The organism is Lactobacillus sp. WILCCON 0058, from assembly GCF_057198005.1.
In genome coordinates this window covers 1-57,065 of record NZ_JBUBHM010000001.1, presented here as the reverse complement: position 1 = coordinate 57,065, position 57,065 = coordinate 1, and the positions used below count along the sequence as shown (strand labels likewise).

At 50.4% G+C, this 57,065-nt stretch carries 51 protein-coding genes, 2 tRNA genes, 3 rRNA genes and 1 pseudogene (1 of these 57 running past the window's edge); 8 read left to right on the top strand and 49 right to left on the bottom strand.

Annotation, left to right across the window (positions count from 1 at the left end):
- The 13 genes and pseudogenes from ACYVUU_RS00285 to ACYVUU_RS00225 form a co-directional block, all read right to left on the bottom strand.
- Positions 1-800: the 5' portion of an ROK family protein gene (locus ACYVUU_RS00285; protein ID WP_484499610.1), read on the bottom strand. The gene continues 76 nt to the left of window position 1, outside the view; the window shows 800 of its 876 coding nt (coding positions 1-800); it begins with the start codon at positions 798-800; its stop codon lies off the left edge, out of view.
- A 104-nt stretch (positions 801-904) separates the two neighbouring features.
- Positions 905-1,231, bottom strand: coding sequence for a PTS lactose/cellobiose transporter subunit IIA (locus ACYVUU_RS00280; protein WP_439776289.1), 327 nt, complete (start codon positions 1,229-1,231; stop codon positions 905-907).
- 36 nt (positions 1,232-1,267) lie between these two features.
- The gene (locus ACYVUU_RS00275; RefSeq protein ID WP_484499609.1) at positions 1,268-2,713 is read right to left on the bottom strand and encodes a PTS sugar transporter subunit IIC; all 1,446 of its coding nucleotides are present in this window, start codon (positions 2,711-2,713) and stop codon (positions 1,268-1,270) included.
- Between the two features lie 34 nt (positions 2,714-2,747).
- On the bottom strand, positions 2,748-3,068 hold the full coding sequence (locus ACYVUU_RS00270; RefSeq protein WP_484499220.1) for a PTS sugar transporter subunit IIB: 321 nt from the start codon (positions 3,066-3,068) through the stop codon (positions 2,748-2,750).
- A gap of 285 nt (positions 3,069-3,353) precedes the next feature.
- Positions 3,354-3,470, bottom strand: a 5S ribosomal RNA gene (gene rrf, locus ACYVUU_RS00265).
- Positions 3,471-3,539: 69 nt separating this feature from the next.
- Positions 3,540-6,446: ribosomal RNA gene (locus ACYVUU_RS00260) — 23S ribosomal RNA — on the bottom strand.
- Positions 6,447-6,663: 217 nt separating this feature from the next.
- Positions 6,664-8,227, bottom strand: a 16S ribosomal RNA gene (locus tag ACYVUU_RS00255).
- Together the 16S, 23S and 5S rRNA genes form the textbook arrangement of a ribosomal RNA operon.
- A 458-nt stretch (positions 8,228-8,685) precedes the next feature.
- Positions 8,686-9,258, bottom strand: a complete 573-nt coding sequence (locus ACYVUU_RS00250; protein ID WP_439775734.1) for a hypothetical protein — start codon at positions 9,256-9,258, stop codon at positions 8,686-8,688.
- A gap of 462 nt (positions 9,259-9,720) precedes the next feature.
- Positions 9,721-9,912: pseudogene (locus ACYVUU_RS00245) on the bottom strand (2-hydroxymuconate tautomerase); the annotation flags it as partial.
- Positions 9,913-9,987: 75 nt separating this feature from the next.
- Positions 9,988-10,830 (bottom strand): NAD(P)H-binding protein, encoded by an 843-nt coding sequence (locus ACYVUU_RS00240; protein ID WP_484499339.1) that lies wholly within the window; start codon positions 10,828-10,830, stop codon positions 9,988-9,990.
- Between the two features lie 133 nt (positions 10,831-10,963).
- On the bottom strand, positions 10,964-11,392 hold the full coding sequence (locus ACYVUU_RS00235; RefSeq protein WP_439775736.1) for an Rrf2 family transcriptional regulator: 429 nt from the start codon (positions 11,390-11,392) through the stop codon (positions 10,964-10,966).
- 89 nt (positions 11,393-11,481) lie between these two features.
- Entirely contained in the window at positions 11,482-11,961 is a 480-nt protein-coding gene (locus ACYVUU_RS00230; RefSeq protein WP_439775737.1) for a YcxB family protein, read from the bottom strand.
- A gap of 96 nt (positions 11,962-12,057) precedes the next feature.
- Positions 12,058-12,768, bottom strand: a complete 711-nt coding sequence (locus ACYVUU_RS00225) for a DUF975 family protein (RefSeq protein WP_439775738.1) — start codon at positions 12,766-12,768, stop codon at positions 12,058-12,060.
- Positions 12,769-12,916: 148 nt separating this feature from the next.
- Between ACYVUU_RS00225 and ACYVUU_RS00220 the strand changes: the two genes are divergently transcribed.
- Positions 12,917-15,682 carry a DEAD/DEAH box helicase gene (locus ACYVUU_RS00220; protein ID WP_484499608.1) on the top strand — a complete coding sequence of 922 codons (2,766 nt, stop codon included), beginning with the start codon at positions 12,917-12,919 and terminating at the stop codon, positions 15,680-15,682.
- 25 nt (positions 15,683-15,707) lie between these two features.
- Here the strand turns inward: ACYVUU_RS00220 and ACYVUU_RS00215 are convergent, their stop codons facing one another.
- The 3 genes from ACYVUU_RS00215 to ACYVUU_RS00205 form a co-directional block, all read right to left on the bottom strand.
- Positions 15,708-16,265, bottom strand: coding sequence for an ECF transporter S component (locus ACYVUU_RS00215; RefSeq protein ID WP_439775045.1), 558 nt, complete (start codon positions 16,263-16,265; stop codon positions 15,708-15,710).
- 35 nt (positions 16,266-16,300) lie between these two features.
- Positions 16,301-17,134 carry a pyridoxamine kinase gene (locus tag ACYVUU_RS00210; protein ID WP_484499342.1) on the bottom strand — a complete coding sequence of 278 codons (834 nt, stop codon included), beginning with the start codon at positions 17,132-17,134 and terminating at the stop codon, positions 16,301-16,303.
- A gap of 398 nt (positions 17,135-17,532) precedes the next feature.
- On the bottom strand, positions 17,533-18,054 hold the full coding sequence (locus tag ACYVUU_RS00205) for a GNAT family N-acetyltransferase (protein ID WP_484499607.1): 522 nt from the start codon (positions 18,052-18,054) through the stop codon (positions 17,533-17,535).
- A 258-nt stretch (positions 18,055-18,312) separates the two neighbouring features.
- Here ACYVUU_RS00205 and ACYVUU_RS00200 point away from each other — a divergent pair, with 258 nt between their 5' ends.
- Positions 18,313-19,473 (top strand): SLAP domain-containing protein, encoded by a 1,161-nt coding sequence (locus tag ACYVUU_RS00200; protein ID WP_484499344.1) that lies wholly within the window; start codon positions 18,313-18,315, stop codon positions 19,471-19,473.
- 80 nt (positions 19,474-19,553) lie between these two features.
- Here the strand turns inward: ACYVUU_RS00200 and ACYVUU_RS00195 are convergent, their stop codons facing one another.
- The 6 genes from ACYVUU_RS00195 to ACYVUU_RS00170 all read right to left on the bottom strand — a co-directional run bounded on the left by ACYVUU_RS00195 (position 19,554) and on the right by ACYVUU_RS00170 (position 23,077).
- Positions 19,554-20,801: an ATP-binding protein gene (locus tag ACYVUU_RS00195; protein WP_439775041.1), complete on the bottom strand. Its 1,248-nt coding sequence runs from the start codon at positions 20,799-20,801 to the stop codon at positions 19,554-19,556.
- Between the two features lie 241 nt (positions 20,802-21,042).
- Positions 21,043-21,462, bottom strand: coding sequence for a hypothetical protein (locus ACYVUU_RS00190; protein WP_439775040.1), 420 nt, complete (start codon positions 21,460-21,462; stop codon positions 21,043-21,045).
- Positions 21,463-21,471: 9 nt separating this feature from the next.
- A complete protein-coding gene (locus ACYVUU_RS00185; protein ID WP_412136719.1) occupies positions 21,472-21,819 on the bottom strand; it encodes a hypothetical protein in 348 nt (115 codons plus the stop codon).
- Between the two features lies 1 nt (position 21,820).
- Complete coding sequence (locus ACYVUU_RS00180) at positions 21,821-22,207, bottom strand: hypothetical protein (RefSeq protein WP_439775039.1); 387 nt, start codon at positions 22,205-22,207, stop codon at positions 21,821-21,823.
- Positions 22,208-22,350: 143 nt separating this feature from the next.
- A complete protein-coding gene (locus ACYVUU_RS00175) occupies positions 22,351-22,689 on the bottom strand; it encodes a hypothetical protein (protein WP_439775038.1) in 339 nt (112 codons plus the stop codon).
- Position 22,690: 1 nt separating this feature from the next.
- Positions 22,691-23,077 (bottom strand): hypothetical protein, encoded by a 387-nt coding sequence (locus ACYVUU_RS00170; RefSeq protein ID WP_439775037.1) that lies wholly within the window; start codon positions 23,075-23,077, stop codon positions 22,691-22,693.
- 173 nt (positions 23,078-23,250) lie between these two features.
- On the opposite strand from ACYVUU_RS00170, the gene ACYVUU_RS00165 reads away from it, so the two are divergent.
- A complete protein-coding gene (locus tag ACYVUU_RS00165; RefSeq protein ID WP_439775036.1) occupies positions 23,251-24,249 on the top strand; it encodes an AAA family ATPase in 999 nt (332 codons plus the stop codon).
- A 113-nt stretch (positions 24,250-24,362) separates the two neighbouring features.
- Here ACYVUU_RS00165 and ACYVUU_RS00160 read toward each other — a convergent pair whose 3' ends face one another.
- From ACYVUU_RS00160 to ACYVUU_RS00110, 11 genes are all read right to left on the bottom strand, one after another.
- On the bottom strand, positions 24,363-25,130 hold the full coding sequence (locus ACYVUU_RS00160) for an ABC transporter permease (RefSeq protein WP_404540362.1): 768 nt from the start codon (positions 25,128-25,130) through the stop codon (positions 24,363-24,365).
- Positions 25,127-25,765: an ABC transporter ATP-binding protein gene (locus ACYVUU_RS00155; protein ID WP_484499345.1), complete on the bottom strand. Its 639-nt coding sequence runs from the start codon at positions 25,763-25,765 to the stop codon at positions 25,127-25,129. Before ACYVUU_RS00155 ends, ACYVUU_RS00160 begins: the two co-directional genes overlap by 4 nt.
- A gap of 134 nt (positions 25,766-25,899) precedes the next feature.
- Positions 25,900-25,972 (bottom strand) — tRNA-Thr (locus ACYVUU_RS00150).
- 83 nt (positions 25,973-26,055) lie between these two features.
- A complete protein-coding gene (locus ACYVUU_RS00145; RefSeq protein WP_439775034.1) occupies positions 26,056-27,630 on the bottom strand; it encodes an ATP-binding cassette domain-containing protein in 1,575 nt (524 codons plus the stop codon).
- Entirely contained in the window at positions 27,620-29,200 is a 1,581-nt protein-coding gene (locus ACYVUU_RS00140) for an ATP-binding cassette domain-containing protein (RefSeq protein ID WP_439775033.1), read from the bottom strand. The genes ACYVUU_RS00145 and ACYVUU_RS00140 overlap by 11 nt, the downstream gene beginning before the upstream one ends.
- A gap of 11 nt (positions 29,201-29,211) precedes the next feature.
- Positions 29,212-30,192: a ThiF family adenylyltransferase gene (locus tag ACYVUU_RS00135; protein WP_439775032.1), complete on the bottom strand. Its 981-nt coding sequence runs from the start codon at positions 30,190-30,192 to the stop codon at positions 29,212-29,214.
- 238 nt (positions 30,193-30,430) lie between these two features.
- Entirely contained in the window at positions 30,431-30,592 is a 162-nt protein-coding gene (locus ACYVUU_RS00130; protein WP_439775031.1) for a hypothetical protein, read from the bottom strand.
- Positions 30,593-30,611: 19 nt separating this feature from the next.
- Positions 30,612-33,113: a class III lanthionine synthetase LanKC gene (gene lanKC, locus ACYVUU_RS00125; protein ID WP_484499606.1), complete on the bottom strand. Its 2,502-nt coding sequence runs from the start codon at positions 33,111-33,113 to the stop codon at positions 30,612-30,614.
- 6 nt (positions 33,114-33,119) lie between these two features.
- Positions 33,120-34,829, bottom strand: a complete 1,710-nt coding sequence (locus tag ACYVUU_RS00120; protein ID WP_439775029.1) for an ABC transporter ATP-binding protein — start codon at positions 34,827-34,829, stop codon at positions 33,120-33,122.
- 3 nt (positions 34,830-34,832) lie between these two features.
- Positions 34,833-34,991, bottom strand: a complete 159-nt coding sequence (locus ACYVUU_RS00115) for a hypothetical protein (protein ID WP_439775028.1) — start codon at positions 34,989-34,991, stop codon at positions 34,833-34,835.
- 47 nt (positions 34,992-35,038) lie between these two features.
- Positions 35,039-35,203: a hypothetical protein gene (locus ACYVUU_RS00110; protein WP_439775027.1), complete on the bottom strand. Its 165-nt coding sequence runs from the start codon at positions 35,201-35,203 to the stop codon at positions 35,039-35,041.
- A 183-nt stretch (positions 35,204-35,386) separates the two neighbouring features.
- On the opposite strand from ACYVUU_RS00110, the gene ACYVUU_RS00105 reads away from it, so the two are divergent.
- Together ACYVUU_RS00105 and ACYVUU_RS00100 are read left to right on the top strand one after the other, a co-directional pair.
- Entirely contained in the window at positions 35,387-36,691 is a 1,305-nt protein-coding gene (locus ACYVUU_RS00105; RefSeq protein ID WP_439775026.1) for an autolysis-associated sensor histidine kinase, read from the top strand.
- A gap of 4 nt (positions 36,692-36,695) precedes the next feature.
- Positions 36,696-37,478 carry an autolysis-associated response regulator transcription factor gene (locus ACYVUU_RS00100; RefSeq protein ID WP_439775025.1) on the top strand — a complete coding sequence of 261 codons (783 nt, stop codon included), beginning with the start codon at positions 36,696-36,698 and terminating at the stop codon, positions 37,476-37,478.
- Positions 37,479-37,500: 22 nt separating this feature from the next.
- Here the strand turns inward: ACYVUU_RS00100 and ACYVUU_RS00095 are convergent.
- Positions 37,501-37,573, bottom strand: a tRNA-Thr gene (locus tag ACYVUU_RS00095).
- Between the two features lie 90 nt (positions 37,574-37,663).
- Complete coding sequence (locus ACYVUU_RS00090; RefSeq protein WP_003616378.1) at positions 37,664-37,888, bottom strand: hypothetical protein; 225 nt, start codon at positions 37,886-37,888, stop codon at positions 37,664-37,666.
- A gap of 145 nt (positions 37,889-38,033) precedes the next feature.
- Between ACYVUU_RS00090 and ACYVUU_RS00085 the strand changes: the two genes are divergently transcribed.
- Positions 38,034-39,191 (top strand): DUF2974 domain-containing protein, encoded by a 1,158-nt coding sequence (locus ACYVUU_RS00085; protein WP_439775024.1) that lies wholly within the window; start codon positions 38,034-38,036, stop codon positions 39,189-39,191.
- A 41-nt stretch (positions 39,192-39,232) separates the two neighbouring features.
- Here the strand turns inward: ACYVUU_RS00085 and ACYVUU_RS00080 are convergent, their stop codons facing one another.
- A complete protein-coding gene (locus ACYVUU_RS00080) occupies positions 39,233-39,592 on the bottom strand; it encodes a hypothetical protein (protein WP_439775023.1) in 360 nt (119 codons plus the stop codon).
- Positions 39,593-39,948: 356 nt separating this feature from the next.
- Between ACYVUU_RS00080 and ACYVUU_RS00075 the strand changes: the two genes are divergently transcribed.
- Together ACYVUU_RS00075 and ACYVUU_RS00070 are read left to right on the top strand one after the other, a co-directional pair.
- Complete coding sequence (locus tag ACYVUU_RS00075; RefSeq protein ID WP_484499605.1) at positions 39,949-41,700, top strand: IS1634 family transposase; 1,752 nt, start codon at positions 39,949-39,951, stop codon at positions 41,698-41,700.
- Positions 41,666-41,896 (top strand): hypothetical protein, encoded by a 231-nt coding sequence (locus ACYVUU_RS00070; RefSeq protein WP_484499575.1) that lies wholly within the window; start codon positions 41,666-41,668, stop codon positions 41,894-41,896. Before ACYVUU_RS00075 ends, ACYVUU_RS00070 begins: the two co-directional genes overlap by 35 nt.
- 63 nt (positions 41,897-41,959) lie before the next feature.
- On the opposite strand, the gene ACYVUU_RS00065 is transcribed toward ACYVUU_RS00070, so the two are convergent.
- From ACYVUU_RS00065 to dnaA, 13 genes are all read right to left on the bottom strand, one after another.
- Positions 41,960-42,655, bottom strand: coding sequence for a PBECR4 domain-containing protein (locus ACYVUU_RS00065; protein ID WP_484499604.1), 696 nt, complete (start codon positions 42,653-42,655; stop codon positions 41,960-41,962).
- A 265-nt stretch (positions 42,656-42,920) separates the two neighbouring features.
- On the bottom strand, positions 42,921-44,291 hold the full coding sequence (dnaB, locus tag ACYVUU_RS00060; RefSeq protein ID WP_439775021.1) for a replicative DNA helicase: 1,371 nt from the start codon (positions 44,289-44,291) through the stop codon (positions 42,921-42,923).
- A 23-nt stretch (positions 44,292-44,314) separates the two neighbouring features.
- Entirely contained in the window at positions 44,315-44,770 is a 456-nt protein-coding gene (gene rplI / locus ACYVUU_RS00055; protein ID WP_439775020.1) for a 50S ribosomal protein L9, read from the bottom strand.
- Positions 44,771-44,792: 22 nt separating this feature from the next.
- Positions 44,793-46,814, bottom strand: a complete 2,022-nt coding sequence (locus tag ACYVUU_RS00050) for a DHH family phosphoesterase (RefSeq protein ID WP_484499352.1) — start codon at positions 46,812-46,814, stop codon at positions 44,793-44,795.
- A gap of 140 nt (positions 46,815-46,954) precedes the next feature.
- Complete coding sequence (gene rpsR / locus ACYVUU_RS00045) at positions 46,955-47,191, bottom strand: 30S ribosomal protein S18 (protein WP_003612635.1); 237 nt, start codon at positions 47,189-47,191, stop codon at positions 46,955-46,957.
- A gap of 26 nt (positions 47,192-47,217) precedes the next feature.
- Positions 47,218-47,808: a single-stranded DNA-binding protein gene (ssb, locus tag ACYVUU_RS00040; protein ID WP_439775018.1), complete on the bottom strand. Its 591-nt coding sequence runs from the start codon at positions 47,806-47,808 to the stop codon at positions 47,218-47,220.
- A gap of 40 nt (positions 47,809-47,848) precedes the next feature.
- Entirely contained in the window at positions 47,849-48,142 is a 294-nt protein-coding gene (rpsF, locus tag ACYVUU_RS00035; protein ID WP_412136694.1) for a 30S ribosomal protein S6, read from the bottom strand.
- Between the two features lie 212 nt (positions 48,143-48,354).
- A complete protein-coding gene (gene gyrA / locus ACYVUU_RS00030; RefSeq protein WP_439775017.1) occupies positions 48,355-50,832 on the bottom strand; it encodes a DNA gyrase subunit A in 2,478 nt (825 codons plus the stop codon).
- 12 nt (positions 50,833-50,844) lie between these two features.
- Positions 50,845-52,806, bottom strand: coding sequence for a DNA topoisomerase (ATP-hydrolyzing) subunit B (gene gyrB, locus ACYVUU_RS00025; protein ID WP_270448922.1), 1,962 nt, complete (start codon positions 52,804-52,806; stop codon positions 50,845-50,847).
- Positions 52,790-53,935: a DNA replication/repair protein RecF gene (recF, locus tag ACYVUU_RS00020; RefSeq protein WP_439775016.1), complete on the bottom strand. Its 1,146-nt coding sequence runs from the start codon at positions 53,933-53,935 to the stop codon at positions 52,790-52,792. Before recF ends, gyrB begins: the two co-directional genes overlap by 17 nt.
- A complete protein-coding gene (gene yaaA, locus ACYVUU_RS00015; protein WP_439775015.1) occupies positions 53,935-54,165 on the bottom strand; it encodes a S4 domain-containing protein YaaA in 231 nt (76 codons plus the stop codon). The genes recF and yaaA overlap by 1 nt, the downstream gene beginning before the upstream one ends.
- 230 nt (positions 54,166-54,395) lie before the next feature.
- Positions 54,396-55,523 (bottom strand): DNA polymerase III subunit beta, encoded by a 1,128-nt coding sequence (gene dnaN / locus ACYVUU_RS00010; protein WP_439775014.1) that lies wholly within the window; start codon positions 55,521-55,523, stop codon positions 54,396-54,398.
- A 177-nt stretch (positions 55,524-55,700) separates the two neighbouring features.
- Positions 55,701-57,065 (bottom strand): chromosomal replication initiator protein DnaA (dnaA, locus tag ACYVUU_RS00005; protein ID WP_484499603.1); only part of this gene is annotated, 1,365 nt, incomplete at its 5' end.

The following is a 57,065-nucleotide window of genomic DNA, read 5'->3' as shown; positions in this document are numbered from 1 at the left end:
GCCAGGTCTGGCTTGACGGTGGCAATGCCCACCTCTTGGCGGATTCGTTCAATTTCTTCATTCAAAAGGCCCAGCAGGTCAGGGTTGTTGGAAATCGCCCCGCCGATGATGATCTTTTCCGGGTCAAAGCCGTGCTGCAGGTTGAAAATAGCAGCTGCCAAAGCCTTGATCGACCGGTTTCTTTCCTTAAGAGCCAGAGGATCGCCGGCCTTGGCCAGGTCGTAGACTTCTTTGCCGGAAGCTTCATGGCCGCTGGCCTCACTGTAGCGTTCAGCCATTTGGACCGGGGAAGCAGCCTGGCTCAAGGTCATGCCGGCTTCAGCCGTGGTTTGGTAGCCGAACTCGCCCCCGTAAAGGTGGGCACCGTGCCAGATCTGCCGGTTGAAGATGATGGCCCCGCCGACGCCGGTACCGATGACCATAAAGGCCAGGGAGGAATTGTTTTTGCCGGCACCGTCAGCCAGTTCGGCCAGAGCCGCGCAGTTGGCATCATTTTCGATGCTTACTGGCAGGCCGAAGATTTCTTCCAATTTCGGCACGATCGGGAAATTATGGATGTAAGGCAGAGCGCTGGCCCCTTCAATGACCCCGCTTTGCTTGTTCACGGCACCTGGTGAAGAGATGGCTACCCCGGTCACGGCGCTTTCCGCCTTGATCTTGGCCACTTCCCCGCCCAAAAGGCTGTAGAAGTCTTCCAGATTGTCCGGGGTTGGCAGAGCGTGCACTTTTTGCAAGCGGCCGTCTTCCCAGGTCGCGAACTTGATTGTGCTGCCGCCAATGTCGATTGCTGCTAAATTCATTCTTTGATCACCTTGTTTGTTAAATGACTGGCCTAGCCAGGTCAGCTTGGACGACATTTTTCAACTATGAGCCGCTTGTTTTCAGTTCTTGTCGCCAGCTGGCTTTACTTCTTTTCTGCCATCTTTTCGTAGACAGAAACCAGTTCATTTGCCAGGTCGATGTAAGTAATCGCGGTCATCAAGTGGTCTTGCGAGTGCACAACCAGCAAGGTCAGCTGGATATGTTCACCACTGGCTTCCTTGGTCAGCATGGCAGTTTGCGAGTTGTGAGCATCTACCAAGGCGTTGTTGGCTTCCTTAAGCTTGCCGTGCGCCTTTTCAAAATCACCTTCGTGAGCCGCGTCAATAGCTTCCTTGGCAAAAGCCCGGGCATTGCCGGCGTTGACGATCAAGCCCATGACGGACTGCATAGTTTGTTCTTCTTCACTCATTATTTTTAACCTTTTTCAATCTAAATTATCGTCGATTTACGCCTTTGCTTCAGCTTCAGCGTTTTCTTGTTCCCGCTTCAGCAAAACTTGGTCGTAACGCTTGGCAAATGGGAAGTAAACCAAAGTTGAAATTACCAAAACGCAGAACTGCCAGATGGCAATCTTCCAGCCACCAATGAAGAAACCGGACAGAACAGCTGGCGTGGTCCATGGAGCCGCAACACCGTTAAGCGGTGGCAGGATGCCGTAACGGATCAAGCCATAAGTTGACAGGCTGACGATCAGCGGCACGCAGAAGAATGGCACGGCCAGGAATGGGTTCATAACCAGTGGCAAACCGAACAGGAATGGTTCGTTGATGTTGAAAATTGACGGTACGAGTTCGATCTTACCAATTGCCTTCATCTGCTGGGACTTGGCGAACCAAACCGTGAAGACAACCAAACCGATCGTAATACCTGAACCAGTCAGGTTGATGAAGTTGTTGTAGAATTCGTTGGTAATAACGTGAGCCCCTTGGGCAACAGACAATTTGCCCGCGTGGTACAAAGCAGCGTTAGCCGCGGTGTTTGGCAGAAGGAAGGCGCCGGCAACTGAACCGACGATCAAACCGCCGTGAACGCCGAAGAACCAGAAGAATGGTACGGCCAGGCCGATAACGATGGCCCCGCCCCATGAGTCAGACAGACCCTGCATCGGCATTTCCAGAACTTGGTAGATCCATTGCAACATGTCAGTGTTGCCAAAAGTCTTGAAGGCAGCAAACAGCAGCATGCAGGCAGTCAAGTCAACACCGGCTGGGATCATGGCTGAGAACTGCTTGGAAACGCTGGATGGAACTTGTTCTGGCAGCTTGATCTTCCAGCCCTTCTTCATCATGGCGCTGTAGCTCCAACCGACCAAAAGGCCGATGATGATAGCAGCAACCATCCCTTGGCCGCCAAACCAGGTAATGTTCAAAACGTTAGTGACTGGTGAAGCCAGGAAGGTCTGCAAAGCGTGCGGCAATTTGTCGATGTTTTGCGTAACGGCTGAGCCTGACAGTACGACCTTGCCGGCCGCGTTGCTGATGCCGCTGGCTTCAGCGGCCTTCAGCGGGCTGTCAACCTGCATGAATTGCAAAAGCAGGAAGGCTGACAGAGCAGTCAAAGCAGCCGGAAGAGGCTCAACTTTTTCATTCTTGACATAGACATAGGCAATCCCGACGACTGACCAAACTGAGATCATCCCGAAACTGGCCGTGTAAGCCTGGCTAAAGAAGGCTGACCAGCCACTGTTGGCCAGGGCTTGGGACACTGCCGGAATTGGGAAGTTGGACATGATCAAGAAGATCGACCCAATAATGATAAATGGCAGCGAGTAGACCATCCCGTCTTGGATAGCCTTAACAGCCTTCGTGTTAACAAACTTCATAATTGGTGGCAGAATCTTTTGATTGACAAAAGCACTGAATCCACCCTGCTTTGTAGTTTCTGTACTCATCACTTTTTCCTCAATTTACAAACGCAAAAGCTCTTTACTTGCTCATTACCTTAGTAGCTTGTTGAACAACCTTTTCTCCGTCCATCATGCCGTAAGCAGCCATGTCGATGACATCGACTGGAACATCGGTGCCTTCAACCTTCTTTTGGAAGTCAGCCAGCATGTAGCGGACTTGCGGCCCAAGCAAGATGCAGCTGATGTTCTTGTTTTCCAAGTTTGAATCAGCTTCAGCTGCTGGACAGGCAAAAATTTCGTAGTCCAAGCCGTCCTTCTTAGCAGCTTCTTGCATCTTCTTAACCAGCATACTGGTACTCATCCCTGCTGAGCAGCACAGCATAATCGTTTTTTCAGCCATTCTAATTACCTCCTAGAACTTCTCTCCAATGTGTTATCGCTTACAAAACACATTATACGCTTGCAAAAAGAGTATGTCTAGTAGGTTTAAAAAATATGTCTTTTGTTTTTGACTTTTTAAGTAGTTCCAAAGGAGTAGCTAGTTTATTACAGACCACTAGCGTGGCCATAGCGCAGGCCGTTGGAACGTAAAAAAACGACCGACATTTCGCCGGCCGTTGTTAGTATTCACTTCATTTTTTCAATATATCAAAAAAGAGCCAGACTTCCGTCTGACTCTTGTCTCGCGCGGCAGCTTCCTATCCTCGCAGGCAGTTTCCCACCAACTACTTTCGGCGTTAAGAAGCTTAACTGCTGTGTTCGGCATGGGAACAGGTGTATCCTTCTTGCCATTGCCACCGCACTCTCTTTGAGCTTGCACGCTCAAAACTGAATATCTCTTCCTAGTCAAAACCTTCATTGCTTCGCTCTTTTGGTCAAGTCCTCGACTGATTAGTACCGGTCCGCTCCAAAGCTCACGCTTCTTCCACTCCCGGCCTATCTACCTCATCGTCTCTGAGGTGTCTTACTTTCTTGAAGAAATGGGAAATCTCATCTTGAGGGGGGCTTCGCACTTAGATGCTTTCAGCGCTTATCCCGTCCGCACATAGCTACCCAGCGATGCCTTTGGCAAGACAACTGGTACACCAGCGGTGCGTCCATCCCGGTCCTCTCGTACTAAGGACAGCTCCTCTCAAATTTCCTGCGCCCACGACGGATAGGGACCGAACTGTCTCACGACGTTCTGAACCCAGCTCGCGTGCCGCTTTAATGGGCGAACAGCCCAACCCTTGGGACCGACTTCAGCCCCAGGATGCGACGAGCCGACATCGAGGTGCCAAACCTCCCCGTCGATGTGAACTCTTGGGGGAGATAAGCCTGTTATCCCCAGGGTAGCTTTTATCCGTTGAGTGATGGCCCTTCCATGCGGTACCACCAGATCACTAAGCCCTACTTTCGTACCTGCTCGAGCTGTATCTCTCGCAGTCAAGCTCCCTTTTACCTTTACACTCTGCGAATGATTTCCAACCATTCTGAGGGAACCTTTGGGCGCCTCCGTTACACTTTAGGAGGCGACCGCCCCAGTCAAACTGCCCGTCAAACACTGTCCTCGGCCTGGATCACAGGCCTGAGTTAGAGCATCCGTCAAGCAAGGGTAGTATCCCAACAGCGCCTCAGATAAGACTGGCGTCCTATCTTCTCAGGCTCCTACCTATCCTGTACATGCTTGACAGATACCCAATATTAAACTGCAGTAAAGCTCCATGGGGTCTTTCCGTCCTGTCGCGGGTAACCCGCATCTTCACGGGTATTATAATTTCACCGAGTCTCTCGTTGAGACAGTGCCCAAATCATTACACCTTTCGTGCAGGTCGGAACTTACCCGACAAGGAATTTCGCTACCTTAGGACCGTTATAGTTACGGCCGCCGTTTACTGGGGCTTCAATTCAAACCTTCGCTTGCGCTAAGCTCTCCTCTTAACCTTCCAGCACCGGGCAGGTGTCAGCACCTATACTTCATCTTACGATTTTGCAGATGCCTGTGTTTTTGATAAACAGTTGCTTGGGCCTTTTCACTGCGGCTGATCTTGCGACCAGCGCCCCTTCTCCCGAAGTTACGGGGCCATTTTGCCGAGTTCCTTAACGAGAGTTCTCTCGCTCACCTGAGGATACTCTCCTCGACTACCTGTGTCGGTTTGCGGTACGGGTGCACCGTTTCTGGCTAGAAGCTTTTCTCGGCAGTGTGACGTCGCAGCCTTCGCTACTTTAATTTCGCTCCTCATCACGCCTTGTCCTTATGAAAGCAAGCATTTGACTCGCTCTCAGACTTGACGCTTGAACGTGGTATCCAGCACCACGCGCTGCTAGCCTCCTGCGTCCCTCCATCGCTCATAACGATTCGGTGCAGTACAGGAATCTCAACCTGTTGTCCATCGACTACGCCTCTCGGCCTCGCCTTAGGTCCCGACTTACCCTGGGCGGACGAGCCTGCCCCAGGAAACCTTAGTCTTGCGGCGGACAGGATTCTCACCTGTCTTTCGTTACTCATACCGGCATTCTCACTTCTAGAAGCTCCACATGTCCTCTCGGTCATGCTTCTCCGCCGCTAGAACGCTCTCCTACCACGTGCATAATGCACATCCACAGTTTCGGTATCATGCTTAGCCCCGGTAAATTTTCGGCGCGGCGTCACTCGACTAGTGAGCTATTACGCACTCTTTGAATGATGGCTGCTTCTGAGCCAACGTCCTAGTTGTCTGCGCAACTCCACATCCTTTTCCACTTAGCATGAATTTTGGGACCTTAACTGGTGATCTGGGCTGTTTCCCTTTCGACTACGGATCTTATCACTCGCAGTCTGACTCCCGCACATAAATGTCTGGAATTCGCAGTTTATCTGAATTCAGTAACCCTTGACGGGCCCCTAGTCCAAACAGAGCTCTACCTCCAGCATCCTCTTTGCGAGGCTAGCCCTAAAGCTATTTCGGAGAGAACCAGCTATCTCCAAGTTCGTTTGGAATTTCACCGCTACCCACAACTCATCCCCGCAATTTTCAACTTACGTGGGTTCGGTCCTCCAGCGCGTTTTACCGCGCCTTCAACCTGGTCATGGGTAGGTCACTTGGTTTCGGGTCTGCGTCAGCCAACTGCTCGCCCTCTTCAGACTCGCTTTCGCTGCGGCTCCGTCTTTTCTGACTTAACCTTGCTGACTAACGCAACTCGCCGGTTCATTCTACAAAAGGCACGCCATTACCCCTTAACGGGCTTTGACTACTTGTAGGCACACGGTTTCAGGTTCTCTTTCACTCCCCTCCCGGGGTTCTTTTCACCTTTCCCTCACGGTACTGGTTCACTATCGGTCACTGGTTAGTATTTAGCCTTGCGAGATGGTCCTCGCGGATTCAAACGGGATTTCACGTGTCCCGCCCTACTCAGGATACTGATAGGCCTTCTTTGGATTTCGCTTACGGGGCTCTCACCCTCTCTGGCGCGTCTTCCCAAACGCTTCTGCTATCCTCTGAAGTGCCATGTCTCAGTCCTACAACCCCGGCAGATAAATCTGCCGGTTTGGGCTCTTTCCTGTTCGCTCGCCGCTACTTGGGAAATCGATATTTCTTTCTCTTCCTGCAGCTACTTAGATGTTTCAGTTCACTGCGTGTTCCTTTCTTGTGCTATGTATTCACACAAGAATAGCATGTCTGCACATGCTGGGTTCCCCCATTCGGAGACCTCCGGATCAAAGCCTACTTACGGCTCCCCGAAGACTTTCGCGGTTAGTCGCGTCCTTCATCGGCTTCCAGTGCCAAGGCATTCACCGTGCGCCCTTCTTCACTTGACCTTGCAAGTTTTGTTCTTTCGAACTCTCTAGGTCGCTTTGCAATGTTTTCATTGATCTCAATGATTCTCGGTTTTTTCTTGGAATTAAGATATTCAGTTTTCAACGTACAAGTGAGAGTTGATACTCTCAAAACTGAACAAAGTTTCTTGCAGTGTGCTTCCGTAACTCACAATCGTCTATTAGTGTTCCCACTCTCTGATTGTGTGTCTTTCCTTAGAAAGGAGGTGATCCAGCCGCAGGTTCTCCTACGGCTACCTTGTTACGACTTCACCCCAGTCATCTGCCCTGCCTTAGGCGGCTGACTCCTAAAAGGTTATCCCACCGACTTTGGGCATTGCAGACTTCCATGGTGTGACGGGCGGTGTGTACAAGGCCCGGGAACGTATTCACCGCGGCGTGCTGATCCGCGATTACTAGCGATTCCAGCTTCGTGCAGGCGAGTTGCAGCCTGCAGTCCGAACTGAGAACAGCTTTAAGAGATCCGCTTGCCTTCACAGGTTCGCTTCTCGTTGTACTGCCCATTGTAGCACGTGTGTAGCCCAGGTCATAAGGGGCATGATGACTTGACGTCATCCCCACCTTCCTCCGGTTTGTCACCGGCAGTCTCTCTAGAGTGCCCAACTTAATGATGGCAACTAAAGACAAGGGTTGCGCTCGTTGCGGGACTTAACCCAACATCTCACGACACGAGCTGACGACAGCCATGCACCACCTGTCTCTGCGTCCCCGAAGGGAAAGACTTATCTCTAAGTTTTGCACAGGATGTCAAGACCTGGTAAGGTTCTTCGCGTTGCTTCGAATTAAACCACATGCTCCACCGCTTGTGCGGGCCCCCGTCAATTCCTTTGAGTTTCAACCTTGCGGTCGTACTCCCCAGGCGGAGCGCTTAATGCGTTTGCTGCGGCACTGAGAACCGGAAAGTCCCCAACACCTAGCGCTCATCGTTTACGGCATGGACTACCAGGGTATCTAATCCTGTTCGCTACCCATGCTTTCGAGCCTCAGCGTCAGTTGCAGACCAGAGAGCCGCCTTCGCCACTGGTGTTCTTCCATATATCTACGCATTCCACCGCTACACATGGAGTTCCACTCTCCTCTTCTGCACTCAAGAATGACAGTTTCCGATGCAGTTCCACGGTTGAGCCGTGGGCTTTCACATCAGACTTATCATTCCGCCTGCGCTCGCTTTACGCCCAATAAATCCGGACAACGCTTGCCACCTACGTATTACCGCGGCTGCTGGCACGTAGTTAGCCGTGACTTTCTGGTTGATTACCGTCAAATAAAGACCAGTTACTGCCTCTATCCTTCTTCACCAACAACAGAGCTTTACGATCCGAAAACCTTCTTCACTCACGCGGCGTTGCTCCATCAGACTTGCGTCCATTGTGGAAGATTCCCTACTGCTGCCTCCCGTAGGAGTTTGGGCCGTGTCTCAGTCCCAATGTGGCCGATCAGTCTCTCAACTCGGCTACGCATCATTGCCTTGGTAGGCCTTTACCCCACCAACTAGCTAATGCGCCGCGGGCTCATCCTAAAGTGACAGCTAAAAGCCGCCTTTCAAACTTGAATCATGCGATTCATGTTGTTATCCGGTATTAGCACCTGTTTCCAAGTGGTATCCCAGTCTTTAGGGCAGATTGCCCACGTGTTACTCACCCATCCGCCGCTAGCGTCCAACAAATCATCCCGAAGGAATCTTTGAATTCAGCTCGCTCGACTTGCATGTATTAGGCACGCCGCCAGCGTTCGTCCTGAGCCAGGATCAAACTCTCAATTTGAAAATTGAGCCTTTTTAATCTGCTCCAGATTATTTGCTTGCGAATTGACTTCGCTTATTTGTTTGGATCAAACAATGTTTGACCCGCACACTGCGAAACTTTGTTCAGTTTTCAAAGTACCAACTTGCGTCAAGTGACGCAACGTTTTATATCTTACTCGCTTGTTTGATTCTTGTCAACAAGTTTTCGATATTTTCTTTTTTGCCTCCGCGAGAACTTCCTGTCTCACGCGGCAACAAATATTAGTATACTCGTTATTTTTGAAAGGTCAAATCAAGCTTTTCATCCGGTTTACATTATGAACACCCGGCAGAGTTGTGATAAGGTGGAGCCTGATCTCGTTCGGCAATATCAAGTGTAGTTGGCATTTTTGCTTTCTTTCTGTTTTCTTTGTTCGGAAAAAGGTGATTTTTTGGCTGATATTTTTTCTAAAAGTTTTTTGCTTTTTCTTTTCCAAATTACAAAAGCGCTTTCTTATTTGTCTGTTCTTCGACAATCTCAATTGCCAATTGGCAGCGGTCATAAACATCCCGCGCGCTTAGATGCAGTCCTTCAGCCAGCCACTCGTACAGGATCGCATAGATAATGTGAGCTGCATTATTCAGAGTCTTAATCGAATAGTCCCCGCTTAAGGAATGGGCATCAACGTAGCAAACTGTCTTCTTTCGCAGCAGCCATTCTACTTTCCGTGGAAAACGGGCCGCAAACTCTTTACCCTTGGCTTTCCCCTTCTCCGCATCAATCAAGGCCACCAAGTTCAAAATGAAACAGCGGTCTTTTTCCATATAGGTCAATAGTCTCTTTAAGCCGCTGGCGTAATCACCGCTTGCAAAGTACAAATGCTGGTCCAGCTTCTTTAATAGCAATTCTGCGCTGAGCTGCCGCATGCTGCCATAGTGGGCATAAAAGGTTGGCCGGGAGCAGGCAGCCAGCTTGCAGAACTTCTTGACGTTGATCTCACTGCCCCTCTCGCTGTCCAAGACCTGGGCCAGGATCTGGTTGGCTTCCAAAAGTTTGATACTGGTAATCATTTTTACTACCTCCGTTCGAGACACATTATCTGTGTCTCGAACTTTTTTTGCAGCCGGCAGCGCTAAAAGGCCGGTCTGGCGCGATTTCTTGTTTATTACGATTTAGTCGTAATGGAAAATCGGCAGCGCAGCAGCCGCCAGCCCTCTTTTCTTTCCGAAAACAAAAGCCAGCCCTGACCCTTCCTTGTCAGTGCTGGCTTCGCTGTGCTGTGTTGCGTTTTATCTTCCGCTTTCGCCTCAGTCGCTGTTTTCTACTCACTTTTCATCTATTATCTTATCACAAAACTTATACCGAGTTCAGTCAGTTCTTATACTAATTTTACTAAGATTTTTTCTTCTAAAAAAGTCCCCTCACCTTTTGTTTCTCTAGCCTTTTTCCTCTCTTGATTCACTTTGCACATTATTTCCCACCTGTTATTTTCCCGAAAAAAAGACCCACCCGCTCTGGGTGAGTCCAAATTCTTAGGCTTGTGGTTCTCTCCATTCGCCGCCTTGAGCCAGCTGCTGCTTGCCAAGTTCGCTGACAATAACAGAGATGTGTTCCTTTGGCGCGCCAGTGTCTTCTGAGATCACCCGGGTCACGTCCTTCATCATCTTTTCCAGTTGTTCTGGCGTACGGCCAGCCAAGAGTTCAATGTGTACAAATGGCATTGTTCTGCTCCTTTTTTCAAAAACAAGTAACTTTTCCTACATTATACCTGCTTTTTCAGAAAAAGCACCCCGCCAAAGCTACTTTGCCAAAAGTTCCTTGATTGCCTGGTCCAGTGGAGTCAAGCCACCCAGAACTTCTTCCAGGTCGCTGCTTTCTTCAGTCAATGAGCCATCATCAATTGGCTGCTGGAAGCTGGCGTACATTGCCGCCGTGTCATGATCCAGGCCCACGCCTTCCAAGACCTGCACGTATTCGTCCTGGCTGACCTGCTTAGCTGCAGTGTCTTCACCAGTTGCCGCGTTCAAAGCCGCTGCCAAATCCTCGTAGCTCCGTTTTGGGCCGGCAAATTCATAAACTTCCTTTGGATCGTCACTAGTCAAAACCTTGACCGCTGCTTCCGCGTATTCTCTTTCCAGTGCCCAGCCGGCAAAATTATTTGCCCAGTAAAGACGGTTGGCTGGACCTGGAGCCAGGAATGACAGATCGTTTTCCAAGTACCAGTTGTCGCGCAGGAAAGAGTGCTTGATCCCGCTCTCCTTAAGCAGCTTTTCCGTCAGCTTGTGGTCAGCTGCCAGCCAGTTGTCGCTTTCGCTGGCCTTCGGGAAGCTGGTGTAAGCCACATAGCCAACGCCGGCTTTCTTAGCAGCTTCTACCACGTTCTTGTGCTGGTCAGCTCTAGTTACTGCCCCGCCTGGCTGAGAAGAAATGAAGAGAAACTTGTCCACGCCGTCCAAAGCCTTTTCTACAGCTGTTTCATCGCCGTAGTCGGCCTGGCGGATTTCCACGCCCGGGAAAAGCTTCTTGCCCTTTTCTTCATCGCGGACGATCGCCACTACATTTTCTGCCCCAACTGCTTCGACCAGCTTCTTGACCGCGGTCTGGCCAAAGTTGCCAGTAGCCGCTGAAATAGCGTACTTCATAATTGCCTCCGTTAGTTTTCTTTTTTCTCTGTTTTGTTTACTTGTTATTTTTAAATCTACAATTATTCTAGCACGTGTATTTTTAAAGTCAACACCTTTTCCCATAAAAAAACGCCAGCTTTCGCTGACGTAATTAGGCAAGTTGCCCTTCTTCTTTTATCTGCTTGACGATTTCCTGCAGGCTGATCTCCCGCATCTTGGCAAAAGCTGCCTCTTCCACTTCCGCGTAGGCCTTGGCCAGCGGCCCTTGAATGTTGCCGCCAACTGGGCACTTCTGCTCCGTGTCTTCATCAACGTGCAGCAAGTGGTGATCCATGTCGACTGCCGCGAAAATATCATAGAGGCTGATTTCTTCCGGCTGCTTGGCCAATTCCGGCTCAGCACTCCCCTGCTTGGTCTTCAACAGCCCTGCCTTGCGCAGGTCCATCATCAGGCTCCGCACCATGCTGGGATTGGTCACGATACTGCTTGCGATCGCCCGGCTGGACAGGTCGCCATCGGGAAAAATCTCGATATAGGCCAGCAGGTGGACCGCGTCGCTCAATTTATGGGAAAATTTCATTTCTTACCAGCTCCTTTTTAAAAAGCCTGTTTTCTTAATCTTAACAGCTTTTTCCGGGATTTGCCACTTTTGCCATGTTACACGTGAAACTATTGCTGGCATTTCTCCCGCAAAAAATCGATCAGTTCCGGGCTGCAGTTCTTCTTCAAGAGCAGCATGCCTTGGTCTGAAGCCGGCATCATGATGATTTCCTCGTCAGTTTCAATATAGCGGGTGATCTGGTCATAGCGGTATTCCCCGTCCCCCCGGTTGGTCAAAATCAAAAAGTGGTCCGGGTAAAATTCGTAGCGCACGTAGTCATCCTTGATGGCCGGCATGCCCGCGTAGATTTTCTTCAACCGCCGCTTATAGAGGTAGACGATTGCCGCTGGGTAAAAAGCAATCACCAGGGCAAACATGACCGTGAAGTCGTACTGTTTCAAGGCGAAAGCCACCGCTCCGGCCGCGATCCAGATTGCTTCCGCGATCATGATGATCCGCCGCCGGCTTTTTTCCGTCACCTTCATGGCCATCCTGGTGTACTCGTTCAGGTCCATGTGCACCTCGCTGATATATAGGGCTTGTTCCATCTGCCTCACGTCCTTTCTATAAAAATTATAAGCTATTCTTCCCCGCCCGTAAAAAAAGACGCGCCATAGCGCGTCTTTGAGTCAGTCCTAACTATATTAATATTTCTCATCCTTGCTCAGCTCATAAGTTTCCGCGATTGCCAAATTATAGTATGGCATCAGCCAGATCCCCAAAATTCCCAGAGTAAAGGCGGTTAAAATGTACCAGCCCAAGAAGGACAGGTTCAAACAGAGCAGCTTCCAGACCCGGCCCTTGGTCAGCTTCCAGCCAACGCCGATTTCCGCCCAGACTGACCGCTTCTGCCCGGCCTGGACGTCTTCGTCGATCACGTAGACAACATAGGTCAGCCGCAGCTCGATCCAGACCAGCAAAACGACCAGCAAGATCAAAAGAATGATGCCTGCCACCACCGGCACTTGCGGAATGGCTGACCCAACTACCGCGGCCGCGATTGCCACGGTCCCGGTCCCGATGATCAAGGCTTCAATCACCCCATAAATGAGCAAGCGAGCAATGTGCTGGCCGGTCAAGCCGCACCAGGCATTCGGCTCTTCCCCGCCCTTTTGGATCTTATTCCGCCAGCGGTCAAAGAAGATGTAGCCGTTAGCCGTCAACAGCGCGGCCGCGATTTCCAAAAGGAAAAAGATGATATTGGCTCCGGCTCCCGACTTGGAATCGGTCGCCTGGTCAACGACATTCGGTATGATATTTGCCACAATCAGCAGCAGACCCATCGGCATATAGACCTTCTTCGGGATCTGCTTCAAGTTTTCCCGGGCCAAAGCCCGGATTTCCTTCGCTTTCATTGTTCACTCCTCTGTAAAAAAGCTTTTATTATTTTCACTATTATTATAGCGCTGATTGTTTCACATGTAACATAGTTCTTTTCCTATCTGCCCTGCTGCCAGCGTATGTTATGATGGTAAAAAATCTTTCCACAGTGAGGTCGATTCCATGGAACTTTCCCCTTTGAGCCCGCCCCGGCTCGTCAGCAATCAGCAAGAAAACATCTGGCAAACCCTGCGCCGGCAGCTGCTGACCTGCCAGTCATTCACTTGGACCGTGGCCTTCATTACCGCCGACATGCTGCCAGCTTTCAAACTGGTTATGGAAGACCTGCAAGCCAGCGGAGTCCAGGGCACCATCATCACCGGGACCTACCTGGCCTTCAACCAGCCCCGGGTTTTCGCCGAACTCTTAAAAATTCCAAATCTACAAGTCCGGATCGTAGACGGCCCCTTCCACGCCAAGGGCTATCTTTTTGACCACGGGGACTGGCAGACCGCCGTCATCGGCAGCGCCAACTTCACCCGATCCGCCCTTCTGGCCAACCAGGAATGGTGCCTCAAGGTCGACTCTCAAAACGATTCGGCTTTGACCCAGCAACTAGCCGCGGCTTTAGCAGACTTGATGGCCAAAAGCCAGCCCTTGACCCGCCTCTGGCTGGCCGACTATGAAAAAAGCTGGCAGCCACCAGCCAAGCCTGTGTTACACGTGAAACAAGAAAAGATCGTTCCCAACCAGATGCAGGCAGCCGCCCTAAAAAATCTCCAAGCCATAGTCAAAAGCGGCACCCGCCGGGCCCTGGTGGTTTCCGCTACCGGGACAGGCAAGACCTACCTGGCGGCTTTAGCGGTCAAAGACTTTGCCCCCCGCCGCTTCCTCTACCTGGTCCACCGGGAAGAGATTGCCCGCAAGGCCCTGGAGACCTTCAAAAAAGTCATCGGCGGCAAGGACAGCGACTTCGCCCTTTTGACTGGGACCAGCCACCAGCAGGCCCGCTACACCTTCGCGACCATCCAGACCGTTTCCCAGGACCAGTTCCTGGCCAGTCAGGCTGCTGATTTTTATGACTACATCTTGATCGATGAAGCCCACCGGTCCGCCGCCCCCAGCTATCAAAAAGTCCTCAGCCACTTCAGCCCGGTCTTTTGCCTGGGCCTGACGGCCACGCCGGAGCGGATGGATCAGCAGGATATTTTTGCTCTCTTTGACTACAATTTAGCCTACGAGATCCGCCTGGCCGATGCCCTGGAAAGCAAAATGCTCACGCCCTTCCACTATATCGGCATCCGCGACTACGAAATTGACGGCCAGACTTCTGATGACTTCAGCGACCTCCGCTGGCTGGGCACAAAAGAGCGGGCCAATTACCTGCTTAAAGAACTGGACTACTACGGCTATAGCGGTCCCCGCCCCTGCGGCCTGGTCTTCTGCAGCCGGCAGGAAGAAGCCCGGCAATTGGCAGAAGCTTTCACGAACCAGGGCCAGCCAGCCCAGGCCTTGACCAACCTGGATTCTCCAGCTGTCCGCCGGCAGGCGGTCAAGGACCTGGAAAACGGCCGCCTTCACTACTTGGTAACGGTCGACCTCTTCAACGAAGGCGTGGACATTCCCGCCCTCAACCAAATCGTCATGCTCCGGGCCACCCAGTCAGCCACGGTCTTCATCCAGCAGCTGGGCCGGGGCCTGCGCCTCTACCCGGGCCAAGACTTCGTCACCGTCCTGGACTTCATCGGCAACTACCAAAACAACTATTTGATTCCCCTGGCCTTAGCCGGGAAAAAGCTCTCCCGCGACCAGCTGAAATACCAGCTGCAAACCGTCAGCTTTGCCGGCCTGTCCACCATCAACTTCAGCCGGATCGCCAGCCAGGAGATCCTAGCCTCCCTGGACAAGGTCAAGCTGGACTCACTCAAGCAGCTGCGAGAAGCCTACGGTGACCTTGCCCAGCAGCTAGGCCGGCCGCCCCTTTTGCTGGATTTTGCCAAAAAAGGCCAAGTCTCGCCCCGCCTCTGGCTGGACAGCAAGTCCCTGCCCCACTACGGGGCCTTCCTGGCCAAAATGGGTCAGCCCTGCCAGCTGTCCTCTTACGAAAGCCAGCTTCTCTCCTTCGTTACCAAGGAACTGACCCCGGGTCAACGGCCGCATGAGCTTTTGCTTTTGCAGGTTCTTTTGCAAAAAGGCAAAATCAGGCAAACTGATTTCCAAGCTCTTTTGCAAAAATACGGGGCCTACGACTCACCCGCCTTGGAAAAATCTCTAGCAGCCATCCTGTCCTTGGACTTTTATGATGTCAAAAGCGGTTCGACTACCCAAAAAGCCAAGTACGGCGGCGAGCCTGTCGCCTGCTTAAAAGACGGCTGCTGGTCTTTAAACTCCAAAATTGTCCAAGGCAGTCCGGACTTCCTTCGCCTTTTTAAAGACGCGGTCAAAACCGGCTTATTCCTCGCCAAAGAAAAAGACCCAGCGCAAGACTTCACCCTTTACGCGGCTTACGACCGCAAGGAGGTCTGCCGCCTGCTCAACTGGCCGCTAGATGTCAGCCGGCCCATGTACGGCTACCGGCTGACCGGTGACGTCTGCCCGGTCTTTATCACTTATCAAAAAACTGACCAGGAGCAAAGAAACGCCCGCTACGACAACCAAGCCCGCGGCCAGCGCCTGGCCTGGTACACCAGAACTCCCCGCCACCTGTCTTCTCCGGAAGTCCAGCAGCTCTTGCGGGGCACGGAATCCGGCCAGCAAGTCACCCGGATTCCAGTCTTCGTCAAGCGGGCTGATGCCTACGGCCCGAAGTTTTACTACCTGGGCTCGGCAAAAATTGATCCTGCCACGGTCCGCGAGGTTAAGCTCAAGGGCAAGAGCGCGGTTGGCCTGGACCTGGTCCTGCCTGATCCCCTGCCGGCCAAAATCGCCGACCAGCTTTTTGGCAATTAAAAAGGCTTCCCAGCCGGGAAGCCTTTTAGTGTGCCCGCTTCATGACGCGGACGGTAATATCTTTCAATGCAAAGTAGAGAATTGGCGTGCAAACCGCGGTTGAACAGGAGTTGATTACCGTGGCCAGCAGGCTCAAGAAGGCCGCTACCAGGGCCGGCTGCAAAGCCGTCCCGGCCATCAAGGCCTCCACGACCGTCGTCGCGTAAGAGGTAAAAATCTTGGTTACCCCGGCGATGACCGCCAAAATAATGATGTTCTTCTTGCTGTCGTTGTACTTCATGCCCTTGTAGACAGCTGACAAAACGGCAGCCACGACTACGACTTCCAGCATGGTCAGCCAGCTGGTAGCCGCGTAGCCGTTGAGAATGTCAAAGCCGCCCAGGCCGATGATCCCCGCCAAGGCCCCATTGCGGAAGCCCAGGTAGAGAATTGCCACGGCCGTCAAGGTGTTGCCGAAGTGGATGAAAGGCCGGCCCACGACTGCCGGCAGCGGGATCCGCAGGACCCAGATGCCGATATAAATCATGGCCGCGAACAAGCCGGTCATCACGACTGCTCTTAAAGAATTCTGTTCATCGCGCATTTTTCTTCTCCTCCTAAAAATAGATGATCAATGCACTAATTTTGCAACTGCCGCAAGAGCCAAGGCAGGGCCGCCGCGTAATTAGGGCCGAAGCGCTGGTCCTGGTCCAAATCAGTCGCCAGGATTGCCTTGGCCACGAAGTCTCCGGCCACGCCAGCCGCCTGCTCCAAGTCCAGCCCGTGAAGCAGGCCGGCCAAGAGGCAGCTGGCAAAAAGGTCCCCGGTACCAAAATAGCTACGCGGAATCCGGTCCTGGGTTCTTTCCCAAACCCGGCCGCCCCGGCTGAGCCCGTAAACCCCAATCCGGTTGTCGGCCAGGGGCACCCCGGTCAAAACCACCTGGGACAGGGCAAACTTCTGGGCCAGGCGCTGGGTAATCACGCAGGCCCGGTGGCTGTCAACCTCAGTAAAGTCGACCGGCTCATTCAAGAGCAGCAAGGCTTCAGTCAAGTTCGGCGTCAAAATCGTTGCCTGCCGGGCCAGCCGCTGCATCTGGACAACATAGCTGTCATCAAAGCCGCGGTAGAGACGGCCGTGGTCAGCCATGGCCGGGTCCAGCAAGATCAGTTTCCCCTGCCGGCTGTATTCTTCCAGCCCCTTCTCCCAGACCCGGCTGGCTGCCTGGCCCAGGTAGCCCAAATAGATGGCGTCAAAAGAGATATTTTCCTTGTCCCAGTGCGCCCAAATATCTGGCAGACTGGCCGACAGGTCCAGGAAGGTGTTCTCCCCGAATCCGCCCGTATGCGTAGACAAAATTGCCGTTGGCAAAGCCGCGGTCTGCAGGCCGCTGGCCCCTAACACGGGCAAGGCGACCGCCAGCGAGACTTGACCAACGCAGGATAGATCTTGACTGATCAAGACTGATTTCACTTTTGGCCCCTCCTTGTTGCTCAGTAAGCTCTATTATATGCTTGCTTAAAAAATATGAAAGCAATTCGTGCTGACTTTTTTCTAATCTGGTAATAACTAGTATAACACGCACGTTTTCATTTTCAGAGCACAAGAAAAGCCAGTTGCTTAGAAGAGCAGCTGACTTTGGTTAGGAATGTGTTGTGTATGTATAAAATTCAATGCAATGTTACATTGAGGAAAGAAAAATAAAAGAAATTTGGATGTTGCAACTTGCGGCTCTCCACAACCTCAAGCTACGAATCTAATATACAAGATAGTTGTGATGGAATTATGATCTTTTCCTTACGAATTTCAAAACAACTATTATTTTTAAACTGTTTGCTTATATTGTTTACTTATTACTTAGTAAGTATAATTTAAGCCGTGACTAATTCGTAGACGTAGCTGATTTCACTTTCCCGGTAGACCCCGTGCAGGGTGCCCACCCGCTTGAAGCCGCTCTTTTCGATCAAGTGCTGCATCGGCAGGTTGTCCTCATGGGTGTCGACTCTGACGGACTTGACGTCATTGAAGCCGCTGGTAAAGTAATTGATCACGGCCTGGTAGAGCTGTGAGGCATAGCCGTGGCCGGTATGGTCGGAGTGGATAGCTACCCGGTGAACAGTGACGTAGTCATTCGTGTCGACTTGCCAGTGGCCGTCCAACTGGTCGTAAGCGTGGTCCGGCGCTGGAATGATGGTCAAAGTCCCGACGGTTTCCCCATCGTCGGCCTTGGCCAAGTAAGCGTAGCCGTTCTCGATGTCCTCGCGGACGTGGTCAGGGTTCGGGTAGTCCCACTGCCACTGGTCAATCCCGCTTTCCGCCAACTGGTTGCGCCCGTCCTGCAGGATCGCCATCACTTGGTCAAAATCTTTCAGTTCTGCTTTTCTGATCTGCATTTCCTATCGCTTCCTTATCTATATTGCTGGTTCATGACAACGACAAAGGGTATTTTACATAAACAGGCGGACAAGCTCAAACGATCTGCTTAAAGTGAAGCCTTTTCAGTACCAAAAAGCTGTAACATTATTTAAAAATTAGAAAAGTCTGTGTCAAGGTTTTGTAACATTACAGTTATATAATGAGAATTGTTGCAAAATAAACCACTTATTTTGAGCATTTGAAGCCAACACAATTTTTTAATGGGAGTACCTTACATGAAGCTTAAACACCTTAAACTGCTTGCATTAGTCTCCACATTGACGGCAGCTGTCAGCATGAGCTTTGCCGGCCTGGCACAGGCCAGCACGACCAGCGCCAGCAGCCGTTCTTATGGGGTCGACGTGTCAAGCTACCAGCCAACCAGCACGACCAAGTACAGCAAGGCGGGCGCCCAGTTCGTCATTGTCAAAGTCAGCGAAGGCACCAGCTACCGGAATCCAAACGCCAAGGCACAAGTAGCCAGCGCCAAGGCCAACAACCTGTTGCCAATGGCCTACCACTTCGCCAACTTCGGTTCCAGCTCATCCAGAGCCAAGAGCGAAGCGGACTACGCTATCGCCAGCGCCAAGGCTGTCAGCCTGCCAGCAGGCTCATACCTGGCTTGTGACTGGGAAACCAGCAGCGGCAACTCAACCAGCGGGAGCAAGAGTGCCAACACCAGCGCCATCATGGCCTTTATGAAGAAGATCAAGGCCGCCGGCTACCAGCCATTGCTCTACTCTGGTTCTTACCTTTTGAACAACGCGGTCAACACGAGCACGGTTACGGCAAGCTACCCTAACTCACTGTGGGTAGCCTACTACACCAGCTCAGGCCGGATCGACGCGCCAGACTTTTCATACTTCCCGTCAATGAACGGGGTCATCATCTGGCAGTTCACTGAAAACTGGAAGGGTCTGAACGTTGACGGGAACATCTCAGTTCTGCCTCTGTCAATCAGCTCAAGCTCATCATCCAGTTCTTCATCAAGCTCCAGCTCATCTAAGACGCCAGCCAGTCAAGCACCTGTAAGCAAGACTAAGAAGAAGATCATGTCTAAGTCTTACGTCTACACTTCCGCCGGCAAGAGAACCGGTGCTTACAAGAGCGCGTACACTTACGTTTACGTGATCGGCGGGATCGTCAAGATCGGCAGCAGCAACTACTACAAGATCGGGACCAACCAGTACATCAAGGCTAACAACGTTGACGGTACTGCCCGCAAGCTGGTTCACAATGCTTGGACTTACAACAGCAAGGGCAAGCGGGTGAAGTCAGTTGCTACCTTGAAGAAGGGCAAGCAAGTCTTCACTTACGGCGGCAAGCGGAAGATTGCTGGCAAGACTTACTACCGGATCAACGTCGGCCGTTACATCAAGGCTGCCAACGTGAAGTAAGCCGGACCGCGAATTAATTTTAGAAACAAACAAAGCTCTAATTGCCACAGAGGCAGTTAGAGCTTTTTTTATGATGAAAATTAGCGGTAATACTTAGTCCCCCGACCAGCGCCAACCTTAGTCAGCAAATGCCGGTCAGTCAGCTTGCGCAAAAGGCGGCTCAAACGGCTGCTGTTGATCCCAGTCATGTCAGCCAGCTCTTTTTTGGCAAGGGGCTGGTTAGGCTCCAGACTTTGCAAAATTAGTTCTTCATCTGGGCTAAGCTGCATATTTTGCTGAGCCAACGGCAAGATGACCCGTACTGACTGGCCACTGACCTTAAAGCGTGGCTGCATGGGCAGTTGGTCATAAGCTTGCTGAATTCTTCTGATTCCTGTTCCGAACAGCTCGATGTAATTCAAGCGATAAAAAACGTTGGCAATAATTGGATTGCGCGGAACGGAGACATAGCCGTCCAGATATTCTTCTTCATTGATACCGAAGGGCAGACCACCTGGCGAAGTCAATTCAATCCTGTCCTCAAACATAGCTATCTGGATGTTAGCCGGCACGTCCCAAGCCCGATGAACCAAGGCATTAGCTACTGCTTCCCGGAAGGCGGTCATCGGAATCAGCCACTTGACCTGCCGCTGGCTGCCCTCGATCACTTCATACTCATAGTATTTTTGAAATTCTTTGATTGCCTCATGATACTGAGTCAAAAGGGAGCAGTGTTTAATCGTGCGGCGATCCATGATTTCATTGATGCTTTTACCAAACCGAATCATGTCGATGCCGGGAAAAGTATTCTCATCTGCCAGCAATTCAGCAGCATGGTTATAGCCGCGCCGGTCAGAATAGAGATTCAGGCTTTTGAGAATATCCTTGGTAACCGCCTCAATACCAACCTTTTCTTGCAACTCCCGCGTCAGCTGCTCAAATGACAACGAATCAGCACTACTGGTTTGCTCGTCAAAACTCTGATTTGTCCCTTGCAAGGTTAGGCGGTTTAATTCTCCCCTGGAAACTTCAATTGATGAAGTATCATTTCTTTTATATGCCTTGCCACGATACAAGTATGGTTTATCCAAACCCTCTTTTACTTCTAAAACAACAGTTTTTTCCGGGGTAACCTGCAAAGTATAGTTGGGTTTTGGACTAATGCTGTCATTGATTTTGTTTTCAACATCCAGACAGGTCTTTTCCGGATCATCAAGGCCTACTACTTCACCCGCGTCATTAATGCCAAAGACGATCTGTCCAGTTCCGTAATTAGAGTAAGCACTGACCGTCTTCAAGAATGTATTTGTTACCTTCTCCTTGTACTCCATCGTCCGTGTTTCTTTCATCCATATCACCCCAATCGTAGCACTTTAAACGACACTTTTTCTCTTAATCATATCATTCATTTTAGCACGATTTCCGTTAATCGTCGCACTTCGATTGCATCGATTTCGCTAATCATCGCGCTTTGATTGCATCGATTATGGCTAATCGTCGCGCTTCGATTGCATCGATTATGGTTAATCGCAGCATATTGAGTTAATTTTGCCGGCTATTTACACAAGTTTTTAGACAGAAAACTAAAAGTCATGGCTTCGGAAGTAACTGTTCCATCACATCCGACCACATTTTCATGTCCTCGTGAGGACAAGCTAGCAAAACTGTCAAGGCAGGAAATTCTGTCTTTAAATACTGTATAGCTTGAACGCAACGTTTGAGAAAGAGCAAATTCATGATCTCTGAATAACAATTAAGATCCAGCTCAACAACTAAATTTGTACATTCCGGCTGAACTTCAACCAAATTTCTCAGTTTCAGCAAACTTTCTGTCTGCAACATTTTTGAAGCAGAAAGCTTCCTTTGACAAACCGGATAATCAAACAGACAGTACACAGAACCTAACTCTAAAACATCAGACACAGTTTCGCTAGACACCAAACGAAGTGGTTTAGCCGGCATCGGCAGCCGGTCTAAATGTATTGTAAGCAAAGAGTATGACTTCTTCACTGATGCCTCCTAAAAGTCAAAGGCAATGCCGGTATTGCACTTAATCGCCAGATTAGCAAATTCCAGCATCTTCTCATAAACTGGACGGACCGTATCATTCATCGGCCGCTTCATCCGGTCAAGCAACCACTCTCGAAATTTCACGCACTTGTCGGGCTCGAAGAAATCAAAATCCCCCCAGTCAAACATGGCATCAAACTTATCCCACATCTCAGTCAAGAAGCCATCGTCTTCCAAAGCCTGGGCAGTCTTCTCATCAAAGTAGTACTCAGCCGCTGGCTGACCATCGACATAATGGATTTTGTACGCTTCGTCATACTTTAATGCACGATCATCTAACGCAACTAACAACCACATGTTACATCTCTCCTCTCTTTTTAATTTTAAAGTGAGTCTCTTTTAAGTTCCTAGATGGCGTACCATCTAATTTACAAAACATTTCTACTTTTTTGTCAAAAATACGCAAGTAGCCGGCAACCTTATCGCATTTGATTTTATATCTGGTACCCTCGAAATCAAATTTCACTCCACCCTCTGTATGAAATGACCTCTTTGGATCTCCTTTAGGTACAAAACGATCTACAACCTCATTAATATTTACCTTGTTCTTAACCCAATCTTGGTTCCATTCCTTTTCCCGATCTTTGCTCCTGATATACCGGCCGCGATCAATATCATTTTGCGGCACGGTAACATTGACGTAATACTCAGAAGCTTCAGAATACGTCGATTTTGAATCACTCATTATGTTGCTCCTCTATGACACTTATCTAACCCTTAAACATCAGACGCGGTTTCGCTAGACACCAAACGAAGTGGTTTAGCCGGCATCGGCAGCCGGTCTAAATGTATCGTAAGCAAAGAGTATGACTTCTTCACTGATGCCTCCTAAAAGTTAAAAGCAATCCCGGTATTGCATTTAATTGCCAAATTAGCATACTCCAGCATTTTTTCGTACACTGGACGAACCGTATCGTTCATTGGCCGCTTCATCCGGTCAAGCAACCATTCACGAAATTTCACACACTTGTCGGGCTCAAAGAAGTCGTAATCCCCCCAGTCAAACAAGGCATCGAACTTATGCCACATCTCAGTTAAGAAGCCATCATCTTCCAAAGCTTGAGCCGTCTTCTCATCAAAGTAATACTCAACTGATGGCTCGCCATCAACATAATGCACCTTGTAGTACTTCAGAGCCCGGTCATCCAACGCAACTTGTAATCTCATTCTACATTTCCTCTCTCTTAATAATTTTAAAGTGTGTTACCTTTAAATCATCTGATGGTGTTCCGTCTAATTTACAAAACATTCCTACTTTTTTGTCAAAAATGCGCAAGTAGCCGGCAACCTTATCGCATTTGATTTTATATCTGGTACCCTCGAAATCAAATTTCACTCCACCCTCTGTATGAAATGACCTATTTGGATCTCCTTTAGGCACAAAGCGATCTACAACCTCATTAACATTGACCTTGTTCTTAAGCCAATCCTGGTTCCACTTCTTTTCCCGATCCTTGCTTCTGAGATACCTATCCCGATCAATATCATTTTGCGGCACGGTAACATTGACATAATACTCAGAAGCTTCTGAATAAGTCGACTTTGAATCGCTCATTATGCTACTCCTCTATGACACTTATCTACCCTTGCCATCCTACTTCATATTTTACTCTAGTCATGACTTGGTACACCGTCTTTAAGTATTCCAGCCTCCTTGTCCCAAAATAGTGTTTTTTGTCCCGCCTGCGATATAATAGGTTCAGCAAGCAAAGACGAGAGGCGGTACACATGAAGAAGAAGGACATAGTCGATCTAATCAAATATCACGAAGAATGCAATGATTATGCCTTTACCGAAAAAGCTCAGCAAATCGCCGATGACTTTCGGAAATTAGGAGATGAAGAACTCGGCAACTACATAGATACTTTAGTCGCCAAAGCCAATATTTTTGTGCCGCAAACTTCTTCTCTGACTTTCCTAGAAGAAGTTCCATCAACTCCAGTTGGCCAGCTGCCCTTACCGGAAAAAGTTGCTGACAAGCTTGAATGGATCGTTAACGCGGTCTACAACAGTATGAACGTGAACAAGTTCCTTTTTAAAGGCCAGCCAGGTACTGGAAAAAATTCGTCTGCCAAAACAATCTCCAAGATCCTTAACCGCAAGTTGCTAAAAGTTGACTGCCAATCCTTAATCAGCGAAAAAACTGGCCAAATTCCAAGAAATCTCGCTCAAGCCTTTTATGAGATCAACAACTATCCCTACCCTAACCAGATAATCGTTCTTTTAGAGGGAATCGATGCAATTGCTTCAGACCAGGACGCTTTTCTAAAAGGACTCGATAACCTGCTGCCCGGATTTACTATAATTGCCACGGCAAACTCGATTGAGTCCTTCAAGCTGCCATTGAGCTTGCATTTTAAGTTAATTGTCAATTTTGACCAGTACAGCCAGGAAGACTTGACCGAAGTAGCTGTCGCGATAATGAATAACGTTTACCAAGAGTACCAGGGTCTGGCGAAAAATATCCGGCTGTTTAAGAAGATAATTGCTTTATACGGAGACAGGATCCCCCTCCCTGGTGACTTGAAAAAGATGGTTGAAACTGCCGTAACCTTCAGCAACATCCAAGCAGATCCAGCTAAATACCTGCAAAATATCTACCAAAGTGTAACCGGCCACTCACCAGAACTTCACGATCTGCAAAAAGAAAATTTCACTATCCGGGAAATGGCAATTCTGACTGGCATGTCCAAAAGCACCGTTGGCCGGAAGCTAAGGCACGACTAATTTTTTTAAACAAATAGCTACATTAACTCACTCTGTGTGATGTGAGTTAATGTAGCTTTTCTTCTCTATAATATTTCTTACTGAATGCGCGTCAAGTCATGCACTCATCGCTCCTACTCCTCTTCCCGCAGCTGGCTCCGCTTGTTGAAGTAATTGCGGTAGGACAGGTAGCCCGCGATCACGGCGCCCAGGCCAGTCGCTGACAAAAGCATGAAAGTGACCATAATCTGGTACTTGATTGCGTAAACTGGGTCCACGCCGGCAAAAATCAACCCTGACATCATCCCCGGCAGGCTGACCAGCCCCACCGTCTTAGCCGAGTCGATCGTCGGCTGCATGGCAGTCTTGATGCTCCGCCGCAGGATGGTCATACTGGCCGTCTTCACGTCAGCCCCGAGGGCAATTTTTTCCAAAACCTGCTGGCGCTGGTCATGGAAACCCGTGGCTAAAGCCTTATAGCACAGGCCCATCGCCACCATCTCATTGCCGGCGATCATCCCCGTAATCGGAATGATCTGCATCGGCTTCAACTTCACCGTCTGAGTCAGCAGCAGCACGCCTAGGGTGATGTAAGTCCCGATCAAAAGAGCCACGATTGACTGCCAGAGCTGGCGGTTCGGGTTGGGATCCCGCTTGTTAGCGTTCCAGGCCGCGTTAAAAATGATAAACAGGGTCATCAAGAGGGTCAAAATGGCATTGTTGACCTGCATGATGAACTTCAAGACGTAGCCGACGATGACCAGCTGGACGATAGCCCGGCCCACGCTATAAAAAATGTCCTTGGTCAAGCCCAGCTTTTCCTTCCAGGAAATCGCCACGGACACCAGGACCAGGGCAAAAGACAAGATTAATGACAGATCGCTGACAGCCATTGATTTCATTTGAGCACTCCTCCTTTTTCCATGTGCAGGAGCTGCTTGGAAGCGGCCAGCTCCTCTTGGTCGTGGGTCACCTGCACGATCGTGGTCCCCTCCTGGTGTACCCGGGCGATCAGCTGGTGGACGATCTGCTTGCTCTCTTCATCCAGCCCTGTCGTCACCTCGTCCAACAGGAGAACCTCCGGCCGGAAAAGCAGGTTGCGGATTAAAGCCACCCGCTGCTTCTCCCCGCCAGACTGGGTGGTAATCTTTTTGTCCAGATAGTCAGCTGGCAGATCCACCTGCTGCAAGGCAACCTTAGCCCGCTTTTCATCAAAGTCCTGCTTGCGGATGGCAAAAGGCAGGGCCAGGTTGTCCTTAACCGTTTCGTCGAACAAGGTTGGCTGCTGGAAGCAGTAGGACACCTGCCGGCGGTACTGGACCAGGTCCAGGTTATCAAGATTTTGCCCCTGGTAAAAAATCTCCCCCTTATTAGGCGAGATCAAGCCCGCGATCAGCTTCAAAGTCGTGCTTTTCCCGCTGCCTGACGGCCCGGTCAAGGTGAGGTAGTCCCCCTCCTCCACCGCAAAGGAGACGTCTTGCAGGATTTTCTGGTCACCAGCCTGGTAGGACACCTGCTTGAGTTCAATGAGTGCCATTTTCTTCCTCCTGATTTCTGTAATTTTCATACTACATTTACATTATAGTCCAAAGCGGATGAAACATTTTTTATAAAAGCTTGAAGGATTTTAGGCAAGAAAAAACCGCCACCCTGCAGGTGACGGTTAAAATATGCTGACTAGAGGATTCGAACCTCCGACCCCTTCATTACTAGTGAAGTGCTCTGCCAACTGAGCTAAGTCAGCGACTCTTGTGCCTTAACACAGTTATTAATTAAACCATAAAAACGTGTCCTTGACAAGAGCTTTCGCGAAAAAAGTTGATTTTTTTAGGCGGGCAGTTTAATTTCCCGGTCAAACAGGTCCCGCTCTTCCTTAGTCAGATTGTGCGCGACCAAAACCACCGTCTGCTTGGATTGAAGCAATTTGTCTAGGATTTTCCGGCCAGCTGCTTGGTCGATCGCGCTGGTCCCTTCATCAATCAAGAGAAGCTGGCTGTCATGAACTTCCGCGCGGGCCATCACCACTTTCTGCTTCTGTCCGCCAGACAAATTGTCCCCCGCCAAGTCAACTGGCGTTTTCAGGCCTTGAGGCCAACTATCAACTGCCTCAGCCAGCTGGGCATCGGCCGCGCTGGCCTCTGCCTTTGACTCAAGATCTGGATCAAACATAGTGATGTTATTCATAACGCTACTTGGCAATAAAATTGCCTCCTGTGGCAAGTAGCCGATTTTAGTCCGGTCAGGCGTCACCCTTTTCCCAGCCTGGTCAAAAAAGCTGATCTGGCCGCCGCTGGCGACTGCTTCCCCTACCAGAAGCTTAAACAGCGTCGACTTACCAGTCCCGTTGGCCCCGGTCAAAAGTACTTTTTCACCCGGCTTGACTTGGATGTCTGGATACTTGATTTCATGTCCATTGGCAAAAGTCAGCCGAAGATCCTTTACAGAGAAGGCTGCTGGCGCTGTCCCCTTTTCTTCTGCTTGAGCCAGTGGCTGCCGCAAGTCCAGAATCTTTTCCTGCAAGCCGCGGCTGGCAACCAGCTGTCCCCGGTAATTGGCAATGTTCATCAAAGAGCCAAACAGGTACAAGCTGAAGTCATTTACCGAGGCAATCAAGCCGAATTCGAGCTGCCCGCGCGCTACCAGATAAGCAGTCAGCAGGAAAATCAGCGTGTTCCCCAAAGAATAAATAGCTTGATTAAGGTATTCCAGTTCCTGGTCAACTTTCTGCTGCTTCACATAAGCAGACTCTAATTCACGGGCGTCAGCGTGAATACTGCTTAAGAATTTTTCCCCGACCGCGTAGCGGCGCAAAGTATCAATGCCATTGAGCCAGTCTGCTAGGGTCTGCAAATATTTCCGGTTGCTGGCCGAAATTTTGTCAGTAGCTTTTTGCAGCGGCTCATCAAGCACGCGCGGCAAGTACATCTGCAAGACGCTTACGACAATAACCAGTAAGAGCAGGCTCCAGCGGAAAGATGCCAGAGAACCGGCAACCAGGGCCAGCAAGACGGCCGAATGAACGATACCGCCAATAGAATCAGCGTACTGTTCCTTCAGCATTTCCAAGTCATTAGTCAATTCATTTTGCAGATTTTCCTTTGTCCCAGCCGCTTCAGCATAAGCGTGGGCAAGAACCTCCTGCCGGATCTGATGAAAATACTTTTCAAGGTGAAGTTCCCAGAAATAATCGGTCACTTGGTCAAGCAGGCTGCCGAGCAGGAGCAAGCAGAGCTGCAGAGCTGCAAACAGCAGAAACTGCTGAAAATGCCGGTCTTTTATCGCGCTGAACTCCCAGGTCAAGGCAAAAGCCGCCCATGCCGTCAGCAAAGCCGTCGATGCCCGGGCCAACAATAATGCCGGAAAGCGGCCGGGATTTAGCCGAAACAAATCTTTAATTTGCAAAATCTTCCCCTTCTTTCAGATTGATCACTTGATCAAATCGCTCCCGCTCTTCGAGCGGTAAATTATGCCCAACAAAAATCAAAGTCTGCTTCCGGGCCAGCAGAAGTGGCAAAATTTTCTGCCGGCTGGCCTGGTCAAGCGCACTCAACGGTTCATCCATCAAAGATACTTTTTTATGGCGCAAGAGTCCGCGGGCCAGGAAAATCTTCTGCTTCTGCCCGCCGGACAGGTCTGCCTGCCGGGGACCGACTTCACGGCCGAGGTCAGCTGCCTTGGGAAAGTCCCGGTCTAAGCCAACCTTTTGCAGTACCTCCGCCAATTCACTTTGCTTTTTGCCATCATACATGGTGATATTGTCAGCGACCGTTCCTGGAAAAATCCAGCCAGCCTGCGGCAGATATTCAAAAGACCGGGCCGGATTTGGGATTTCCTTTCCTTCAGAATCCAAATATGTCAACTGGCCTTTGCTGGGTTTAATTTGGCCAAGCAGGAGTTTGAGCAAGCTGCTTTTCCCGCAGCCACTCGGCCCGGTAAGCAAGACCTTCTCCCCTGCCTTGATCGTAAAATCAGGATATTTGATCACTTGCCCGCCCAAGTTCGCTTCTATTCCCCGGCCGACAATCGTTTGGGGATCTTCAGTCTTCGTGGTCGCTTGAACTTGCAAATGCTGGAGCATGTTTTCATTCAGCTTAGTCGTTGATTTTGCTGAAATATACGCCGAAAAAGCTTCTTGCAGGGAACTGAAAACGCCATTGGCTAAATAACCAGCAGCGATGATTGCCCCGAAAGCCACCTGGCCTCTAAAGTACAGTATTCCCGCCAGAAAAGGGACTCCCACGATCCCGATATTGTCGACTATTTCTTGCGTGAATTCCGCGACTGACAGGCAAGCTTGCCGCTTGATCCGGGCGTCCTCCAATTTTTGGCTTTCCTCACCAAGCTGCCGGCACAGTACCTTTTTTAAAGAAAAACGCCGCAGTTCCTCAATCGCTGCCAGCCACTGGTCCAGTGCCTGCAGATACTTTTGATTGCGGTTAACCACGGCTTCAGTTGCCGCGCTGCTTTTTTCTTCAAAGAGCTTCGGCACAAAAAGAGCCACAATAGCGATTGCCCAAGCACAAAGAACCAGTTGCCAATTAAAGGAAAGAATTGCCACACTGACAAAAAAGGCGTAGAGCACATTGTTGACGAAATAATAGATGCTTTGCCAATAATCTTGGTTGATCACCTGCAAATTATTGACCAAGTCATTCTGCAGATCAGCTGTCGGCCACTGATCATTGCTGCCATAGTAGGCCTGCAGCAAATTTTGCCGGTAGCTGTCGCTCGCTGCTTGACTCTGCTGGCTGAACAAGTAGTTGTTTACCGCCAAAAGCAGGTTGCCAAACAAATCCAAAGCTAATTTAAGCAGGGCTAGGCCGAAAAGCCAAGTAAATTTTCCACCAATCAAGCTGTTCAGCTGCGGGCTGATCAAGTACAGACTGTAGGCTGACACAGCTTGAAACAAAACGCTCAGCGCCAGCAATACGGCTGCCCGCGGCCGATTAGCTTTCAGCCACAATTTTAGCAATTTACTCCTCCTTATCCCGCTACAGAAACATTAATCTTCAAGATTGTCCATCCATCAAAATCTATCTGAATAGCATCTTTCGGAATTCGAATTCCAGTTAGAAACATAATTGCGTAGTAACTAGCCATGCCCGCTGCCATTGCTGTTACAGATGAAATTGCAGCCATTGGAAAACTGTTGTCAATTATGCAGTCTTTTGTAATCTGTTCCTTACCTAAAAATTCACTGTAATCTCTTGTTACACCTGGAATTTTAGGATACACATTTGCTGCAGTTGAAGCGTAGCTGCTAAATATCACAGCTTTTTTAGTCTTATTAGCAACTTCATCAAACCAGCTGTCTAATTCTGCTGGTTGATCCATCGAATTTACAATCAGATCAGTTTCAGCATCAATATTCGCTTCGATATCATCCGTACCTGTAATCTTACAATGTACAGTCTCCACATTAACAGTGCTGTCTATCTTCTTTAAGTAATCTGAACATGCCAGTATCTTAGCTTTATTTACATCGCTTTCCACATAAGCAGTTTGTCTCGTGAGATTTGATTCTTCCACTGTATCAAAATCAACCAGTTTTATGTCCTTTACTCCTGCTCTAACCAGGTATTCAGCCATTGCAGATCCAATCCCGCCAACTCCAAACACAGCTACTTTTGCTTTCTGCAATTTTTCTTGGTATATATTTGGATCAACATTGTCCGACGTGTCCATCCATTCAAAGAAGCTGATATTTCTGGAATATTTTGAGTTATCGCTATACGAATTAGTAGTAATTAAGCCTAAAGACCGAAATTTCTCAATTATATTGATCAGTTCTTGATCTGAAATCTTCAAGTCTTTTCTGTCCAGTTCCCCGTTTAAGTATTTAATGACTTTTTCATTCAATTCGGTATCCGGCACTTTTCTGATTAATCCTTTATTCCCGATACCAAATACAATTTGATCTCCATTGATCAGAGGTTGTAAGGTCCTTTTTATACGTAAATCCATGCTTTCTCCTCCATATACAAAAAGCGCCAAACACAATTAGTGCTTGACGCCTCAAAACTAAGCTATCTTGTACCACAGCCCTTACGCCAACCGATTCTATCACTGTTGCTAAATTCAACGCTCATTTTTCACATCTCCTTTCTAATGATTTTATTCACTGCTATTTATGTTGATATTCTAACGCCCTAAAATGAGAAAGTCAATAATTTTTAATAAAAAAATAATCTTGTTTCATTCACTACTTAAACAGCTTGAAAAGAAGCTCACCGATCCCAAAATTGCTGACGTCATGCCCCGTGCAAAGAATGCTGAGACTGCTGGCAGGCGTAATCTCTTTACGGGACAGTCGCTTAGCATTTCTTTCAACCATTTTTTCAAAATTCAAAATTACATTGTCCATGCTTCTGTCTCCTTGCCTGTCAAAGCGGCAACCAGCTGAACTCATCGCCTTGCCGCAGATCTTTCAGCAGGGTCAACAATCCCGCGCTCCCGGTTGAAAAGTCCAAGCTCAGCTTGTAGCCATATTTTCCAGGCGCCAAAATTTCGTCATTGCCCGCGACCAAATACTGGTTCAAAGCAGCTAAAGCGTAATCCAGCAGCGCATAGTCACCATCGCCAGCCAGACTCTTGGCCAGCGGAAGCACGCCGCTATAACCCGATACCAGCGTCTCCATGTAGGTGCAATAGGTCAAACAAGACTTTTTCAGCTTATCAAACAAGAGCTGATATCTCTGCTTAAAAGCCGGATCCTCCCTCATGAATTTATGCATCAGCAGGGCCAGGCCGAAGTTTCCGTTTTCCAAATATGGAAGCAGCCTTGCAAAGCCGCGCGATTGATCGCTAATGGTCAAAGTCTCTGCTTCTTCAGCATGGTCCCGCAAGATCCGCGAAACGATTTCTTCCGCCGCTTCTTTTTGCCCTAATTGCCAAAAAAGCCAGCTCACGCCGCCCCAGCCTGTCAGCAGGCCAACATCCTCATCCGCGAAATTGGCAAAATCCACCTGCTCCCATCTGCCGGCCAGCTCTTCCGCGATTTTTTTACTTACTTCCGGGTCCTCTTCCAGCAAGGCCAGGGCAATCCCGGTCAAGCCCGTGGCCAGCGAATTATCCGCCATATTCAGATCAACTTTTTGTCGCAGGATTTGCCTCATCTGCTTAGCCAAGTCCGGAAAATCCCGCTTTTCCAAGACACTTGCCAAACCAGCTGTGCCGTTGAACAAGCCAATTGCCGCAGACTCTTCCGCAATCTTGATTATCTTCCCTTGATTTCTTGCTACCCAAGCCTGCAGGTCCGTGTTCTGGCCAACTGCCCATAAAATGCCCGCGGCGCCATGAGCTAAGTTCAACAGCTCCATAGGATCAGCATTTTCCTCATATAAATTTGGCACTAATCCTACCTGATCAAAGCGCGAATGCCGCAGGATCCCCCTAGTTAAGCCTTCTTTAAAAAAGTCCACGGTCTGCCGGCTCAGATCTTTCTCTGGAATAGTCAGGGGCTTTTCCAGAAAAATTGGTACGGACGCCTGCACGTTTCCAGCAATTTTCCGTAAAAATTGGACTACATCCTGGCCAAAATAGCCCCCAATCCATTTTTCCTGCTTGGCAATTATATCCGGCGCCAAATCAGCAACTGGAATGACCGGCAGGAAAAGATAGTAGGCAATCCGCGCCAAGGCAAAATCGTCAGCTTCCGCGTAAGTCTTGGCCGCCCGAGAAACAAAGCCAACCGTCGTCAGACCCGGGACATACTTTTCCCTAGCCTTGCCCGCGTTTTCAAGGTCAATCAGGCGGACGTCCCCATCTTCTGTAACCAGGATATTGCTTAAGGACAGGTCGCCAACGGCGAGACCACGGGCGTGAATCTGCTTTAGCAGCTCCTTCAGCTGCTCTAAAATTTTGCTCGCCTTGGCCTTATAGCGGGCCTTTTTTTCAAGATCCCCAACGACAAAAGGAAATTCCGTGGCCAGAAGCTCTTCCAGGCTTTGCCCGGCAATATATTCCTCGGCCAAAAAGTGGTGCCGCCATGAGGTAAAATCGGCCAGATAATTCACCACGCCTGGCAGGTCCGCCAACTGCCGCAAGATTTCAGCTTCATTTTCAACTCTGACAAAGCCATCCTTCAGATTGGCATCCAGGCCTGCTTGCCGGCGCCCTTCCTTTAAAACTACTTTTTTCCCCTCATACAAGGCCAAATACACCCCACCAGCATTGCTGAAGTGCAGGGCTTCTTTGACTTGATACTCCTCTAAAGGGGCGAAAGCTGCCTGCTTTGGAAAAGTATTTTTGCCAAAAATTGGCAGGTCTTTGACAAAATCAGGTTTCTGGTAATAAGGCAGCCGCTGGTCTTCTACTTTGTTTCCAGCCGGGTCATATATTGCCGGCACCCGCTCGCCAGCCGCGTTGACCAGATAAAGCGGCTTAAAGCCGCCATAACGGAAATAAACGTTGCTCTCCTGCCAGTTTTGGTCGCTCAAAATATATGGTCCCAGAGCAAAAGTTTCCGTCAGCTTTTGCAATTCTGCCAGCAGGCAAGCAAATTCCTCCTCGCCGCGCGGGTAAACCGTGATAAATTTCCCGCTTTCGCCGCGGTCAGCGTACTTGGAATTAGATTCAACGTATTGCTCCAGGCTGCTTTGAAACTTGAAAGAAACTTTCTGCTTGATCAGCCACGGCGCTACTGCATCCAGCATCCCCTGGGCCTGCTTAACCGTGGCACTCAAGTGAATCTTCCAGCCCTGGACTGGCAATTCATCTGGTTCATACAGGACGTAATGCCAATTGGCGGTCTTTTTCTCCAGCCAGGCCGCGTCCGGCCGGTCTTTAAGCGTAAAAAAGTGCTCTTCCTTCCCCTTTTGCCTGGTGTAAAAGAGGCTGCCTCTGTTCCGGGCCGCCTCCAAATACTTTATCTGCTCCTCCAACATGCCTGCCTACCTCTTTTCCTTAAGCTGCTGTTCATGAACATAACGGCGGTAGTCGGGAACTTTTTCCAGCAGTTCCTCATGACTGCCGCTGGCAACAACTGTTTTATTCTTGATGAAATAGATCCGGTCGCTGTTGGCGATCGTGGCCAGCCGGTGCGCGATCGTGATCTGGCCGCAGTTCTTGGTCCGCTTCAATCGGTCCAAGGCGGTCATGATGATTTTTTCAGTATCCGCGTCTAAATTCGATGTTGCCTCATCCAAAATCAAAAATTTAAAGTCGCGCAGGCAGGCCCGGGCAATCTGCAGCCTCTGCCTTTGCCCGCCGGAGAGCTGCTTTCCGCTCTCTCCCAGCAAACTGTCTAACCCTTTCGGCAATTTTTTCGCGTATTCCTCCAAACGCACCAGGGCCAAAGCATCCCAAAGCTCCTGATCCGTCACTTTTCTGTTTAAACCCAAAGTCAAATTATCGCGGATGCTCCCCGAGACAATCGTGTTTTCCTGCAGCACGACGCTGAAAAAGCCCCGCCATTGCTCCAGGGAAAAATCCGTGCTTGCCTGGCCGTTTAAGCTGATTCGGCCCGCGTCAACCGGATACAAGCGCGTGATAACGTTGACCAAGGTGGTCTTTCCAGCCCCCGTCGCCCCAACCAAGGCGATTTTTTCACCGCTTCTGATTTCCAAATCGACCTTTTCCAAGACTGGCAGCTCCTGGTAGGCAAAACTGACCTGGTCAAGCTTGAGCAGGCTGTTGCCTTGCGCGACTGCCCGCTGCTCCTTGCCAGCCGTTTCTTCAGCAGCTTCGTTAATGATTTCGCTGATCTTGCGCGTGGCGCCCAGCATTTGCTTTCTGTCAGAATAAAAAAGCGCGACATTGTTGATGGGAGCAATGATTTGAAAAAAGTACATCATAAAGGCCCCCAGGGTCCCAGATGACAGAGAACCGCTTTTTACCCTCAGTGTCCCATAAAGAACGACGGCCATAATCAGGCAAAAAGACAGCAGCGACTGCAAGGGCCCAATCACCGCCGCGATTCGGTCGCTTTTAAGGGACAGGCTGTAGAGCTTGTTGATCTCCCTGGTATTTTTGGCAAAAACGTCCTCTTCCGCCTTGTTCAATTTAACGGTCTTGATCTGCTTGATGCTTTCACTGGTGACCCCGGTCAAAGACGCCAGGCTGCTTTGGGTTTGGTCAGCGATCACTTCGCTGATTTTTCCTAAAGGAACCGTCACCAGTCCGTCAATAGGAAAGACCAGCAGCATGAGCAGGGTCAGCTTCCAGTCCAAAGAGAAGGTGATGAGCATCGTGCCCAAGATGGTCAAGCTGCCCGTAACCACCGCCGGGATCGTTTCGGTCAAAAAGCTTCTCAGCACGTTGACATCGTTGATGATCCGGCTGGTCAAATTGCCGCTGATCTGCTGATCAAAATATTTCTGTGGCAGGCGCAGGACCTGCTTTTGGAGACGCAGGCGCAGCTGGCGGACTTGGCGATCGCCTTCACTGCTGATCAAGTAGTCGCTTATAGTGCTGACCAGGAGATTGCCAATAAGGATCGCCCCGCCCAGCAGCAAGACTTTTTTAGAAAGTCCTGACCAGGCGAACTGCTTAAGGTTGATAAAATGGCGAACCAGCAGGGGCAGATACAAATTCAGCAAACTGGCAATTATGCTCAGCAGGATGCCCCAGAGCAAGCGTGGCGTGATCTTTAGCAGCTTCATGGCTTAACGGATTTTAAACGAAAAGTGGCTGTGGCTGTTTGGGCACATGATGCTGATGTGGCTGTAGGAATTGTGCCAATTCCAATGCTTGCTTCTTGGCTGCTCCAATTCCTTGAAAGCCTGGTTCAGCTCTTTTTCGATCATCAGAATATAATTTCCCATCAGTATTTCCTCCCTTAAGATCTCTAATCTCTGTCCTAATTCAATCATTAAGGCCAAATATTGATATGGATCTGATCACACAGAATACTAATATTGCTGTGACTGCCACCTCTTGTGCTTCGCCGCTTTTTAGCCCGAAGACTTGTAGCAATTCCTTGTAAATTCAATGCTGGATTATTTTCTGTTTGAAAATTTTGAGTATCTGTATTCATAGTTATTTCCTCCCTTAAGATCTATGCCTCTTGTTATATGCCTTTCCAGCCTCCCGCGTAAAAATAATTTTTGAGCGTCGAATTTTTAGCCTTGAGCGTTGCCAGCGTTGAACTTTGCCAGACGCTGCTTTAAGATAAATAACAACCGTTCTGTAACACGTGTATTTTCAAGGAAATAAAAAAATGATCAACAGCTTGTTCAACAATCTAGCTTTTAACCCTTACCTTTTCTCGGTCCTTCTGGCCTTTACCCTTGCCCGCCTAAAAAGGTCTGACCTGCTCCTTTATCCTCTCCTGCTACTCCCGGTGCTCTTTGGCTACCAATATGTCCTGGCGGCAATCATTGCCGTTCAATTAATCTCTCAGCTTTTCGCGCGCGGGCAGGGCAAAATCCTGAGCAGACTCTTCTTCTACTATTTGGTCTTGATCCTTTACCCCATCCTGGGTGAGCTCTTCGGCTGGATCGTCCAACTGCTCTTCTACTTTTTTACTCACCACCTGCTTGATCACGTGGCCATTAATTTAGTTTGCTTCCTTCCGGAAATCTTGATCTGCCTGCTCTTTTACTTTTTGAAAAAGCACTTCGCCCTAAATCTGGAAAAAACTGCTGCTGACGTCAAAGGCAATCCCAAGTTTTTAAACTTGCTGGTTTGGATCATTTGGTCCTTCCTGCTGGTCACCTACGCGATTTGGGTCATGCTTGAGGTATTCAATATCGCCCCCTTGGTGGAACTGGGCTTGATGACTATCGTGCTTTTGCTGATCACGGTCCTCTTTTTCAATCTCTACCAGGCGATTCAAGAGAACCAGGAAATTATGGCCACGCGGGTTCAAAAAGCAGAAATCCAGCAGATCCAGGAATATTCCTCCCGCTTGGAAGAGGCGAATATCTCCCTGCGCAAGGCGCGGCATGATTACAAAAACAGCCTCCTGGCCTTAAACGGCTACCTGCTGACCGACGATGTCGCCGGGGCCAGCAAGTACCTTGAAGAACTGGTCGCAGGCAGCAACCGCCTGCAAGAAGCGGCCAACTCAATGACTTTGGAACTAGCCAATCTGCAGATCAAGGAACTGAAATACTTGATCATCGACAAGCTGCAGCAGGCCCAAGACCAAGGCATCAAGACCAGGGTTGAAATCAACAAGCCAATTGCCTCTTTGCCCGTGAATATCGTGAACATCATCCGCTGCGTTGGCATTTTTTTGGACAACGCGATTGAAGCCTGCCAGTCACAGGCAGACGGGCAGATCAGCGTTCTGCTGACCAAATACTCGGGCAACAATTACTCCTTGATCGTGCAAAATACGATTTCCCAGCCAGTTAATCTTGCCCAAGTTCTGAAGCCAAGGGTAACGAGCAAGCAGGACCATGATGGCCTGGGACTTGATAATGTCAACGAAATAGTCAACAGTGACCCTTATTTGTCCTTGGAAATTGAGCAAAGCCCCAGCGAAATTTCATTTGAACTAGTTATTCAGAAGGGATAGAAAAATGCTAGCCATCATCGTTTTGGAAGACAATACCGCTGAACGTGAAATCATTCAGCAAATGATTGAAAACAGAATCCAGATCAACCCGACGCCTGCTGCTTATGATGCCCGTGTCGTCTTGAGTACCGGTGATCCTCACAGCGTATTGGCTTATATCGCGGAGCATCAAGACCTGAACTACCTGGCCTTTTTGGATATTGACCTGAAGACCAGTCTGGACGGCATTGAAGTCGCCAGCCGGATCAAAAATATCGGTATTTTAAGCCAAATCGTCTTTGTTACTGCCGACGCGACGGCCTTGCGGCTAACCATTGAGCGGCACGTTGAGCCATTGGACTATATCACCAAAGACGCGGCTCCCGCGCAAATCCAGCACAGAATCTATGAAACAGTTGATACCGCGTATAAGCGCTACCGACTGACCATGACTTCGGCAAAGCAGACAAGCTATTTTACCTACAGCAAAATCCGCAATTTCGTTGAAAAAATTCCACTTGCTGACCTCTATTACATCAGTATTCAGCCGAAGAAGTACAAGACCTTGCGGGTTTATGCAAAAAATAAGGTCTTCGATTGCCTGGGCACCCTCAAGGATTATGAAAAAAGGTATCCAAGCTTGGTTCCAGCTGACCGGCAAAGCTTGATAAACCTGGATGCAGTGCAAAATTACGATGAAAAAAAGGGCATCGCCTATTTTGATCAAGGCATTGCCCATTCCGTTGCCGTCCGTCGCCGGCGGTCTGTCATGTTGAAACTGAATGCAACAAAAAATGACCTTGCTTAAACAAGGTCATTTTCTTTATATATGCTGACTAGAGGATTCGAACCTCCGACCCCTTCATTACTAGTGAAGTGCTCTGCCAACTGAGCTAAGTCAGCGACTCTTGTGCCTTAACACAGTTATTAATTAAACCATAAAAACGTGTCCTTGACAAGAGCTTTTACCAAAAAAATTGAAATTATCTGTTTTTAACCGTGAATCGGGGCAAAGAAGTAGAAGATTACCGCCAAAATCACCAAGTACGCCACTTGCACGCCGGCCGCGAGCTTAAGTGTCTTTTCCATCCCCTGCATGGCCGGATCCTGCCGTTGGCTGTACAAGTACACCAGTGGCAGCCAGCCCCAAAATGGCAGGACAAAGCTCAAGACCGTGAGCAAGGTCAGCCAGATTGACTTAACTGTTACAACTTTCATTCGTCTCATCTCCTTTTCATTCTATGCCGTAATCATACACCTTTAAAGTTTTTTGTAAATAAAGAATTACATCAAATCAATAAAAGCCTTCCCTGCCCCGCTTTTTGCGCAATAATGTACAATGTTAGCTAAGGAGGTTTTTGCGATGGCATCAACATTAGACTATCTGCGCTGGCGAGGCGATCTGCCTTTTCAAGCTTGCCCTTTCAACAGCCTGGATGCTTCCCTAATGGCATCCCTGGCCTACCTTCCCTTTGACGGCAGCACGGTTGGCCACAGCCTAGGCGAGGTCTGCCAGTCCGTCTACCAGCGAGAGGGCCATGACTGGCAGGGCCTGGACAAAACTGAACTCCTGCTCTTGCCCAAGTCCCCCCGCCTGGCTGACTTGACCGTCCTGGACTGGGTCAACAAGATGGAGATTGAGCCCGAACCCATCCAGTTCAACGCTGGCGCCTTCCGCTTGGACGACCGGACCATCCTGGTCGCCTACCGGGGCACCGACCAGTCCATGATCGGCTGGAGCGAGGACATGGTCATGAATTATACACCGGAAATTACCGGACAAAAGCTGGCCGCTAAATATCTCAACCAGATCGGCCAGGCCTACCCAAATGACCGGATCTATATCACCGGCCACTCCAAGGGGGGCAACTACGCCCACTACGCTTTGGCCTTTGCTGACCCGCAGATTCAAGCCCGGGTCATCAAGTCCTACAGTTTTGACGGGCCTGGCTACCGGCACCAGATTTACGGGACCAGCGGCTTCCAAGACAATATCAAAAAGATGAAGACCTACATCCCGGAAAGCTCCATCGTCGGCTGCATGCTGGACCATACTGAGCGCGTCTTGGTCGTCAAGTGCACCCAGCCAGCACTCAACCAGCACGACCCAAGAACCTGGAGCGTTGGCCGGGACAGCTATGTTTTGGCGCAAGAAGGCCTTACAGCTACAGCCCGGGTGATCCGCCACTCCCTGATCGCCTTCAACCACCAGATTCCCGCGGAAAAAAGAGGGCAGATGTGGTCCGCTCTTTTTGAAGCTTTTGGCAGCCTGGACATCACCAAGATCAAGCAGATCAGCGGTTTTACCGGCACCTACCGTTTTGGCCGGGCATACTTTGCCATGGATCCGGAAATGCGGACTATCTTCCGGCAGATTTTTAACAACATTATTGAAACGACCCGGCAGAGCCTTACCCTGCCCTTCAACAAAAGCGAGGATCCCTACAAGGACCGGCCTAATTTCAATGACTCAAAGAAAGGGCCAATCTTCTTTGAGGCCTACGACATCAAGCAAGAATAACAAAAAGCGCGAATCAGCAACGATTCGCGCTTTTTTGCTGGCTAAAGCAAATTGAAAGATACTGGATAGACCTTTGGAACAAAGTACATGCCGATCCAACGTACAATATACTTGACTGATCCTTCATCCGCGATTAGCGGCGAGATTCTGGCAAATTCCTTTTGAAAGTCCTGGGTTGTCAGCTTCATCGCATCTTCGGCTGAAAAGACCATATCAACCGTCTTCTTCACTAGCTTATCCTCTACCGTAGGATCATTGACCCCCATTTCCAGTAAAAACAAGCTTAGAGAAACGGGGCTTTCAATACTGTCATTCCGCGACAAAGCCATTTCTTGCATGGCCTCAACCAACATCTTGGTTATAGCCGCGTGATTTTCCTCCGTGATCATGCCGTTATACATTGCATGCTCCTCCTTATATGAAAATTTGCTCTATTTTATCAAACAAAAGTACTTAAAAGCAACGCAAATAGGACTCCTCTGCTTTCATCTATCCGGTCTTCGCTAGATTCCCTTCCGACGTCTAGCTAAACTATTCCGGTTTTCTTCTTGAAATTCCTTTTCGGCTTGTTGGGCGATTGCAACCATCAACTCAGTTGTTTTAGTGCTAACTTCCCAGGCCAATCAAACTCAAGTCGCCTAATCAAGTGCTCTAAACCCGCAAAAATACTACATTTTTAGCACATCTTTGCTTGCATTGATGTGCTTTTCTATGTTATAATTTGAGTATGATATCATACTCAATGAAGGAGAGCATCATGTACTACAACTGCCTAGTAAATATTCCTAAGAACACTGGTAAAATTTCCAGAAATAAACGAGGCAAGACTACCTACATCGAATACACTTATGCTAGAGAGTACCTTCCCGAGAAGAAATACAACGTCGCCAAAAGAACGACCATTGGGAAAGCTGCCCCTGATCATCCGGGAATGATGTTCCCTAACCCCAACTTCGAAAAATTCTTCCCTGATGTTGAGATTCCCGCCGAAGGAACGGCGGCTGAACCAGTCAATGAGTCCAGAAGCAGCTGTATCCGAATTGGTGCCTTCTCTGTAGTCAGACGAATTATTGAAGACTACAAGCTCGCTGAACACTTGAAGCGCTGGGATGATCGGGGAAAAGGACTGCTCCTTGACCTGGCCGCGTACTCTGTTATCGCAGAAAGCAACGTGGCTCAGCACTTCCCGGATTATGCCTACAACCATCCATTGATGACGCCACAGAACAAGATTTACAGTGACTCTACAATCTCGCGCTTCATTCGCGAGATCGATGACAATGACAGGGTCGACTTCTTGAACAGCTGGAACGCCACCCATGACAAGAATGAGAAAATCTACGTTTCCTATGACTCCACCAACAAGAACTGCAAGGCTGGAGATATTGAGATGGCTGAATACGGTCACCCCAAGAATGACGTTGGCGCGCCAATCATCAACTACTCGATTGCTTACGATATGACCAATGAGAAGCCCCTGCTTTACGAGAGCTACCCGGGCAGTATCGTTGACGTCTCGCAGCTGAAATACATGCTGGAGAAGATTCGCGGCTACGGCTATAAGAAGATAGGCTTCATCCTTGATCGCGGATACTTCAGTAAGGCTAACATCCAGTTCATGGACTCATGTGACTATGATTTCGTGATGATGGTTAAAGGCAGAGCCTCCTTTGTACACGGCTTGATCATGGAGCACATGGGTGACTTCGAATCAAAGAGAGCCTGCTCAATCAAGGCTTACCGGACTTATGGTATGACGGTTAAAGCCAAGCTGTACGCGGATGACGACACTGACCGCTACTTCCACATCTACTACAAAGCCAAGAAGCAGGCCAGCGAACGTGCTAGACTGGAAGCTGATCTGGACCGAATGGAAGCCGAGATGGACAAGATAAAGGGCAGAGAATACAAGCTTCCAAAGAGATACGAGCACTACTTCAAGCTTACCTACCACAAAGGCAAGTTCTATGGCTACGAGGAGCGGGAAGATGTCATTGAACGAGAGCTGCAGCTGTGCGGCTATTTCGCAATTGTGACCTCTGAAAAGATGACGGCTTCAGAAGCTTTGAACCTTTACAAAAGCCGCGATATCTCAGAAAAGCTGTTTGGCAGTGATAAGACCTTCCTTGGCAACCGTTCATTCAGAGTCGCAAGCAGCCAGGCAGCTGAAGCGAAGATCTTCATTCAGTTCATTGCTTTGATAATCCGGGCAAGAATCTACACGCTTCTGAGAAAACGTAAAGCCGAAATGCCGGGCAAGCCTAACTATCTGAACGTACCTTCGGCACTGAAAGAGCTCGAAAAGATTGAACTGATACGACAGCCGAACGGCAACTATAAGCTCGATCACGCAGTCACGGCTACCCAGAAAGTAATACTAGGCGCTTTTGGGCTAGACGAAGAATGGATCAAAGCACAGGCAAGACTGATTGGAAAAGACATTAAGAACGCCGCAATGCCAGAAGAACAGAAAGATGATGATGAAGATGCCGAGAACGAAGAGTATTAAAACTATTGAAGCAGAGATCTCCCAAACAGAAGAACAGCTCCGACGCCTCAAAGAGCGCTGCGATAAAGCGTCAGAGAAGCTTGATGCCCTCTATGAGCTCAAGAAGCACCGAGAGCAGGAGGAATTACTAAAAGCTATTGATAAAAGTACCAGAACCAAAGCTGAGATCCTCGCGTTTCTAGAAAGTCATGCATAAAAAGAAATACGGTTAGCAGAAAATCTGCCAACCGTATGGTTTGAGTTGTAAAATCCTGGGAAACTAGCATTTAGACAAATCTATTTCCACATTATGGTTTGTAGAAATAACATTAGTGCGTACCCCTCTATCGGTCTTTTCAGAGTTATATACCATAACACAATCTTTTTCCCTAACATGACTGTACTTTTCTTTAGCCCGTTCAGAAGCAAGGCTCAGCAGACTTCTAGGTGAGTACAGATTAACTTGAAAATCCTTCAATGCGAGCATGAGATCCCGGTCCTCTGTCCTCAGTGCTCGATTGAAGTTGATCGTCTTTGCTTGTCCAACTTTGCTCAAGTCAGTAATAATCAAGGTATCTGCATCTGTAATTTTCTCTAGCTTATCCAATACTGCCAACTTTTCAAATGTATAACCATAGTTTTCGAGACATAGTGGTCGCCTTGGCGTATAACCCTTTTTGAATCGCTTAAAAACTTGACTAGCTGAAATATTCAAATATTTTAGTCCAAGTAAATGCTCAAAATTCTCTTTTTTAAAGCGAACTGGAAGAATTGAAATGCCTCTATCGTCTTTAAAAGCATAGTTTACCCTCATATTCTTTCCAGAAATAGCATCATAGAATTTTACTGCCTTTTGAATAGATTTAGAATATCTATTCAATAAATCTATTTCTTTCTTGTTAGGAAGATGATAGTTTCGAGGAATATCTAAATCTCTGATGTCACCATAATAGCTATTAAACTTAAAGTTTTCCATCTTAAATCCTCTGTGCTAAAATAAATGTAGGTTAACAAATGAGGCAAATCTGACTTCTAATTAACTGCTATCTAAGCAGGATGGGCCGCCCGATACCCGACGCTATGCCGATGTCAAAATGGCGAATTTAACCACTCAGCAGGTAAAACCTGGTCATGCTAAGGCGGCATGAATTTCCTCCCCCTTCAACACGGAGGGTTTTCTTTTTATTTTTGCAAGTTTAAAAAAGAAGTGCGTTTTTTGCGCACTTCTTTTTCTTTTCCCCCTACCCCTGGGCCTCATGGCCTGGGTCCAGGTTGGAGAAGCGGTTGTAAGGCTTGGAGAACATCAGCTTGGCTGATCCCCGCCGGCCTGACCGGTTCTTTTCAATAATAACTTCAACTTCAACGTTTTCCGGATCGTCCTTCGGTTCCTCACCGTCGTCATCCTCATCCCGGTAATAGTCGTCCCGGTAGAGGAAGCCAACGATGTCGGCGTCCTGTTCGATTGACCCGGATTCCCGCAAGTCTGACAAAATTGGCCGCTTGTCCTGCCGCTGCTCAACTGACCGCGACAACTGCGACAGGGAAATTACCGGCACGTGCAATTCCTTGGCCATCTTCTTGAGCTGGCGGGAGATCGCGGAAACTTCCTGCTGGCGGGACTCAGTCTTTGGCCCTTCAATCAGCTGCAGGTAGTCGATCACGACCAAGCCCAGGTCGCCCCGCTCCTTTTGCAGGGCCAGGCACTCGGCCCGGATTTCGCTGATCTTGATCCCCGGCGTGTCATCGATATAAATCGGAGCATGCCGCAAGACATTCCCCGCCATTTCCAGCTGTTTCCACTCCTTTTGGTCCAGGATCCCCGTTCTGAGGTGCTGGGAGTCGATCAGGCCCGTTGAGGCCAGCATCCGCTGCACCAGCTGCTCACCAGACATTTCCAGGGAGAAGACCGCTACCGGCTTTTTCTCAGTAACGCCCACATTCTTGGCGATGTTCATGGCAAAAGAGGTCTTCCCGACACCCGGCCGGGCCGCCAAAATGATCAATTCGTCATCATGCAGCCCCGTCGTCATCTCGTCCAGGTAGGCAAAACCCGTCCGTAGACCCGTAACCGCGTCCTGGTTCTGAGCATTATTTGAAATCTGCTCCAAGGCCCCGGCAACCAGGTCCTCAATCTGGTGAAAACCCCCGCTCCCCTTTTCATTGGAGACGTTCATGATCTCATTTTCAGCGTTGCTGAGGATCTCATCCACGCTGTCAGACCCTTGAATGGCACTGGAGATGATCTTCTGGCTGGCGTTGATCAGGTTGCGCAGCTGGGCCTTCTGGTGAACGATGCGGGCATAGTCCTTGGCGTGAAAGGCAGTTGGCGTTGCCAGCAAAAGCTCTGACACGTAGGCCATGTCGCCCAGTTCTTCCAATTGTCCCCGCCGCTTGAGCTCCTCTTGCAGGGTAACCAGGTCGATTGACCTGCTCTCGTCATAGAGGGCCAAAAGGGCGCTGTAGACCAGGCGGTTGGCATGTTCATAAAAATCAGTCGGCTCTAAGACCGAGCTAACTTCGTTGATGACTTCGGGATCAATGAAAATCGCCCCTAAAACGGCTTTTTCAGCAGCAGAATCATGCGGGATCTGCTGCGTGACAAGATTATCCATCAATCACGGCTTCTTTCAGCTTCTTAATTTTCTTGGGTAACGTGGACCCGGACCTTTGATTCAACACCCTTGAAGAGCTTGACTGGCACATTAGTGTAGCCCAGAACCTTGATTGGTTCCCGCAGTTCCAGCTTGTGCTTGTCCAGCTTGATGCCGAACTGCTTGTCCAGGCCTTCGATGATCTTCTTGCTGGAGATTGAACCGAAGAGGCGGGAGTCGCTGCCGGCCTTGGACTTCAGTTCAACCATAGTTTCGTCAGCTTCCAGCTGCTTCTTGATCTCTTGGGCAGCTGCCTTTTGCGCTTCGTATTCAGCCTTTTCGTTGGCTTCCACCCGCTTCAGGGTGTTCAGGTTGCCCTTGTTGGCTTCCTTGGCCAGCCCCCGCTTGATCAGGTAGTTTTGGGCGTAGCCGTCTGGCACGTCCTTGACCTGGCCCCGCTTGCCTCTGCCCTTAACGTCTTGCATAAAAATAACTTTCATCTTTCATAGCTCCTTTTCTTCTTTAACTGTTTTCTTCCAGATATTCGTCAATGGCCGCCAGCAAGCGCTGACAGGCCTCTTCCACCGTCACGTCCTTGATCTGGGTCGCCGCGTTGGACAAGTGGCCACCCCCGCCCAGCTTCTCCATGATCACCTGGACGTTGATATGACCCATCGACCGGGCCGAAATTCCGACCTTGTCGCTGCTTCTTCTTGTGATGGCAAAAGATGCCGACACCCCTTCCAAATCCAGGGCCGTGTCGGCTGCCTGGGCGGTCAGGATCGGGTCGATCACCTTGTCCTCCGGCCCCTGCATGACCGCCATCTTCGGCCGCAGCATCTGCAGGCTGGCCACCAAGTGGCTCTTGACCAGGAAGCTGGAAATGTCTTCCTTCAAAAGCTCGCTGACCACCGAGGAGTCCGCCCCGATCGACCGCAGGTAGCTGGCCGCGTCAAAGGTTCTGGTCCCCGTTCTGAGGGAGAATTCCTTGGAGTCGACCGTGATCCCGGCCAGCATGGCCGTGGCTTCCAGGTTGGTCAAGACCCGGTTGTCCTCAGCTGGCTGCTGGTATTCGACCATTTCCGTCACCAGTTCGCTGGCTGAGGAAGCATATGGCTCCACGTAGGTCAGCATCGGGTTCTCCGGGAATTCTTCCCCCCGCCGGTGGTGGTCGATTACCACGATCCGGTTCTTCAAGCGGTCATAGAGCTTCTGGTCATAAGTGATGGAGTACTTGGAGTGGTCCACCATGACCAAAAGGGAGTTGTCCGTCACGACCGCGTTGGCCTCATCCGGGCTGACAAACAGGTCCAGCTGGGGGTCAGCCGCCTGCATCTTCTTGACCAGGCGGTCAACGTCATAGTTGCAGTGGGCCGTGTCCAGCAAAAAGTGGGCCTTGACCCCGTGCAGACGGGCGATCTTGACGACCCCGATCCCGCTGCCGACAGAGTCCATATCAGGCCGCTGGTGCCCTTGGACGAAGACCTGGTCAACATCCTTGAAGAGCTCGCCCAAGGCCTGGGAAACCATTCTGGCCCGGACCCGGGTGCGCTTTTCCATTGGGTTGGACTTGCCCCCGTAGAAGCGGGCCACCTGGCCCAGTTCCCTAAGAACTACCTGGTCCCCGCCCCGGCCTAAGGCCAGGTCCAAGTTGGCCTGGGCCTGGTTGGCGATCTTTCTCAGTGACTCGCCCCCGTAGGCAATCCCGACCGACAAGGTCAAAGGAGTGTTGTTCCGGCTGGTTTCCAGGCGGATCTTGTCCAAAACTGAGAACTTGTCTTCTTCCATGGCTTCCAGGTCCTGCAAGTGGGCCAGAAGCAAAAAGTGGTCCTCATCGATCCGCTTCAGGTAGGCCTTGAACTTCTTGGCATAGTCGTTCAAGGTCGTCTGCAGGTAGGTGCTGGTTCTGGCCAGTTCCTGGTCGTGCATCCGCTCGCTGAGCTCGTCGTAGTTGTCGACAAAAATCTGGCCGATAGCCAGGCGCTCAGCCCGGTACTTGTCAGCCAAGTCAGCATAGCGGGTAATGTCGAGCAGATAAATGACCCCGATGCTGTCTTGGACGACCATTTCAAATTGGTGGTCCCCCCACTTGACCACCTTGCTTTCAGAAGTCTGGGCCTCAAGGGCTTCTTCAACCAGCTTGCCCAGCTTCCGGTCGACTGCCGTAATCGTCTTGCCGATGGCGTCCTTGTCGCCCAGATAGAGCTGCAGGTAGGGGTTGACCCATTGGATGTGCCGGGATTCGTCGTAAAGGAGGATCCCCAGCGGCATCTTGATCATGGCCTCCTGCTCCCCCCGCTTGATCCGGTAGGAGAGGTTGGCCGCGTAATTGTTGGTATTTTTCGCGAGAATGTAAACGCCGAAAACGACCCAAAAGACATCCACGATCAGGACCAGCAACAGCGCCACCCCGAAGATCCGGTTGATGAAGAAAGCCACAACCGTGCTCAGCACCGTCAAGAAGGCGACGCTTGAGAAGGCAATGATCAATCTGGAATCCCGGACGAATTCTGGCAATTCAAGTTTGCGTAAAAAGTTTTTCATAAAATTCTTCCACATCTTTAAAGCAGACTAAACTATCTCCATTATAACCTATTGCCGGCCGCCACAAAACAGAAAAGAAAAAGAGACCGGGAGGAGTCCAGCTCCTTTCGGTCTCTTTATTTGCTTATTGATCCTGCTGCTTAGTCTTCAGCTACGAATGGCAGAAGGCCCATAATCCGGGCTCTCTTGATAGCGTTGGCAACCTTGCGTTGGTTCTTAGCGCTAGTACCAGTGACACGACGTGGCAAGATTTTACCTCTTTCTGAGATAAAACGTTTCAACAGATCAACATCCTTGTAGTCTACGTAGTCGATGTGGTTGGCTGCGATAAAGTCAACCTTGCGGCGACGACGACCACCTCTTCTTTGTTGAGGCATGTCTTCAGATCCTTTCTTGTGTAATTTTAAAATGGAAGATCGTCATTTGAGACGTTGATTGCACCGTCAGAGCTGTCGAACGGGTTGGCATTCGTATCTCCGCCGGCAAAGCCGTCTTTCTTGTTATCTTCATTGAATCCGGCATTAGCAGCCCCGTTTGATTGGGCTGGGTTGCCGAAGGCGTTATTGCCAGCATAGCCGCTGCCGCCGCCAAATCCGGAGTTGAAGCCGGAGTTTTGGCTTTGACCTTGGCCGTAGCCGCCAAACCCGCCGTTTTGCTGACGGCTTTCACGCTCGCGGCGTGATTCGAGCAGTGAGAAGTTGTCCACGAGGACTTCTGTCACGTAAACTCTTTGGCCGTCCTTGTTATCATAGTTTCTGGTCTGGATCCGGCCCTGGATGCCCACCAAACTGCCCTTGCTGGTGAAGTTGCAGAAATTCTCCGCAGCCTTGCGCCAAATCACGCAGCTGATGAAGTCCGCTTCTCTCTGGCCTGATGCATTGGTAAACTGCCGGTCAACGGCTAAAGTGAACGTAGCAACCGAGATGCCGCTCCCAGTAGTACGTAATTCAGGATCACGTGTTAAACGGCCAACAAGTACAACATTATTGATCATACTTATTTCCTTCCTATTCCTGTATTACGGAAAACTACAATTACTTGTCTAACTTGACAGTCATTGAACGCAGAACTGAGTCGTCGATCTTGCTCAAACGGGCAAATTCGTTGACAGCAGCAGCGTCGTCAGCAGTGAAGGTCATGATGTAGTAACTACCTTCACGATACTTTTCGATTTCGTATGCGAAACGACGCTTGCCCCAGTCCTTAGCTTCAACCATTTCACCACCATTGTCAGCGATCACCTTAGTGTACTTGTCAATAATGGCCTTCTTTGCTTCATCGTCAACGTCTGGCTTGATGATGTAAGTAATTTCGTACTTGGTTGTCATAGACTATTGCACCTCCTTTTGGACTAAATGGTTCTTGCTAAAATCAAGAACAAGGAGTAATTGATCTAATTACTCGCAATGCCTAATTTTAGCACAAAATAAAAAAATTACCAAACATTTTTTACACGTGATCCGGGATTTTCTTCCCACTAACTATTACGCCAAAAATGCTGGTAATTTTTTATTTTATCTTACTTTTTTGTTTTTGCTTCTTAGGCTTCCGTTTCCGGCTCGCTTTCAGCTTCGTCTTCGTCTTCAGCCGGTACGACTGCCATGCTTGCCACGGCATTGCCGTCAGCTACCTTGATCAGGCGAACGCCCATAGTTGACCGGCCAGTCTGGGAGACATCGCTGGTCTTGAAGCGGATCATGATCCCGTCAGTGGTGATCAGCATGATGTCGCTTTGCCCGTCAACCACGGCCACGCCAGCCAGAGGACCGTTCTTTTCGCCGATCTTGGCGGTCTGGATCCCCTTGCCGCCCCGGCCCTTGACCGGGTATTCGCTGGCCGCGGTCCGCTTGCCGTAGCCCTTTTCAGAGATGGTCAGAACTTCATCTTCCGGCTTTAAGATCCCGGAGCCAACCACGTAGTCGCCTTCGCGGAGGTTGATCCCCCGGACGCCGGCCGCGCTTCTGCCCATGGCCCGGACGTCGTCTTCATTGAAGGTCACGGCGTAGCCCTGGTGGGTGGCAATCAAAATGTTCTGCTGACCGTCAGTGGTCAGAACGTTGGACAGTTCGTCGCCGTCCTTCAAGGTCAAGGCAATCAGACCGTTGGTCCGGATGTTTTCAAATTCCTTGATCTTGGTCCGCTTGACCGTCCCAAGCTTGGTGATGAAGAAGGCGTAGTCGTCTTCATGCCCTTGCGGCACGCTGACCACGGTCTGGATGTGCTCTCCCTTCTCCAGCTGCAGGAGGTTGACGATTGGCAGGCCCTTGGCGCTTCTGCCGTATTCCGGGATTTCGTAGGCCTTCTTCATGTAGACCTTGCCCTTGTTGGTGTAGAAGAAGAGGTAGTCGTGGGTGCTTGAGTAGAGCAGGTGCTCGATGAAGTCGCCCTTTTGGACGCCCATCCCCTTGATCCCCTTGCCGCCGCGGTTCTGGGTCTTGAAGTCGTCGATCAGCATCCGCTTGACATAGCCCTGGTGGGTCAAGGTCAAAAGGACGTCTTGTTCTTCGATCAAGTCTTCGTCTTCGATCGTGACCACTTCGCTGGCCGTGATCTGGGTCCGGCGCTTGTCGCCAAAGCGCTTCTGGATATCCAGCAGCTCGTCGTAGATGATCTGGTCGATTCTTTCCGGCTTGGCCAGAATGTCCTTGTAGTCAGCAATCTTGACCAAAAGCTCCTGGTATTCGCCTTCGACCTTGTCTCTTTCCAAACCGGTCAGGCGGACCAGACGCATGTCCAGGATGGCCTGGGCCTGGCGGTCGTCCAGGTCAAAGCGGCTGATCAAGCCCGCCTTGGCGATGTCGCTTGATTCAGAGTTCCGGATCAGGCTGACGATTTCGTCGATATGATCCAGCGCTACCCGCAAACCTTCCAGGATGTGGGCTCTGGCTTCAGCCTTTTCCAAGTCGAACTTGGTCCGGCGGGTGATTACGTCTTCCTGGTGGGCCAGGTAGTACTGCAGCATCTGCTTCAAGGTCAGGAACTTCGGTGCCCCGTCCACGATCGCCACCATGTTCATGGCGAAGTTGGACTGCATCTGGGTTTCCTTGAAGAGGTTGTTCAAAACCACGCTGGCGCTGGCATCCCGGCGCACGTCAATCGTGATCCGCATCCCGCTCTGGTCGGATTCATCTCGGACCCCGGTAATGCCGTCGATAACCTTGTCGCGGGCCAATTCAGCAATCTTCTGAACCAATTCAGCCTTGTTGACCAGGTAAGGAATCTCGCTGACGATGATTCTTTCCCGCCCGCTCTTTTCCGTTTCGATTTCGGTCTTGGCCCGGACGACGATATTGCCCTTGCCAGTTTCATAAGCGTGCAGGACCCCGCCCCGGCCCATCAAGATCCCACCGGTTGGGAAGTCCGGCCCTGGGATGGCCTTCATCAGTTCCTTGGTCGTCACGTCCGGGTTCTTCATCAGCATGTGAATGCCGGAAATGACTTCAGACAGGTTGTGCGGCGGAATGTTGGTGGTCATCCCGACCGCGATACCGCTGGAACCGTTGACCAGAAGGTTAGGAATTCTGGCTGGCAGGACGGTCGGTTCGTTTTCCGTGTCGTCGTAGTTTCTCTGCCAGTCAACCGTGTTCTTGTTGATGTCGCGGAGCATTTCCACGGCAATCTTGCTCATTCTGGCTTCAGTGTAACGCATGGCAGCCGGCCGGTCACCGTCAACGGAACCGAAGTTGCCGTGCCCGTCTACCAGCATGTAGCGGTAGGCAAAGTCCTGGGCCATGTGAGCCATGGCCAGGTAAATGGAGGAGTCGCCGTGCGGGTGGTACTTACCCATGACGTCCCCGACGATTCTGGCACTCTTCTTGTAAGGCTTGTCTGGAGTCACGCCCAGCTCGTTCATCCCGTACAGGATCCGCCGCTGGACCGGCTTCAAGCCGTCGCGGACGTCTGGCAAAGCACGCGCCACGATGACGGACATGGCGTAGTCCAAGAAGGAGCTCCGCATCGTTTGCGTCAGATCGACATTTCTGATCCGCCGGTCTTGTCCTTGATTTTCGTTATCCATTCCTACCTCCCATTAAGCATCCAAGTTTTCAACATATTGGGCATTGTCTTCGATGAACTTCCGCCGCGGGCCAACTTCGTTGCCCATCAGCATTTCAAAGACTTCATCCGCGTCCTTGGCGTATTCCGGGTCTACCCGGTCCAGGCGGCGGTTTTCTGGGTCCATGGTCGTCTCCCACAATTGTTCAGCGTCCATTTCCCCCAGCCCCTTGTAGCGCTGCACGATTGGCTTCGGGCTTGGCTGCAATGACCCAAGGTAGTCGTGGAGTTCTTCGTCAGTGTCCAGGTACTTGATCAGCTTGCCCTGGCGCACTTGGTACAGAGGCGGACGGGCGATGTAAACGTAGCCCTTGTCGATCATCGGCCGCATGTAGCGGTAGAAGAGAGTCAAGAGCAGGGTCCGGATGTGGGCCCCGTCGACATCGGCGTCAGTCATGATGATCAGCTTGTGGTAGCGGGCCTTGGAGACGTCAAAGTCTGCCCCAAAGCCAGTCCCCAGGGCCGTAAACAAGGTCCGGATTTCCTGGTTGGCCAGGATCCGGTCCATTGAGGCCTTTTCCACGTTCAGGATCTTCCCCCGGATTGGCAGAATGGCCTGGGTCAGCCGGCTCCGCCCTTGCTTGGCGCTGCCGCCGGCGGAGTCCCCTTCGACGATGAAGAGTTCGGAGATGTTCGGGTCATTTGAAGTGTTGTCGGCCAATTTGCCTGGCAGGTTGGCGATTTCCAGGCCGGACTTCTTCCGGGTAACTTCCCGGGCGCGCTTGGCGGCAACTCTGGCTCTTTCGGCCAATTGCCCCTTTTCCACGATCTTGCGGGCTACCTGCGGGTTTTCCATCAAGAAAGTGGAGAAGGTTTCAGAGAAGGCCCGGTCAACGGCAGTTCTGGCGTCGGAGTTGCCCAGCTTGGTCTTGGTCTGCCCTTCAAACTGCGGGTTCGGGTGCTTGACGGAAATCACGGCCGTCATCCCTTCCCGGATGTCCTCCCCAGACAGGTTGTCGTCGTTTTCCTTCAAGATCTTGGCCTTGTGGGCGTAGTCGTTGACCACCCGGGTCAAGGCTGTCTTGAAGCCCGCCTCGTGCATCCCGCCTTCATAGGTGTGGATGTTGTTGGCAAAAGTCATCAAAGTCGTCTTGTAGCCGGTCGTGTACTGCAGGGAGACTTCAACGTCGATGCCCTCGTACTTGCCTTCCACGTAGATTGGCTCGTCAAAAAGCACCTCCTGGCCCCGGTTGAGGAAGGAGACGTATTCCTTGATCCCGCCTTCGAAGTGGTAGACGTCGGTTTCCGCCGTATCCTTGCGCTTGTCAGTGAAGGTCAGCTTCAGCCCCTTGTTCAAGAAGGCCAGTTCCCGGATCCGGTTCTTCAAGATCTTGTCGTCAAAAACCGTGGTTTCCGTGAAGATGTTCGGGTCCGGCCAGAAGTGGACGATGGTCCCGTGTTCAGTCAAAGGCACGGTCCCGACTTCCTTCAGCTCTTCAACGACCCGGCCGTGGTCAAAGGCAATGTGGTACTTCTTGCCGTCCCGCATAACCGTCACGTTCAGCTTGGTGGACAGGGCGTTGACAACTGAAGCCCCGACCCCGTGCAGACCACCGGAAACCTTGTATCCGCCACCGCCGAACTTACCACCGGCGTGCAGAACCGTATAAACGGTTTCAACGGCTGGCCGGCCGGTCTTCTTTTCGATGTCGACCGGGATCCCCCGCCCGTCGTCTTGAACAGTCACGCTGTTGTCTTCGTTGACGGTGACTTCGATCTTGGTCGCAAAGCCCGCCAGGGCTTCGTCGATCCCGTTGTCGATGATTTCCCAGACCAGGTGGTGCAAGCCTTGGGAGCTGGTTGAGCCAATGTACATCCCCGGACGCTTGCGTACGGCTTCCAGGCCGCCAAGGACTTGAATCTGGCTGGCATTGTACTTGTCAGCTTCTTTTTCAAACTGCTTGGCCTTCTTCAATTTGTTATCTTCGTCTGCCATTTAATCCTTCCTCTTTTTCTATAATTTGGCCGGAATGGATGTAAAAAATTCGCGGCTGTTTGACTATTTCCTGGGAAATACCATCCAGATCGGTTGTCGTAATAAAAGTCTGGGTTTGACCATGGATGAAATTGAGCAGGGCCGCCTGGCGGTTCTGGTCCAGTTCGCTCATCACGTCGTCCAAAAGCAGGATCGGCTCTTCTCCCGTCAGCTGCTTGATCAGCTGGATTTCCGCCAGTTTCAGGCTGAGGGCAATGGTCCGCTGCTGGCCCTGAGAGGCAAACAGGTGGGCATTCTTGCCGTCCAGCTGAAATTCCAGGTCGTCGCGGTGGGGGCCCAGCTGGGTCGTGGCCCGTCTGAGCTCATCGTCAGCGATCTGGTCAAAGCGGTCCAGCAGCTTCTGCTTGATCTGGGCCGGCTGGTCTTCATCCGTAATTTCCTTGGCTGAGGGCCGGTAAAGGACCCGCAGCTCTTCTCTTTGCCCGCTGATGGCCCGGTAGGCCTCGGCCGCGTAACGGTTGAGGTCGGCCAAATAGCGGTAGCGCCGCCAGATCAGTTCACTGGCCGCGGTGGCCACCTGCTCGGTCAAAACCCCGAGCAGAACCTGGTCACTGGCCTGCCGGCGAGCCAGCTGCTTGAGATAGTTGTTTCTCTGCTGGAGCAGCTGCCGATACTGGCTGGCGAAATAGAGATATTCCGGGTTGATCTGGCCGAATTCCAGGTCCATGAAGCGCCGGCGCAAAGAAGGGGCCCCCTTCACCAGTTCCAGGTCTTCCGGAGAAAAGAGGATGGCGTTAAGGTGGCCCACATACTTGGAAAGCCGGGCCTGCTCGACCCGGTTGACCCAGGCGCTCTTGCCCTTCTTGCTGATGACGATGCGCAGGTCAAGGTCCAGCTGGCGCTTGTGGACCCGGCCAGCCAGGCTGGCAAAGTCCTGGCCGAAGGCAATCATCTCCCGGTCATTGCTGGTCCGATGGGACCGGCTGAGGGCCAGAAAGTAGATTGCTTCCAGCAGGTTGGTCTTGCCCTGGGCATTTTCACCCAGAAAAACGTTCACGTGCGGGTCAAATTCCAGGTCAAGGGGAGCCAGGTTGCGGAAACCGCTCTGCTTAAACCGGCCCAGGTACATTAAAGCCCCTGAACCAGCTCGTATTCCTTGCCGGCAATGGTCAAGCGGTCACCAGGATAGAGCTTCCTGCCCCGGCGGTCGTCTTCTTCCCCGTTGACTTGGGCTGGATTGTCCTTGAGGTACCACTTGGCCTGCCCGCCCGAGGAAACGATACACTCATCTTTCAAAAATTGACCGAGGGTGATGAATTCACCATTAATCGCAAAAGTTTCGATAGTCTTCACCTTCAACAATGTAAAACTAAAACTAGTATTCCACTTATAAATTATAGTCTTTTTTCCAAGGAAACTCAATCAAGAAGGCCATTTTTAGGGCCTCTGAGCGCTCATTTGCCTATTTAGTATCGTGGTACATAAAGCAAGTATTCTGGGCTAAAAGCCGTAAAAAACGCTTGTATGAAAAAATGGTCGAAAAAAAGCCACTCCGGAGAGTGGCTTTTGTAAATTATTGGCAGTCTGTTTTAGAAAGTTCGGATTGGAGTGATCAGCTGGACGAATTCGATTGACTGGTCATTTGGCACGACCGTGAATGGCCGCAGGCTTTCCGTGAAGTTGATGATGACCGAGTCAGTTACTGAGGCCCGCAGGGCAGCGGCCATGTAGTCCGGGTTGAAGGAAATGGTCAAGTCCCGGCCAGTTAGGCTGCTGAAGCCGACTTCTTCTTCAATCTTCCCTACTTCTGGTGAATTACCGGAAACCAGGACGGTTTGGTCGGCCACGTTCAGCGTCATTTGGACAGCGTTGGTCCGGTTGGCGTGCGTCAAGAGGCTGGCCCGGCTCAAAGTCTGCATCAAGTCAGAAACTCTGAACTGGACGCTGGTCGTTGATTCAGTTGGCAAAAGTCGGTCAACGTCCGGGTAGGCTCCTTCCAAAAGGCGGGTGTAGAAGGACAGGTTTTCAAATTCAAAGCGGATCTGGCTGTCGCCCAGGTAAACCTTGATGTCCTGGTCAGCGTCGCCGATGATCTGAGCCAGTTCCTGCAGGTTCTTGCCCGGGATGATCAGGGACAGGTCTTCGCTTGGGCCGGCTTCAACGTCGACGATTCTTTGGGACAGGCGGTGGGAGTCAGTAGCCACGGCCTTGATCTGCCCGTTCTTGAAGCTGAAGTTGACCCCGGTCAGAGTTGGCCGGCTTTCTTCGGTAGATACGGCGAAAACAGTCTGGGTGATCAATTCCCGCAGGGTCTTGGACGGCAGACTGAAGGAAGTTCCGGCAATTTCCGGCAGGCGCGGGTAGGCGCTGGCATCCAGGCCGTTGATGGTGTAGTCAGCCTTGTCAGAGGTGATCTGGATCTGGTTGCCTTCCTTGACTTCGAAAGTAAATTCCCTGCCCGGCAACTTGCGGACAATTTCGCTGAACAGGTGGGCGGTCACGACAATAGAGCCGGTTGATTCAACCCGCAGGTCATCAGAAACCGGCTGGTTCAATTCAATGGAAATATCGGCATTGCTGCCTGTCATGATCAATTCAGTTTCAGTCAGGTCCAGCTTGATCCCACTCAAAATTGGAATCTGGGCTCTTGAGGAAACTGCCTTTAAAACGGAATTCAAGTCATTGATAAAAAGATTGCGCTGTACAGTAAATTTCATCTGATCCTCCTTGGTTAGTTTGCTGCTCTCTTTATTTAATTATTTATTATATAGATAGTTGTAGTAGTAGGTCCTGTGAATTCTGTTGATAACTAACCGGAAGCCCGGTAATTCGGACTTTTGCCAGTTGAAAAGTTGTGGATAAATCAAGGACTTGTCCACAAGTTATCAACGGACCTATCTTTCCAGCATCTGCCGCAGGTCGGAAACAGCGGACTTGATTTCAGTGTCCGTTTTGATCTGCCGGGCGATTTTGTCGCAGGCATGCATCACGGTCGTGTGGTCCTTACCCCCGAATTCCTGGCCGATTTTCGGCAGGCTGGCGTCGGTGAGCTCGCGGGACAGGTACATGGCAATCTGGCGTGGGATGACGATCTGCCTTACCCGCTTCTTTCCTTTAAGGTCCGGCACTGAGGTCTGGAAGTAGTTGGCCACGACTTCCTGGATCTTGGAAATCTGCAGTCCCCTGCTCTTCTGGACCAGCTTGAGGTCAGCTAAAGCCGACCGGGCTAAGCCAATGTTGATGTCCTGCTTTTGAATGGTGGCCTGGGCCTGGACTTTGACCAGGGCCCCTTCCAGCTCCCGGATATTAGTATCGACCTGACTGGCCACGTAGTCCAGGGTGCTTTCATCGATCTCCAGGCCTTCGGATTCAGCCTTCTTGCGCAGGATGGCGATCCGGGTTTCCAGGTCTGGCGGGGTGATTTCAACCTGCAGTCCCCAGGCAAAACGCGAGACCAGCCGCTCGGACAGGTCGGGAATTTCCGTTGGCAGCCGGTCACTGGTCATGACGATCTGCTTTTGATCATTATAGAGAGTCTCAAAAGTATGGAAGAATTCTTCCTGAATCCCTTCCTTCTTGGCGAAGAACTGGATGTCGTCGACCAAGAGCAGGTCAGCAGTCCGGTATTTCTCCCGGAACTTGTCCTGGGTCTTGTTCTTGATGGAATTGATGAAGTCGTTGACAAAAGTCTCACTTTGAATGTAGACAACCTTGGCATCTGGTCTTTCCGCCAGCATCTGGTGGCCGATCGCCTGCATCAAGTGGGTTTTACCAAGGCCCACGCCCCCGAAGATGAACAAGGGGTTGTAGAAGGTCCCCGGGTTGTCGGCAACCGCCAAAGCGGCCCCGGCAGCCAGTTTGTTGCCCTCGCCTTGAATGAAGTTTTCGAAGGTGTACTTCTCGTTTAAGCGCAGGTCCTTGGTGAATTCCCGGCCCTGCGGCCGGGCTTTCTCGGGCTTGGCCTGCGGCTGGGGCTCCAGCATTCTTTCGCTGCTGGCTGCCGGGCCGTTCTTAACGACGAAAACCGGGTAGATGTCGATTCCCGCGTAGGCATAAGCCGACTGGATCAGGTTAGCGGAGATGTTTTGCTCCCAATACCCCTTTGCCACGGGGGTTTGGACGGAGATTACCAATTCATGGGTGTCCTTGTTGAAGGAGACGGGCTTGGTGTTTTTGAACCAGGCATTATAGGATACTTCGTTAAATTCGGACCGCATTTCAGCGTTGAAGCTATCCCAGAATTTTTCTAAATCGAACAA

What these genes read in the sequence shown, in the direction of transcription:
- ACYVUU_RS00160 (WP_404540362.1), bottom strand. Translation starts at nt 25,130, where the DNA reads ATGAAATCAATGGCTGTCAGCGATCTGTCATTAATCTTGTCTTTTGCC.
- ACYVUU_RS00165 (WP_439775036.1), top strand. Translation starts at nt 23,251, where the DNA reads ATGAAGAAGAAGGACATAGTCGATCTAATCAAATATCACGAAGAATGC.
- ACYVUU_RS00200 (WP_484499344.1), top strand. Translation starts at nt 18,313, where the DNA reads ATGAAGCTTAAACACCTTAAACTGCTTGCATTAGTCTCCACATTGACG.
- ACYVUU_RS00220 (WP_484499608.1), top strand. Translation starts at nt 12,917, where the DNA reads ATGGAACTTTCCCCTTTGAGCCCGCCCCGGCTCGTCAGCAATCAGCAA.
- ACYVUU_RS00195 (WP_439775041.1), bottom strand. Translation starts at nt 20,801, where the DNA reads ATGAAAGAAACACGGACGATGGAGTACAAGGAGAAGGTAACAAATACA.
- ACYVUU_RS00100 (WP_439775025.1), top strand. Translation starts at nt 36,696, where the DNA reads ATGCTAGCCATCATCGTTTTGGAAGACAATACCGCTGAACGTGAAATC.
- recF (WP_439775016.1), bottom strand. Translation starts at nt 53,935, where the DNA reads ATGTACCTGGGCCGGTTTAAGCAGAGCGGTTTCCGCAACCTGGCTCCC.
- ACYVUU_RS00120 (WP_439775029.1), bottom strand. Translation starts at nt 34,829, where the DNA reads ATGAAGCTGCTAAAGATCACGCCACGCTTGCTCTGGGGCATCCTGCTG.
- ACYVUU_RS00275 (WP_484499609.1), bottom strand. Translation starts at nt 2,713, where the DNA reads ATGAGTACAGAAACTACAAAGCAGGGTGGATTCAGTGCTTTTGTCAAT.
- ACYVUU_RS00155 (WP_484499345.1), bottom strand. Translation starts at nt 25,765, where the DNA reads ATGGCACTCATTGAACTCAAGCAGGTGTCCTACCAGGCTGGTGACCAG.
- dnaB (WP_439775021.1), bottom strand. Translation starts at nt 44,291, where the DNA reads ATGGATAATCTTGTCACGCAGCAGATCCCGCATGATTCTGCTGCTGAA.
- rpsR (WP_003612635.1), bottom strand. Translation starts at nt 47,191, where the DNA reads ATGCCTCAACAAAGAAGAGGTGGTCGTCGTCGCCGCAAGGTTGACTTT.
- ACYVUU_RS00105 (WP_439775026.1), top strand. Translation starts at nt 35,387, where the DNA reads ATGATCAACAGCTTGTTCAACAATCTAGCTTTTAACCCTTACCTTTTC.
- ACYVUU_RS00205 (WP_484499607.1), bottom strand. Translation starts at nt 18,054, where the DNA reads ATGCAGATCAGAAAAGCAGAACTGAAAGATTTTGACCAAGTGATGGCG.
- ACYVUU_RS00170 (WP_439775037.1), bottom strand. Translation starts at nt 23,077, where the DNA reads ATGAGCGATTCAAAGTCGACTTATTCAGAAGCTTCTGAGTATTATGTC.
- ssb (WP_439775018.1), bottom strand. Translation starts at nt 47,808, where the DNA reads ATGATCAATAATGTTGTACTTGTTGGCCGTTTAACACGTGATCCTGAA.
- ACYVUU_RS00110 (WP_439775027.1), bottom strand. Translation starts at nt 35,203, where the DNA reads ATGAATACAGATACTCAAAATTTTCAAACAGAAAATAATCCAGCATTG.
- ACYVUU_RS00225 (WP_439775738.1), bottom strand. Translation starts at nt 12,768, where the DNA reads ATGAAAGCGAAGGAAATCCGGGCTTTGGCCCGGGAAAACTTGAAGCAG.
- ACYVUU_RS00240 (WP_484499339.1), bottom strand. Translation starts at nt 10,830, where the DNA reads ATGAAGTACGCTATTTCAGCGGCTACTGGCAACTTTGGCCAGACCGCG.
- ACYVUU_RS00090 (WP_003616378.1), bottom strand. Translation starts at nt 37,888, where the DNA reads ATGAAAGTTGTAACAGTTAAGTCAATCTGGCTGACCTTGCTCACGGTC.
- rpsF (WP_412136694.1), bottom strand. Translation starts at nt 48,142, where the DNA reads ATGACAACCAAGTACGAAATTACTTACATCATCAAGCCAGACGTTGAC.
- ACYVUU_RS00175 (WP_439775038.1), bottom strand. Translation starts at nt 22,689, where the DNA reads ATGAGATTACAAGTTGCGTTGGATGACCGGGCTCTGAAGTACTACAAG.
- ACYVUU_RS00080 (WP_439775023.1), bottom strand. Translation starts at nt 39,592, where the DNA reads ATGTATAACGGCATGATCACGGAGGAAAATCACGCGGCTATAACCAAG.
- rplI (WP_439775020.1), bottom strand. Translation starts at nt 44,770, where the DNA reads ATGAAAGTTATTTTTATGCAAGACGTTAAGGGCAGAGGCAAGCGGGGC.
- ACYVUU_RS00250 (WP_439775734.1), bottom strand. Translation starts at nt 9,258, where the DNA reads ATGATTACCAGTATCAAACTTTTGGAAGCCAACCAGATCCTGGCCCAG.
- ACYVUU_RS00070 (WP_484499575.1), top strand. Translation starts at nt 41,666, where the DNA reads ATGATGATGAAGATGCCGAGAACGAAGAGTATTAAAACTATTGAAGCA.
- ACYVUU_RS00085 (WP_439775024.1), top strand. Translation starts at nt 38,034, where the DNA reads ATGGCATCAACATTAGACTATCTGCGCTGGCGAGGCGATCTGCCTTTT.
- gyrA (WP_439775017.1), bottom strand. Translation starts at nt 50,832, where the DNA reads ATGGATAACGAAAATCAAGGACAAGACCGGCGGATCAGAAATGTCGAT.
- ACYVUU_RS00075 (WP_484499605.1), top strand. Translation starts at nt 39,949, where the DNA reads ATGTACTACAACTGCCTAGTAAATATTCCTAAGAACACTGGTAAAATT.
- ACYVUU_RS00230 (WP_439775737.1), bottom strand. Translation starts at nt 11,961, where the DNA reads ATGGAACAAGCCCTATATATCAGCGAGGTGCACATGGACCTGAACGAG.
- ACYVUU_RS00270 (WP_484499220.1), bottom strand. Translation starts at nt 3,068, where the DNA reads ATGGCTGAAAAAACGATTATGCTGTGCTGCTCAGCAGGGATGAGTACC.
- ACYVUU_RS00280 (WP_439776289.1), bottom strand. Translation starts at nt 1,231, where the DNA reads ATGAGTGAAGAAGAACAAACTATGCAGTCCGTCATGGGCTTGATCGTC.
- lanKC (WP_484499606.1), bottom strand. Translation starts at nt 33,113, where the DNA reads ATGTTGGAGGAGCAGATAAAGTATTTGGAGGCGGCCCGGAACAGAGGC.
- ACYVUU_RS00135 (WP_439775032.1), bottom strand. Translation starts at nt 30,192, where the DNA reads ATGGATTTACGTATAAAAAGGACCTTACAACCTCTGATCAATGGAGAT.
- ACYVUU_RS00235 (WP_439775736.1), bottom strand. Translation starts at nt 11,392, where the DNA reads ATGAAATTTTCCCATAAATTGAGCGACGCGGTCCACCTGCTGGCCTAT.
- dnaN (WP_439775014.1), bottom strand. Translation starts at nt 55,523, where the DNA reads ATGAAATTTACTGTACAGCGCAATCTTTTTATCAATGACTTGAATTCC.
- ACYVUU_RS00180 (WP_439775039.1), bottom strand. Translation starts at nt 22,207, where the DNA reads ATGAGTGATTCAAAATCGACGTATTCTGAAGCTTCTGAGTATTACGTC.
- ACYVUU_RS00050 (WP_484499352.1), bottom strand. Translation starts at nt 46,814, where the DNA reads ATGAAAAACTTTTTACGCAAACTTGAATTGCCAGAATTCGTCCGGGAT.
- ACYVUU_RS00115 (WP_439775028.1), bottom strand. Translation starts at nt 34,991, where the DNA reads ATGGGAAATTATATTCTGATGATCGAAAAAGAGCTGAACCAGGCTTTC.
- gyrB (WP_270448922.1), bottom strand. Translation starts at nt 52,806, where the DNA reads ATGGCAGACGAAGATAACAAATTGAAGAAGGCCAAGCAGTTTGAAAAA.
- ACYVUU_RS00215 (WP_439775045.1), bottom strand. Translation starts at nt 16,265, where the DNA reads ATGCGCGATGAACAGAATTCTTTAAGAGCAGTCGTGATGACCGGCTTG.
- ACYVUU_RS00185 (WP_412136719.1), bottom strand. Translation starts at nt 21,819, where the DNA reads ATGTGGTTGTTAGTTGCGTTAGATGATCGTGCATTAAAGTATGACGAA.
- ACYVUU_RS00130 (WP_439775031.1), bottom strand. Translation starts at nt 30,592, where the DNA reads ATGGACAATGTAATTTTGAATTTTGAAAAAATGGTTGAAAGAAATGCT.
- ACYVUU_RS00065 (WP_484499604.1), bottom strand. Translation starts at nt 42,655, where the DNA reads ATGGAAAACTTTAAGTTTAATAGCTATTATGGTGACATCAGAGATTTA.